Source organism: Micromonospora chokoriensis, assembly GCF_000718555.1.
Lineage (GTDB): Bacteria > Actinomycetota > Actinomycetes > Mycobacteriales > Micromonosporaceae > Micromonospora > Micromonospora chokoriensis_B.
In genome coordinates this window covers 1-57479 of the sequence record NZ_JOAN01000013.1, presented here as the reverse complement: position 1 = coordinate 57479, position 57479 = coordinate 1, and the positions used below count along the sequence as shown (strand labels likewise).

Here is a 57479-nt window from a genome sequence, read left to right as displayed (position 1 = left end):
GCTCCAGCTCGACGGCGTACCCGAGGACGTTGTAGAAGGTGGCCCGTTTCCGCTGGACGGTGGAGGCTGCCGCGGGCTTGCCGTCGAGGCGTACGCACAGGCTGTCGAGGACCCGGCGGACCATCGCGGGCGAGTCCAGCTCGACGACAGGGAGTGACGCGGTTTCCAGCCAGGCCAGCGCCGCCGCGTGCTCAGTGGGGATCTCGTCGGACCAGCGGCGCGGGTTGAGACCGTAGAGGTACAGCGCCTCACGGAGCAGGGCGTCAGTGGGTCGACCCCTCCGCCCGGGACGGGTCAGGGTGACCGCGATGGAGGTCAGCGCTTCGACGATCGAGCGCCGGGTCTTGGCCGCCGCCCGGGGCCACTTCATCTCGACGTACGCGCGGCTGTGCGCGTACCAGGTGGTGGGGTTCTTGGTTCTGGCCTCGGAGACCGGGCGGCCGGTGGCCGGGTCGAAGGGCTCCCCCGCGTTGGCCGCCTGGACCAGCTCGGCGCGGAACGAGTGCGCCAGGGCTTTGGTACGGAACATGTCCTCGAAGCGTTGGCCGCTCACCGCCCAGCGGACCCGCCACGGCCGAGCCTTCCGATCAGCGCGCTTACCGATCTCCCAGATCTGGACCTCGTAGCTCTTCACGCGGCGTCCTGCTCCAGGTCGCCGAGCCACCGACCGAGCGCCGACCGCCGGACCCGAAGCTGCCCATTCGGGAGCTTGATCACCCGTGGTCCCTTGCCGGTCTGCCGCCAGTAGAACCAGGTCGAGCGCGGTACGCGCAGCTCGGCGAGCACTTCCGGCACGGTCAACAACTCCTCGTTCACTGCGGTTCCTCCCCGTCGTGCTGTGCGCTGTGCTGAGTTGCCGAGAGATCTGGAGGCTCCTGCGCGGCCCGATCCTTGGCGGCGAGCAGTTCGGATCGCCAGCGGGCCCGTTCGCTGATCGACCGCATGAGCCGGTGGGTCATCGGGCCGACATCGGGGTCGTCGGGTCGGGCGAGTTCCCAGGCGTGCCGGACCCGTTCGGTGGTGTCGCCCTGGTCGTCGACGAGCTGCGTGCCGTCGGTGGTGACGCCGAGCAGTGCCCGGACCCAGGCCCGCGCGTCGTGTTTGTGGTCGGCGAGGGTCTTGCCGGACCAGTCGCGGGAGATGAGGATGCGCCGACCACCGATGCCGAGGGTGTCGCGCTGGTGGACCTTGCCCTTGCAGCGGCCCGGCTTGAGCTTGGCGTGTGCCTTCTTCGGCTGGATGCCGTAGAGCAGCCAGTTTGCGCAGCGGTCGGTGCAGGGCGTCAGCTGGAGTTGCTGCCAGAGCCGGTCGAGGTGCTTGCGTTGCCGGTCGGTAGTCGCCTTGTGGCAGTCGCCGGTGTGCTTGGTGATGTATTTCGTGACGTACCGGATGGTCCGTTCGGCGTCCTCGGTGCCGGGCATGACGCCACGGGCGTCGACCTGGGCGCCGAAGCGGACGACGTGAACCGGTTCCGCGTCCGGATCGTCGTCGATGGAGTCGAGGGCTTCCGTCCAGGTGGTCAGCGGCTCGCGGGAGTCGGGGTCGACCCATGTCGCCGCCTGTTCGTCCCAGATCGGGAGCCGGTCGAGGGTGTAGCGCTGGACGTCGACCGAGGGCCACCACACCTGGTGGTAGGTGGCCGCCGCTACGGTGCGGAGCACGTCGCGAGGGATGGTGCCTCGGATGGCGAAGTGGGCGTGTGGGGCGAGTCGGCGTTGCGGCTCGACGCAGCCGGCGTACTGGACGTTCCAGCCCTCGCACCGTCGGAGGTTCTGCCAGAACCGGTCGAGGAGGCGGGGGAAGTGAACGGCGTCCCAGGCGGCGCGGCGGTAGTCGTACCTGGCCGGGTTGACGGGGGTGCCGTCGGGGCGGACCGGGCCGTACGAGTCGAGGGTGAGCGTGAGCCACATCGACGGTTGGTAGGTGGAGCCGTCCGGGGCGGTGTAGGTCTTGCCGACCGTGCGCCGTTCGACCTTGCGCCGAGGCAGCTCGGGAGCGTCCTGGCGCCGCTTGGTGGAGCGCTTGCGCCGCTGGCCCGGTTCGTCGTCCTGGTCCTCGTCGTCGCTGGCGTGCGGTGGCCCGACGCGCCCGCGCAGGCCCTCAGCGGCGATGGCTTCCTCTACCTCGCGGATTGCCTCGTCGAGGTCGGTCACCTGGTCCCACTGGGCGGCGCGTACCGCCTCGTCGCGGGAGAACTCCAGGTGTGCGCGGAACAGGATCAGTGACTTCTGCGCCTCGGTCGCGGGTTCCGGGCCGGGTAACGGCTCGTCGTCGCGGTGCCAGCCCTCGCGGATCTGGGCTTGCCGTAGCCGGCGGTTCTTCTTGGCGCACGGCGGGCATTTGTCCTCGCGGGTCGCGCCGCAGGGCAGGTCGATGACTTCGGTCAGGCCGGTGTCGAGGTCGGTGCGGCGCATGGCGAGCGGGCGGACGCAGACGCCGTACTCGATGGCGATGTCCTTGAGGACGTCGATCGAGCGGGGCAGCGCCATGCGGGCCGCCCGCGAACCCGGCCGAGAAGCAACCGGGGTCGGGGCGGGTTCGAGACCGGGCAGGGTGGGAGCCGTCATCGGATGATCCCGACGACCTGGGGCCGATTGGACTGGACGACTCCGACCGGAGGCAGCACGGCCACTGATGCCGGCGGCATCACCGGAGCCGGCGGCGCGGGTTCGACAGGCTGCGGCTCGTCGTACCAGTCGCTCTGCGGCTGATCGGGCTCGGGTACCGGCGCGGCGGCGGGTTCGCTGGACAGGACGACCTTCACCAGGGCGAGGAAGGCCAGCGACGGCACGGCCGCGACGATCCAGCCCCAGACGGACGGTTCGGCTTCGGCCACCTGGGCGGCGAGGGAGAGCAGCGCGAACGCGATCAGGAGGACGCCGACCAGGCCGACGGGTCGACCGGTGCGGCGGCGGGCGCGGATCTCCAGGCCGAGGTAGATGGCCATCAGCTCGACGGCCACGGCGTTGGCCCAGCCGATCCAGTCGGGTTGGCCGTGGGCGACGGTCAGGTCGTGGACGTGGGTGAAGGCGGCGGCGCCGGCCATGGTGCCGACGACGAGCAGGATCAGCACCCGGACGCCGGACTCGGCGCGTTCGCGGATCATCGGCCGCTGCCGTTGTCGCGGACGGTCAGGATGATGCAAATCTGCTGGCCGTTGAGGTCGCGGCGGCGGTTGACCATGTGCGCCAAGCCGTGCAGGGCACCGGCGAGCCGGTCCGGGGAGCCGTTGAGTTCGATGTGCAGGGGCTTGAGGCGGTGGGTGCCGAGGAAGAAGCTCTTGAGGGACATCAGTTACCTCCGGGCCGGGGCGACGCGGGTACGGATGTGCTCGGGTGGCTCGCCGAGGGAGGCCACCGCTTCGGAGAGGCAGCGCCACAGCGCCCACGCCTCGTCGGGGGTCAGGGACATGCGCCGCCGGCCGCCACCGACGGCGAGATAGACCGGGTACGCATCGGGGCGGGCGGGGTCGACGCGGACGGACACCGCCGTGCTGGCGGCACCGTCGGTGCCGGGTGCGCGGAGCCGGTAGAAGGTTCGGCCGCCAGTCGGGGCGGTCACCGCGGCTCACCCCCGTCGGTGTCCCGGTCGAGGATGTTCAGCAGCGAATCCGGCAGCAGTGGTCCGCGACGCTGCCGGGGCAGAGGCCGCCGGGTTGGCTCGGTGGCGGTCTCCCGGCCAACCTGGGCGAGGATGTCCGCCGCGTCGGCCGGCGCCGGGTACTCCGCGGCCAGCTCCCGAATGTGGTCGTCGGAGATGTAGGAGAAGCGGACCCGGGCCGGCTCGGGGGTGCCGTCGAGGATCACGTACCCGACGCCCTTGGCCCAACGCGGCATCTGGTCGGCAAGCGCACCCCGGTTGCGGGCACCGTCACCCAACACCAGGTCGACCTGAGCGGCCTCGGTCAGACCGAGCGCGATCCGGGTCGGGAACAGGTCCCGGAACGGCAGCACCTCCTTGCGGGGGTCCTGCAACGCCGCCACCACCAGGACGCCGACGCCGGCCCCCTGCGACAGCAGCAGCCCGAGCGAACCGGCGATGCGCTTGCGCAGGTCAACGTCCTGGAGGTACGCGGTCAGCGCCGCCATCTCATCGATGACGACCACGACCAGGGGGTCATCCAGGGTCGGCGTGTGAACTCGCACCGCGCCGGCAAGCCGGGTCTGCCGCTCCCGCATCACCGTCACGGCCTCGTCAAGCAGATCGGCCATGGCCTCGAACGACTTGCAGGCGAACCGGGCGAACAGCGGCCGGCCCATGGCGAATTCCATGCCGCCCTTGGGGTCGATCACCCAGAGCCGGACCAGCCCGGAGGAGATCCCGCCGGCAAGGACCCGGACCAGGGACCACAGCACGGAGCCCTTCCCGGAGCGGGTGGCGCCGCCGATGAGGACGTGCGTGGCGAGCAGGTGCAGGCACCAGTGCCGCAGGTCTTCCCGCCGAGCCAGGGGCAGAGCGGTGAGGTCGGGTACCGATGGGACGTCGAACGGGTCGACCAGGGTGCGCAGCGCATCCGTGCGGACCACCACCAGGTAGACCACCGACGGCCGGTCCCGGAACCGCAGCCGATCCACCGCGCCCAGGACCAGCGCCCAGTAGCCGGACCGGGTCGGCGGATCATCGGGACGCTCGGAGTAGACCCGGGCGTGCCGCCGGCCGAAGGCGTACGCCAGGTTCGCCGTTGCCTTCTGGAACTCCTCCGGTGTCTGGCCGCGGACCATGCGGATGGTCAGCACGTCGAGCGCCTGATCCGAGCGGACCCGCAGCAGCTCCGGCAGGACCGTGCGATGGTCGTACACCTTGGCCAGGCCGCAGAGGGTCATGGCCTCACGCCAGGCCCGCCGGTAGACGAAGAGCTGACGGAACCGGCCGAGGATCGGACCGGCGCACCAGGTCCACCAGGACGACTCGTGCCGCCACCGCCACAGCGCCGACACGGCAGCGGCCAGGACCACGGGCACGATCACGCCGGACCGACCGAACTCGCGGTAGAGGCTCACCCCAGTCACGATCAGGGCGACGGCGACCGGGTGGCGAAGACACCACCACAGGCCCCGCCACAGCCACCGCAGCACCAGGCCGATCGCGATCAGCCAGACCGACAGCTCCAGCCGACGCGGCCGGATCACCATCAGGTCCCCGGCGGTGGTCATCACGACCTCGCCACGCGGCCGGCGCATCATCGCGCACCCGCCACGACGGGCCGCCGCAGGACGGCAGGCATACGCTTGGACATGTCACTACCTCTCTCGACAGAGCAGGGGGAAGAGACAGAGGGCGGGGCTGCCGTCCGCCAAGACCTGACAGCCCCGCCCCCACCAGATGCGGCTACTGCGCCGCCTTCGCGGCCACGCCCGCCGGGGCACGCATCCCGGTCGCCCGCAGCGAATACGCCATCCGACCGTTGTTGCCCACGTACGGCGTGACGGTCATGCCGTCGAACTCCACCGCCTCGAACAGGCCACCCGTCGGCGGCACCGGCTGGTAGTCCGCCGAGATCTTCACCGTCGTCTCCCGCGACCGCTTCCCCAGCTCCGGATCCAGGTCCATCACCCGGACCTGCCACACCCGCTGGCCGGTCAGCTTGTCCTTCGCCGGGCTACGCCGGCCGGTCTTCTCGTCGTAGTCCTCGACCTCGCCCAGGGACTCGGGCACCAACGCGCACCCCGCCGGGAACACGTCCTCACACCGCACCGCGAACCTCGTGCCGCCTCGCAGAGCCATCGCTCAACCTCCACTTGTTAACTTGTCTGCCAAGTTGCGTCCAAGGTAGACGGCACTTGGCAGACAAGTCAACAAGCTTGCGCGGGAAGGTGTCAGTAGCTGCGATAGGCGGAGTGATAGCTAGGGCGATAGCTAGGGCGATAGCTAGGGCGATAGCTCTACTGCTAGCAGGTCTGCTAGCGGCTCTGCTAGCGCATCGGCAGCGTTCGACGATGGCGCAGGCGGTGGTGGCCGACGAAGCGATTGGCATGTTCCGCACCGCCACTACTGATATGCGTAACGCAGTAGATACTGCAACTGAAGGACGGCGTGTAGAGTGCACTTCTAAAGACTTGGTTTTAGAAGTTCAGAGCGTTGGACGTTCAACGCACTGACTACTCCCACAGAACGTGGTGGCCGATTGCGATGAGTGGAAGGTCGCCATGAAAGGACGGGCCCCCGCCATGGCCGCTGAAAGCAAAGGCGGGAGCCCGTGGAGGGGCCGACCTACCTAGGTAGGTCGGCCCCCGTCCCCATCGCGGAACATCGCCACGACTAGCGACACCACGATCGGTACGCTGAGCTTAAAGAGCCAGCTCAACGCACCCACCACGCGGCGACGCCAACGAGCGACGCTCCCTTGTGCCTGACCTCGCGATGTGCGCGGCCTGGACTCCCTGGGGGGCTTGGCCATACTTCACCTCCCTGCGGCGACATAAGTGATCGCACCCAGGATGGGAAGCGATCGTGCTAGTTGCGCGCCGCGTGGTCGGCCGAGTTTGACTCGGAAAGAATCATAGTCATACACGCGGGAAGAATCGCAACCGACGCCCAATAATTGCGGCGTGGTGGGATTCTTGGCCTCGATCTCTTAGTCATGAGCCGTGTCGTGCTTGACGTCTACTGGCGGCCCCTGTAACAGAGGACCGGCGAGGCACTTCAATGACCGCTAGCTTCAGGAGCTACTTCTCGGGTATCGGAGCGCTATGGGGCACAAGGACAAGCAGGACAATCGATCCGTCGACCAGCGCCACGCGCGTCCGCCGGGCGTGGATGACAAGACCATCGAGGCTCTGGGTGAACTCAGCAAGGCACTGGAGACGATCCACCGAGTGCGAGGGCACCTCTACTCGGCGCACCAGCTCGTCGGCGGCGCGGATCTCACTCTTGACCGGGTGGTGAAGCTGCTCCGCGAGGCCGGGCACGAGGAGATGGCCGACCGGGTCGAGCACGAGCTGTTGGGGCGCAACGTGCTACCCGGCCGCTGGACGTTCCAGATCGTGGAGGAGTTCGACGACGGCTACTACGCCGCGTTCCAGGAGATCGAGCGGGACGCGCGGGAGAAGCTGGCCGGCGGTCGGCGGCACATATTTGAGGCGGAGATGAAGGAGCGGCGGCGTACCCACGGGATGCCGGGGCACGAGGCTACGCCGTAGCGCTACCAGCGAAGCCGTTCGGGATCATCGAGGCCAAGGCGTTGGCTCGGGCCTCGATGATCCTCATTCGTGCCCGGTACTCGGCCGGTTCCCGGTGCGCGGCCTGGCTGGTGACCTGGCCGGGCCACTTGCGGTAGAGCAGGCCGTACTCCCGGGTGAAGTAGCCCGCTGTGACCGCGTTGGCGGCGAGCAGGAGGCCGGTGTCTTCGGAGGCAGGCAGCGCCATCCAACCGCCCAGGGCGAAGACGAGATCCCGCCGCAGGCACAGGGTCGCGGGGTGCACCGATGCCCGGTAGTCGTTGGCCTTCCAGAACGTCAGGACCGAACCGCGGTCGATGACTCCGCCGGCTGGGTCCTTGTCCCAACCGGCGGTCGATCCGTCGGGCAGCAGGTCGAGTACCCGCGAGGTGGTCCAGCCGATCTGCGGGTGCGCGTCGAACGCGGCGATGTCCCGGGCGAGCGCGCCGGGGGTCAACTGGTCATCGGCGTCCAGCACCTTGATGAGTTGCCCGGAGACCCGGGAAAGCGCGAGGGTACGGGCGACACCAGGTCCACCGGGACGGCCGGTGCCCAGACTGATCCGGGGATCGTCAGGCAGCGCGTCGACCAGGGCGCCGGTCTGCCCGTCCTCCTGGACGAGCCATTCCCAGTCCCAGCCGTCAGGCATCTCCTGCTTGGCCAACGACTCGTAGGCGCCACCCAGGTGCTCGATGCTGGGCGCGTGGACCGGAGTGATGACCGAAACGACCTGCGTCAAATCGGCCACCTTAGCAAGTGATGTCCGTCAAGTTGGTCAACATAGCAAGTGATGCCCGTCAAGTTGGCCATCTTAGCAAGTGATGGGAGTAAACAAGCTCGGTGCGGTCGCCCGGCATCACCACGTCGGCGACCTCGACGATTCGGCCGGTGGTGTCGATCGAGGTCTTCCGTACGGTGAGCACGGAGACACCCGGGTCAATGTCCAGCAACTCGGCCTCGTCCGGCGACGGCGGACGGGCGCGGATCTCGTCGTCGATTCGGTCCAGCTCGATGCCGAGCGTGTAGAGCTGGTGCTGTGTGCCGCCCGGCCACGGTTCCTTGCCCGCGTCGAGCAGGTCCGGGTTCGCGGCCACCAGGTCATACGGCAGGTAGGAGTACGACACGGTCAGCGGTGCGTTCTCGTGCCGCGAGGACGTCCAGTAGACCCGGCGCAGCAGCGGCGTTCCAGGCTCGACCTGCAAGGCCGCCGCCATCTCCGCATCAGCCTTCACCTGGGAGTACTCGGCGTGGAACTTCAGGTCATCGACGGTCAGGCCGGTGTCGTGCTCGGTGGCGCCAGTCTTCAGCCGCTCGTCCTCGTCGAGCAGGACGCGATCCTTCTCCCACTGGTACCGCTCGGTGTTGCGACGGCGTACCCGCTGGCGGGGTGCCCGCACGTAGGTGCCGCGCCCCTGCTCCGCGCGGACCAGGCCCCATTCCCGGAGCTGCCGGATGGCATTGCGGACGCTGGTACGCGACAGGCCCGAGGTGTCGGCCAACTCGGTCTCGCTGGGCATCAGAGTGCCGGGGGCCAGCTCGCCGCCCACGATCTTCGCCCGCAACTCTTCCGCGAGTTGCAGGTAGCGAGGGCGCCAGTCCCGGCCTTGCACACCGGTCACCGTACCCCCTAGACGTTCCAACGTCTGCCAGGTGGTCCCGCCGGCGGGCCGCTCAGGAACCGGCGGTACGGCTACCGCTGCTCGCGGTGGCCGCGCAGGGCGCAGGCCAGGAGTACGAGGAACGGCTACGCCGCGACGGCTGCTGCCGTTCACCGCGTCTCTCCAGCCTGCTCGCCGCCTTCTGCCGGTGTCAGCATCTCCAGTTGGGCGTATACCAGCTCGTCGATGAGCCGGTCCACCTGCGCGGACGACAGGAGTACGGTCTGCGTCGCGCCGTATCGGGTCGCGTCGAGCTTCACGGCCAGGTCCCGGCGGGCGAACCGGTCGACGACCAGTTGGACGGTGACCCAGCCGGTCCGCTCTCGCCCGATGGTGGTGAGAAGCCCTCGGTGCATCGGGTCGTTCGGTCCACAGCCTCGACACCACACCGGGCACACGACCGGCGCGATCGACGACGGCGACGGCCTCTCTGGGATGGCACCACCCTCACTCATCGCCGGCCACCTCCTGCCCGGTGACCTGGGCCAGCGATCCGCGAAGGTGCTCGACCAGTTGGGCCGCCTGCGGCAAGGACAGCTCCGCCCAGGCGTTCCCAGCCCGGCACGTCACATGAACACCGACCATGGGACCGCCCAGAGCCTCACTGCTGATGAGGTAGGTGACGACGAGCCCGCCCGCCCGACTCTCGCCGACCCGCCGCATGGGGCCGCGATGACGGCGGGCCATATGCGTCATCACGGGCGGCACCAGGTAGCCGCAGCGATCTGGGGCGCACCAGTCCGGATGGCTCGTGATTGGAGCCGGCTTGTTCGTACGACTCATCGCGGCCACCGCCCGCCGTTGCCTCGGAAGAGCTGGGCTCGCGTCATCAGCGGCGCATACCGGAGCGCAGGCAGTTCGCGGGTGGCGCCCATCGACCACCTCGGCGAGGAGATCGTAGAGTCCGCGCGCGGACTCGACCGAACGTTGCTGCTGGCACGCTGGGCAGATGGGTGCCTCCGAGACCACCAGGACGAGAGCCAATGGTGTCGACGATGGGAGCCGGACATCGCACCTCCACAGGTAGGCGGGGACCGGTGGCCAGCTACGGGGGAGTGCAGCCGGCCACCGGCCCGGATGAAGGCACGGCGCACCGTCCGACGCCGGACGGGTCGGGTATCGCCGAGCCAACTTGTACGCGCGGCTACCGCAACCGGTCCGACAGGACACCGCGCATCAGGTGCGATCAGGACAGGCGCGAAACCATCCCTGACACGGGCCGTCACCCCAGCCGCACATCAGGAAACGTATCTACAAGTGGACGAGTTGTCTAGACGTCGAAACAGGTAACTTGGTTGGCACTTGGTAAGACAAGTGCCAGGTACGGTGAGCAGGTGCCCACCCCGCACTACGGACAGCCCCGCTACCGCGTGATCGCCGACGAGCTGAGGGGACGCATCGCGAGCGGTGCCATTCCGCCCGGAGCGCTCTTGCCAGCCGAGAGCACGCTCACTGCAGAGTTCAGGGCAAGTCGCGGCACGATCCGCCAAGCCATAGCTGCCTTGCGCGAAGCAGGCTTAGTTGTCACTGAGCACGGCCGCGGGACTCACGTGAATCCCCGCTGGCACAAGACTCAGCGGGATGAGGTATCCGACACAGAAACGCGGCAGCGCCAGGTCGCGGCCGACGCGGAACTTGCGGACCTCTTCGCTGTCGAGGTCGGTACAGCCCTGGTTGAACAACAGCACCTCACCCGAACAAACGGAACCGTCGGAACAGTCGTTAGAACCTACCGACTGCATCCAACCAAGCAGTAACGCCGGGTCGCATCGAAAGGGACCACTGCAGTCGGGCAGGCCGTGACGGCTCGGCACCGCGGCATTCAGTACTGCCGCATATCCGACAACACATGGGCGCCACGAACGATGGCAACCGCTGATCATCGGCGACCGATCTCAAGGGTCCAGCGGCCGGGGTTACGTGACGCGCTTAGCTGCGAAGGCCGCAGTTGCGCCCATATGGCGGATCGCCTTCGACGCTCGACGGCCGGTAGCGTGCCAGTCGGTCACGTCAACGTCACCGTGGGAAGTGGGTGCTGAGATGACCGAAGCCGCAGGTGCCGCGGGCGCCGAGGGGCGGCCTGCCGCGACCAGGACGCAACACGCCGTTCGTGTGTTGGTTTTGCTTGCCGAGTGCGGAGAACCCGTACGGGACGGCGATCCGACGAACGCTGTGAGGGTTATCCGTAGCGAACTGAGACTCCAAGCCATGGACTTCTGGATGCGCAACCCGGACTACCTCGCCGATGAGCTGGTGACGTTGGTTGAGGCGGGAAAGATCCATGACGATCACCTCAAAGTCGCATGGTCGTTGCTCAATGACCCCGAGCCAGACCTTCGCTGGTACCCGATGCCGCGCTGGTTCTTTGGCGCCTACGAACAGCTCGACGATGCATTCGCCATGCTTGAGACATACGGTCTCGCAATGCTCCAGCGAACTGGGCAGCCAGGCAAAAAGAGCCAGCGCAACCAGTTCTTCCTGACGCAGGCGGGTGCCAACGCAGCCGTCGAATTGGCAGAGGAGCCCTTGCTCGGCTGGTACGCGAAACAGGTGAAGCGGGTGAAACTTGTTGCCGGCGATGATGTCGGTCAGCGTCTGAAAGACCGGCAGTATCAGCAAGCCACCTACGCGGGTACAGAGCTAGGCCTCGATATCGCCCCAATCGCCCCCCGGGTGCAGCAACGTCTCGCCGCTCTCAGGGCATCTGCGCTGACCCAATCGAGAACGACTGTCGCTGCTAGCGCAGACAGCACCGGAGGTTATGCGTGAGCACCCTTGCCGAAGAGATCGTCGGGATCCTCGCCAGGCGGCGTGGCGACAGACGACACCTTCTCGCTGCGGACGAAGTCGACGCGATCCTGGAAGACCTCAAGGTCCCAGCCTCGGCGACCAAAGCGATTCCAGTGCCGCTTCGCGTTGCGCGCATCCACTTCAGCGGGACCAAGCTACTCAAGCCGACACATCCCGACGCTCATGGCCGCGACGCCATCGAGGTCACTGAAGGCGCTTACCATAACCAGACCAGCATCACCGGAGCGGCCGAGGATGACATTTCCATCTTGTTCGGCGACGAGCCAGACGAGGTGCAGACGTCCGAAGACGAGGACGCGTCGCCCATACGACTCGTCCCCGTACCCTTCAGCTTCCAGTGGCGCCCGCAAGCCGGCGTCAATGGAATCGGCTCAGGTCGCAACCTGCGTGGCAAGTCGACAATACTCAACGTCCTCATGTGGTCGTTAACCGGTAGGTGTGCAAGGTTCCAGGATGACATCAAACAATGGATACAACACGTCGAAGTCGATTGGACCGTCGGCCCCGAGCGGCTGCAGGTCACCTTCGACAGCCGGGACGGCCACGCGACGGGGCAGGTGGTCAAGCTCGGCGACGTCGGTGTGCCCGACAGGCCCCACGTTTTGGGCGAGTTTGACGGCGACGACTTCGGAACGGTAATGGGCTCGCTCATGATGCCCCGCCTCCATCTGGAGCACATTCCTGTCTGGACTAACACCCAGAAGCGCATGCACGCATGGCCGGCCTACTCAAGCGCCTTCGTCGTCCGCGCCAACCAGCTAGACCCCATCGTCGGCAACGAACAAACCCTTGGCATCCGAATGATGCAAATGTTCGTCGGTACCGAGTGGGCACCCGCCCAAGCCGCCGCGACGACCGCCAGACGCGGGATGGAGGCCGAGCAGTCTTCTGCGGCGGCGAAAGCAATAGCCGCTGGGGACGCAGTGCGTCAAAACCGTTTGAACGCCCAGCAAACAGTCGACGCAGTGAAAGAAAAGGTTGCCGCGCTCCCGGCGGAGGATTCTGACCTGAAGACCGTACTGAACCTCTCGACTCGGGCCTCCGAGCTCGCACGGCAGGTGCATCTGCTCGAAGGCAAGCTGATTGCGCAAGCAGAACTCGCCGATACTGCGCGACAGCAGCTCAGAGCTGCTAAAGCCCGTCGCCACACCAAGCACGAAACCGCGCTTGCGACCAGATTCTTCCACCGCATGCGCCCCAGCGTCTGTCCGCGTTGCGCAGCCGAAGTGACAGCCGAGCGACAGGCGGCTGAGCCCACCAAACACGAATGCTCGGTCTGCACGAGTAGCCTCAATCTTGAGGCGCTCGAGTCTGACGTAATTGTCGCCGCATCGGTACCCACAGCAGTCACCTCGGCGCTCATGACCGGGGCCATAACCGCTGATACGGGCGATGATGGCCCCATCGACGAAATTGAGGCGGCTACGGCAGCGCTCAGCGCCGCTGAACAACGAACGACGATTCTCCAGCAGCAGATCCGCGACCTCGCTACCCAACGCGACACCGCTGCGGCAGAAGCCGAAGCCAGCCGTGGTCGGCTGCGCGCAGCCGAGAGCCGCCGAACTTTGGAAATCGAGCTAGCGCGCGCTGAAGGTGCCCTCGATGCACTGACCCAGTCGAGCGACCCCACCCTCATCGATCCGGTTGACCCCGTACGTGCAGCCGTGGCAGGTGCCGCAGAACAGATACTCCAAAAGTGGGTAAAAGATGAACAAGACCCGCTACTCAAGCTAATTTCCACCGACGTCGAGCGCCTAGCGGACAGCTTCGGGGCCAGCAACCTCAGCCGCGTCAGGCTAAACGGCGCTGCGAGCATGTCGATGCTCAAGGGCGCCCGGACTGTCACATACACCGACCTTACTGAAGGCGAAAAGCTCCGCGTCAAGATCGCCACTGCCATCGCACTCGTTAAGCATGGTTACGCAAACAACATCGGCCGACACCCCGGCCTGCTCGTCCTGGATTCCCCGGCAGCAGAAGAAATGCCCGAAGCAGACCTCGCGACAATGGTCGAAGCACTCCAAGCAGTCGCACAAGAGGCTGAGATGCAGATCTTCGTAGCGACCCGCAACGCCGGCCCCCTCGTTGCGCTCCTCCCCGCCGCCAGCAGGGTGGTAGCCGAAGGCGACAACTACGTGTGGTGACAACTGGCAAACTCGCCGCGCGGAAGTCCAAGATCCCACACTAGGCTCGCAGCACAAGCCAGGCTCGAGGAGGGACGCATGACAAACCCATCGTCCACCGACCTTGCCGGCGACCTCATGATATTGCTTGCCAAAGCTCCAGGCCGTCCCCCGGACATCAACGCACTAACCAGCCTCGGCGGCTGGGAACGCGTCGCCTCCGACGGCGCGGCGATGGCCGACAGCGCCGTACTCACCCCGCTCGTCGCGCTGGTCGTACAGGACGCAGCCGACCCCGCCAACCGAACAAGCGCCTACACCGCTGCGATGAGTGCGGTCACCACAGCCATAACGCGAACCAAGAACCCCTCCGTCTTCGCCGACAGCCTCAACACCCTACTGAGCTGTCCTGCAGCTCTTGCCGAGTCCCGAATCGGCCTAGCGACGGAGCTCGAGGATATAGTCAGAAGCTTCTGTAAACTCCTCAACCCGACCGATCGAGCGGCCCAGCGAGCAGCGGATGCCCTCGAAGGGCTCACTCGGCTGAGCCTCACCGACGATGACCCGCCATTCGACCTGTTTGCACTCCTGAAGAAGTTCGACGCACCTGCCCCAAAGCCAGTCGCAATAGCTGTCATTCGGGCGGTAGGTACCGTCGTCGACCACTGGCCGCATGCAGCGTCCCTAGCCCGTGTAGTTCGGTTAGTCGCCGGCATGGACAGGCCCTCGGGCGCAGTTCAGCACGACGTGGACCCGGAAGATGTTGCATCCGATGCTGCATGGGCATTAGCTGGAATCGAACTGATTGATGCACTCCGCGCATCCGACCTAGCAGCGATGGCCATGCACCTCGAAGCATCCGCGGCGTACCTAGACACCGCTCGAGACAACTACGAGCGCGAAGACGCGGACATTCTGCTCGCCGTCGTACAACTCCTGCTTTCATTACTCCAGCAATCAGGGGTGCCCCCAACCGTCACATCCCTGGCAACGCCGCACCTCGAGCCGCAAGCTCTCGAGCACCTTAGCGAACGCGTCCGCAGGATCAACGTCACGTCGATCGGGCTGAATCACTGGTACGGCGACCCGAAACGAGCAGCACTTGCTGCTTGGAGCCGATTAGCCGACGACTTAGGGAGGCTTCGACAAGAATTTGACCGCAACAGCTTTTACAAAGCTGCAGTAGTCGTGGACCACCTATTGCAGATCTACGTTGGTTCCCGCTCAGTGGAAGTCGTACGCCGCGAAGACGATATCGATGGACTTTTAAGCCTCGTGCAGCCGATCATCGAAACGGGGTTCGCCAGAACCGCTGGCCTACTAAGCAACCTCGAAGATCACACTGAGGAGCTTGAACAACGAGTTAGTGCAGCTACCACCGTCGACCAGCAGGTCATCCTGTCCGAGCAACTTGAGGCGGCTCGCGCAGTCCTGACTGCTGCTCGATCGCACGCCCTTGGCGGAGCTGGTCAGGGAAAAGGCGGCGGCGGTACGGCAGACATGCCGCTGCCGCCGCCACTTAGCCAACTCGTTCCAGCCGGATCAAGAGCGGCCAACGACCTTGGAACGCTATCGGAAGTCACCCTAGGCGAACTCGCCCGAGCGATTGACGACCGGACTATTGGTAGACGCAGCCTCAACTTGATCGAGACGGAAATCTTCTCGCGTATTCGAGCTGCCCTCGCTTCAAGCCCCGACTACCGGCACGAAGCGGCAATCACAATCGACGAGCTCTTACGAATCGTAATCCGATTCGTAACGACGCGAACAAATAGGCAATCCGACCGGTTCCCATACCTGTTTGACCCTGCGGCCAAAGAAGACAGCATCCACCATGATCTCGATGGCTACCTCACGCTGAGTGACCTCGGATCAACCGTTGAATACGAAGTCCAGCATGTTGCGGGCGGACGTATTGATCTGCGGCTCAAGTTCGACGGCTTTGCGATCCATATCGAGATGAAGGTCGATTCAACCAAAGTGCCCATGAGCGACAAGACTGCCTACCTCAAACAGGCCGCAGCCTATCAGGGTACCGACATCCGAATCGGGTTCCTCGTCGCCCTACGACACAAGGCGTTCGATCCGACAGGGCCTGCGCCGCACCTGAGCGAGTTGATTGGGCATACCACGTTCGACATCGAGGGAGACCGTACACCGAGACACATCATCACAGTTCAGGTGCCAGGTAGCCGAACGAAGCCCTCGGACATGAGATAGCTATGCAACGTGATGAGCAACAGATCTGACGATTTCGGCGCGTCAGGTTCGAGGCCGGCAGGCAGTCGGATTACTAATATCGTAACGCCATTCAGCCCAGGAGATTACCCGTCCCGAGCGCGGGAAGGAGGGCTCCCGTCGCGGTTAGAGGGCGCTTGGGCACCAGGCCGGCATCCTCCATAACCCGCCTTCCTGCAGGGCAGCGCTCATTAAATGCGACTGATCGCATCGTGTTCTACCGCCGCTTCATACCAAAGGCGATCGTCCTGATAGTCGGCCTCACCGTCATGGAACCTCCTTCCCCACTCTCTTGCCCTCTCGTGGATGGCAGTTCGTCCATCGCCAGGCACAAGGCACCTTAGGCCGGGAGTGGAGCGCCGGAATCCCTTGAACAAGAGTCCCAGGGGCGAAGTGTTCTCGGGATACCCTAAACGCCTCGCGATAGTCGGCCTGAGCGGTCCGTCGCCTCTAATGGCGCGTAGGACCAGCGCCCAATCTTTACTGTCGAACTGAAAAGCGTCCTTCGAGTAATTGACACTCACGTGGTCACAATGAATCTCGCCAACGATACGCCCGGCATGGGGCACATCCAGGGGATATTCCACCTCGCTTTGCCCGGTGTCGGGATTCTCCCAGGAGAAGGCGCGACGATCTCTAGTCAGGATCTTCCGCCCATGGCTGATGAAATCGATTCCGAAGTCGGTCGAGTCGACGTAGCGCTGGATCCCGAGCCAGCCCCAGATCCGACGCTCTTGTCGCCGCGAAGAAGCACCTCCACATGATTCGCATAGGGCAGCCTCGCCCACGTCGGCGCGACTGTAGTCGCAGTCATGGCATATCAGGAGATCGTCAAGGCGGTGATCCACCTGAATCACCGCAGGTATCTGTAGTCCAGCTTGGACGACACTGCGGTTCTCATTCCATACGCAATGCCTTCGCGGAGTTACCTCAGTCCCGTTGATTGTCAACTCGATCATGCCGCTGTCGATCTGATGACTGTATATGTCACCAAGTTTGGTCGCGAGCTGGCGCGGTCGACGTTTGAGGCTTTCCACCAGATCGCGCTTTAGGTCTTCGAATATGAATTCTGTGCCACTAATGGTTGCCTCTGCTGCGTGATCACGGTTGACCAGGACACTCAAATGCGAACCAGAGCTAGTCGTCCGCAGGTCGGAAGTAGCTTCTGTCCACAGTTCTTCGGCCAACCGAGTCGACCGAACGGTGACTTTCGATCCCAAATGGACGGCACTCAAGATGAATCCCAGACCGACGGTGTTGTCGACGGCATGCGGAATCCGCCTGATCCAAGATCCCTTGATGAGCTCCCGAACCTCGTGCTCCGAAAGGCCCTGGCCATTGTCCGCTACTCGTATTCGAGTGGCGTCCCGTCCATCCGATGGGTCGGGAAGAGCGATCTTTATCGCCAATGGACCGACTTCGCCATCCGGCGGCGTCGCGCTTCGATGAATCATCACGGCAAGATCTACAAGTTCCGCGACACATTGCCACGGGGCCAGAGCGATTCCGCCCAAAGCGGCGATGACACCTCGATCCACGCTGTGCGTTTCCATGTGCGGCACCGCTCGCAGGGACGGACTGTAGGCCGGCCTCTCGTCGGACTCTCCCAACCGCCGGCCGAGGCCATCGAGCACCTCGGCCGCATCGCCGAGAAGCCGGTCGGCCTCGCGTGCGATCTTGTCGGCGACGTCCTCGTCGGTCGTATTCATCAAGGTATAGGGTGGTTCGTCCCGGTCACGGGGCGGTTCGATGACTCTTCCGTCGGGGTTGTCCCGTGGGTAATCGACCATGACCAGGCGTTCGAGAACGCGCGACTGCTGCTCTGTGGCTCGGTCTCGCAACAGGCCGGCACGGCGCAGCTGCTGTTGTGCTTGGGCGAGTTGCCGTTCCGCCCGCCGCCGCTTCTCCTCGGCGATGACGAGCCGTTGCTCAATCTCCGCCAGTTGCCGCCGGTTGATCTCCAGCTCGAGCTTGACCGCCAGCTCTTTCTCGGATTCCTCGCGCAGCCGGTCGCGTTCCTCAGTGAGGACCGAGATCGTCGTGGAGAAGCCGCCGAGAACGAAGATCAGCCCGGATACCAGCGCCTGGCTCTTCTCGGTCGCGAGTTGTGCCTGCCTCCTGTACTCGTCGGCCTCCCGATAGGCCCGCACCAGCTCACCAGTCACCTGCGACAGAACAGAATCCGATTGGCCGTTGTTCGAGGATCCTTTGACGGCAAGCCGCAACGACCTGTCGGCCAACTCCCACAGTCTGCGCGCCTCAGCATCCGCCAATTGCCTTACATGCCGCTCCCTTGGCGTGACGGCCCCCACCAGAGCTCGCACGAGATTCCACTCGGGTGCCTTCGCGCCGTTCAGGGCCCTTGAAATGGCATCTTTGCTGTACGGCAGCTCGTGACCGAGATCGCGCAGCGTCTTACCGCTCGCGTCCACCCGCTCACGCAGCCAGCTTGCAAGTCGATGGCAGTCCGGTGTCCCGTCGAGTAGCGGTGCCCACGGCCTACCGCCCTTACGCCCAAGACGGGGCGCCATCCTCACCGCCTTTTGTCTCAGGTTGTCGCTGCGACAACGTGGGATGTCCGCAATCACAGGACCGTGAGCTGCGGCTACGCATCTTCCGCCTACCGGACAACTGCGACTCCTGAAGATGCTAGTCACATCGATGTCAACACGGAACAGGAAGGCAGCGTGGCGATGGAGTCCCCGTCAAGCGAGTTGGAGCCATCGGTGAGCGGTAGGCAGCCCAGTGATGTGGTCGGCGATGCCCTGTCGAGCTGGCAGCGGACTCTGCGTCTTTGTGTGCTCCTGCTGGCCGCATCGCCGGTTGCGGGCGTGATGCTGGTAGTGCTCCTCGCTGCCCGCCAATGACCTCCACACCGCTGGGAGGTCGCTTACTCTTCTGGCGCGGCGAGCGCGCTCAGGTGTCGAGGATCAGCTGGTGAACGATTCTCGCACTTCAGTCGAAGGGGACATGATCCCCGCCAAGCTGCTGCCGATTCCTTCTGTTTTGGATCAAGGCGCCGCGCTTCGCGCGACGCGGGCGGTGAGCCGGCCGGCGGCAAGCCGCCCCGGCCGCCTGCGGCGCCGGGGCGGAGAGCCACCGACTGCCGCCGGATCGCCGCCCCGAAGTCGACTGATCAGACGCACCAACCACGGCCAGGCGGCACGGAAGCTGGCAGGTCAACCTGATCGAGGGCGAGGGCTTCCGGCTGCCGCGCCAGTCCAACCCCGGGACTGGCTTGCCCCCGGGCTACCTACGCAGCCAGCTAAGACCGCGGCAGCCTGAGCCGGTGCTCCAGCTGCGATCGCGCTGGGCCGGCCTCCCGGAGCACGGGCGTTTGCAGCCCTCAGAGGAGCCCTGAGAGGCAAGATCGACCTGCCCACCATCTGCCCACAACCAGTCGTCAACAGCTGGACTCAGCAGGACTCGGCCAGACAAACGACAACGGCCCCCGATCAGCATCTCTGCTGGTCAGGGGCCGTGTCTGCACCTGGTGGCGGGTAGAGGATTCGAACCTCTGAAGCTTTCGCGACGGATTTACAGTCCGCTCCCATTGGCCGCTCGGGCAACCCGCCAGGGCACCCCACCGCGTCGTAACGCGGCGGCGGAAGCAAGAATAGCGGCTCCCCCCGGTACCGGCGCAACCGGGTACCGTCAGGGGGTCGTGCCGCTGGTCGGCGGCCGACGGCAGGCCCAGACCGCCGGACAGCAGGAGCAGAAACATGGCAGCGAACCCGTCGTTCGACATCGTGAGCAAGGTTGACCGCCAGGAGGTCGACAACGCCCTTCGGCAGGCGGAGAAGGAGCTCGCGACGCGGTTCGACTTCCGCGGCACCGGTGCGGAGATCTCCTGGTCTGGCGAGGAGGCGATCGGCCTTCAGGCCGAGACCGAGGAGCGGGTCCTCGCCGCGCTGGACGTGTTCAAGGAGAAGCTCGTCAAGCGGAACATCTCGCTGAAGTCGCTGGATGCTGGCGAGGCGCGCGCGTCGGGCAAGATCTTCAAGATCGACTGCAAGGTGATCCAGGGCATCGAGACGGACAAGGCCAAGGCCATCAGCAAGAAGATCCGCGACGAGGGCCCGAAGGGCGTGCAGGCGCAGATCCAGGGCGACCAGCTGCGCGTCACCGGCAAGAAGCGCGACGACCTTCAGGCCGTCATCTCGCTGCTCAAGGGCGAGGATTTCGGCGTCGCCCTGCAGTTCAACAACTACCGCTGAGCCCCGACTCACCACCGATCCCCGGACGCACAGCGCCCGGCTGAGATCGACTCGGTTTCCTGGATGTCGGGGCATCCGCGCGCCTGGGACACCCCAACATCCAGGAACCCGAGTCGATCAAGGCACGGGCCGCGCGAGCCGCGACCCCGCCAACCGCAAGTCGACCAACCCGCAAGCCGACCAACCCACGCGGTCAGACGGTGACGGGCTGTTCGGTGCGTACCGCTGTGGTTTCCGCACGGGCGATGGGCCCGGCGGGCAGGGCGGCGACCGCGGCCCCGACGGCGACCGCCGCTCCGGCGAACAGGAACGCCCAGCGGACACCGCCGGCGTGATCCACGATCAGGCCGGCCACTGAGCCGCCGGCGGCGCTCGACGCCACCGCGACGGTGACCACCCAGGTGTACGCCTCGTTCAGCATGCCGCTCGGGGCGATCCGGCCGACCATGGTGTTCTCCAGGGTCAGTGCGGGTGCGATGGCGGCCCCGCCGACGACCAGCGCGACACCCAACGCCAGTGGGGTGGGCATCAGCGCGAACACGGCGAAGGTGGCGGCGACCGCGGCCAGCAGTAGGGCGAACTGCCGGGTCATGTTCGGTGCCGGCTTGCGGATGCCGAACCAGAACCCACCGATGGCGCTGCCGACGCCCCAGACCGCGAGTAGCAGGCCGGCGAGGCTCTCCGGGTCGTCGGTGGTGTGGCCGCTCGCGAAGGCCGGCACGGTCACTCCGGCGGCCCCGAATGCGATGCCCAGGCCGGCTACGCAGATCAGCAGGGCCGGGAAGCCGGGGACCCGCAGCGGGCCGAGCCCGCGGGCGTGGTGCTCCTGTGGGTGCGGACGCCAGCCGCGCATGACCCGGCCGAGGGCGACGGCGGTCGTGCCGACCAGGGTGACCACGGCCGCACCGATCAGCGCGGCTGCCGCGTCGGCGACGAGCACGAAGCCGGCGACGAGCAGTGGGCCGAGGACGAAGACGATTTCGAAGAGCGTGGTCTCGGCGGCGAGTGCGGTGTTGCGCAGGGGGTACCGGCCGGAGTTGGGGCCGGTCAGGTCGTTCCAGGCTCCTCGGATGGCGGCGGTGAGCGGCGGGTAGGTGGCGCCGGCCACGCCTGCGGCGAGGTAGATGGCGGGGAGAGCGTCGTCGCCGGAGCGGCTGGCCAGGAGCAGCCCGATGAGCGCCAGCGGGTGGGCCACGGCGGTGACCAGCAGGACGGGGCTCGGGCCGACCCGGTCGGCGATCCGTCCGGCCACCGGGCTGAGCGCGGCGCCGGCGACGGCGTAGATCCCGCCCGCGATGGCGGCCAGTGAGTATCGCCCCGTCACGTGCTCGACCACCAGGAGCAGCGCCAGCGGGGTCATGCCGATCCCGAGCCGTCCGATGATGCCGGTGATCAGCAGCATGGGAGCGCCGGGGATCCGCCAGACACCCAGGTACTGACGCAGTGCGGCCACGGACACACCTCCGCTGGGACAGGTAACGGGTAGAAGCCCTGCCGACCCTAGCTCCCGAGCTCACGACGTGGATGGCCGATCCGCTCACAGCAGCGCGGTGGGCGGGACTGACCGAGGGGTTACAAAGGAGGTAGGTTGCTGATCGAATCGGGTCCATACGTCGGTACCGCATGACAGGGCAGGAGGTCCGATGACCGGGACTACCACGGGACCGCTGCGAGTCGAGATCTATTCGCTGTACGGGGACGCCAGGCCCGGTGAAGCCGCCTCGCCCAGCCTGCGCGGCTCCCTGCCGGCCCGAGCCGTGCAGCACTGTCCGCCGGTCGCGGCCGGCTCGGGGTTCGGCTGGTACGTCTATCCGCCGGCCGACTTCGCACTCCGTTGGGACGGGCAGGACACGGAGTGGACCCTGCTGGAGGAGAACGAGCCGGCAGGTTGGCGTTCGCTCGCCGGCGGTTACGACGGCAAGCTGCCGGACGCGGCCGGTCAGTTAGCGGCGGCGCCCGAGCAGTTCCGCGACGACCTGGACATCTTCGACCGGTACGGCGCCAAAATCCCGTTCCTCGATGCCGACCCGCGCACCGCCAACATGATCGAGCTGGTCACCGGCGTGGTGGCCCGCACCTCCCCGGGCTGGTGCCTCATCGCCCGTGGCGTGCCGAACTGGCCCCTCCAGCGCGGCCTGCAGCTCTACGAGGGCGTGGTGGAGACCGACTGGTACACCTCACTCCTGCCCACCATCCTGCGGCTCACCGAGGTCGGGCAGGTGGTGCGCTTCTACCGGAACATCCCCCTCATGTGCCTGCAACCGGTGCACCGTTCGACGCTGGATGCCTTCCGCAATGCCGAACTGGCCACCGGGGAAGGACTGCCGGCGTGGCCGGAGGACCTCTGGTCGGACTTCGTGGCACTGCGCCGCCGCCGCCAGGACCCGGAGATCCGCAGCAGCTACCGCCGGGAACAATCCCGCCGGGTCCGGGAGAATGCCAACTATCAGCCGATCGGGGTAACGGAAACGGACCAGCCGACCTGATGCCCGCCACTGACGAACAGCTCACGCCGCCCCCCGGCTACCGGGCACTGTTCCGGCATCCGGTCGGCTCCCGACTGGTCATCGCCCGGGGTATCTCGGAGCTGGGGGACTTCGTAGGCTTGGCTGCACTGCTGCTGCTCGCCTACGACCAGACGAACTCCGTCCTCGGGCCGGCCGCGGTCTACGCTGCCCGCACCCTGCCCGCCCTGCTGGTCGCCACCGTCTTCAGCGGCTGGCTGGACGTTCCGGCCCGGCGTACCCTCCTGGTCTGGCTGTCGGTGGCCGGCGCTGCGCTGATCGCCGTGCCCGCGGCGGTCCCCCATCCGGTGCCGGCAATCGTGGCGGCCGGCCTGCTCGGGGCGGTACGGGCCGCCTACGCGAGCGTCAACGTGGCCGTTGCCGCCGAGGCGGTGGACGCTCCGCTGCGGCTGCCGCTGTTCGGCCTCAGCGCCTTCGCCAACCAGGCGGGCCAGGTGGTCGGTCTGCTCGTGGGCGCCAGCCTGACCGTGACCCTCGGATCTCGGGTGGCGCTCCTGATCGACCTCGCCTCGTTCCTGATCGCCGCCGTCGTGCTGGCCGGGCTGCCGAAGCATCCACACCGTCTGCGCGGACCGCGTCCGCCGGCGACGGCGGGCGTACGCATCATCGCCGGCCATCCCGTGCTGCGGGGCGTCGCCCTGCTCACCCTGGCCACGGTGCTGTCCGGCGCACTGCCGGAGACCCTCGCCCCGGATCTCGCCCGCGGGGCCTGGCGCCCCGCCGTGCTGGCGGCCTCGGCGCTGGGAGGCGCGGTCTTCGTCCTGGCGGTGGGCCGGTCCCGCTGGCTGGGTCGGCTGGCCGGCCAGGTGGCCGTCGCCGCCGCACTGGCCGGGGCGCTGCTGCTGGCCGGGGTCCTGGTCGCGGTCGACGCGCCGCTGTGGACCCTGACGATTGGCAACGCGCTTATCGGCGCGGGCGGTGGCTGGCTGATCGGTGCGCAGGCCACGTTCGCCCGGTTGGCCCCTCCAGAGCGGATGGGGCAGGTCGAGGCGACGATCGTCGCGGCGAACATCGTCGCCTCGGGATGCGGGATCTTCCTGCTGGGTGGCATGGCCGCCGCAGTCTCGCCCGCCGCGTCGTACCTCGCGGCGGGCGTCGTCCTGCTCGTTGTCGTGCTGCTGACCCGCTTGGACCGGCTGCCGGACCCGCACTGACCCTAACGCGACACCCCCGGACGCACCTCCACCCGAGTCCGGGGACGCGGGTGCAGGTGCGAGCGGTCAGCGCTGGAACTGCACCGGCCCCTGATTACGGGCCATCTGCTCCAGCCGGGCGACGCGGTCCTCCATCTTCGGGTGCGTGGCGAAGAGCGCCGCCATGCCGCCGCCGGAGAACGGGTTGGCGATCATGAGGTGGGCGGTGCTGGTGAGCTGCCCCTGCGCCGGCAACGGCCGACGGCGGGCCACTGCGTCGATCTTGCGGAGCGCGCTGGCCAGGGCCAGCGGGTCACGGCTCAACTCGGCGCCCGAGGCGTCCGCCTGGAACTCGCGGCTCCGGCTGATCGCCAACTGGATCACCGTGGCCGCGATCGGGCCCAGGATCAGGGTGAGCAGCAGCACGGCCGGGTTGGGCCGGTCCTCGTCGTCCCCACCGCCCAGCGGGATGAAGAAGGCGAGGTTCGCCAGCAGGGTGATGATGCTGGCCAGGCCAGCCGCCACGCTGGAGATCAGGATGTCCCGGTTGTAGACGTGGGACAGTTCGTGCCCGATCACGCCGCGCAGCTCGCGGTAGTCGAGGATCTCGGTGATGCCCTGGGTCACGCAGACAGCCGCGTGCTGCGGGTTGCGACCCGTGGCGAACGCGTTGGGCTGCGCGGTCGGGCTGACGTAGAGCCGCGGCATTGGCTGCCGGGCGTCGGCGGCCAACTCCCGCACCATCCGGTACAGCTCCGGGAACTGCGCCTCGGTGACCGGTTGCGCCCCCATCGAGCGCAGCGCGAGCTTGTCCGAGTAGAAGTAGGAAACGCCGTTCATGACCAGAGACACGAGGACGGCGATGACCAGGCCGCCGCTGCCGCCAAACCAGTAGCCCACCGCCAGGATCAGGGCGCTGAGCAGGCCAAGCAGCGCTGCGGTCTTCAGACGGTTGTGGTGCACGTTGTCTCCTTCGGTGCACGGATCGCCGGGATCCGCTGACCGGTGTAACAACCCGGTACCCGCCAACCATCCGTCTCAACGCTGAGAGTTCACTGAGACTGGAATTCGCAGGTCAGCGGCCGGCCAGGTCGAGCACCAACTGCGGGGCAAAGCCGAGCACCACGGCGGCCACCGTCGCCACCGCCAGCACCACGCCCACCACACCCGCCACGGGTACGGCAGCAATGCCGCCGCCAATCGGGGCGGAGCGGGGCGTGGGCGCCCAGAGCGCGGCAGTCACCCGCAGGTAGTAGGCGAGCCCGATCACGGCGTTCAGCGCCACCACCAGCGCCAACCAGGCCGCGCCACCGTCCAGCAGCGCCCGGACCACCGTCACCTTCGCGAACAGCCCGGCCAGCCCCGGCGGCAGACCAGCCAACCCCACCAGCGCGAGACCGAACGCCGCAGCCCGCCACGGGTGCCGGCGGGCCGCCCCGCGCAGGTCGGCAAGCGTGCCGCCGTCCGCACCCGCCGGCCGCAGGGCCGTCACTGCGGCGAAGGCGGCAAGCTCCAACACCACGAAGAAGACGGCGTACGCCACGGCGGCCGCGTACGCGGCGGACCGCGCCTCGTCTGTACGCCCGGCGGCCAGCGCCAACGCTCCCAGCGGGGCGAGGATGTAGCCGGCCTGCGCGACGGACGACCAGGCGAGCAGCCGGACTGTGCGCCGCTGACGTAGCGCGACCAGGTTGCCGACGGTCATGGTGAGCACCGCGAGCAGGGCGAGCACCGGACCGGTCTGATCGGCTGGCAGCGCCCGCTGCACCACGGCGAGCAGGGCGACCAGGCCGCCCAGCTTCGACGCGGTGGACAGGTACGCGGCCACCGGCAGCGGCGCGCCGTCGTAGGTGGCCGGCGCCCAGGCGTGGAACGGCACCGCCGCCACCTTGAAGGCCAGCCCGACCAGCAGCACCGCCACCGCGGCTGTGGTCAGCGGCAGGTCCCGCAACTCCGGCTGCTCGGCGAGCAACGCGCCGAGCCGGTCCAGGTGCAGCCCACCGGTCACCGCGTACAGCAGCGCCGCGCCGAGCAGGGTCAGCGTGGTCGCCACCACGCTGACCACGAAGAAGGTCACCGCCGCCTCGGCACTCTCGAGGCTCCCGCGGCGTAGGCCGACCAGCACGTACAGCGGCAGGGTCAGCGTCTCCAGGGCCACGATCAATGTGATCAGGTCACCGGCCGCGCCGAGCACCACGCCGCCGGTCATCGAGCAGGCCAGCAGGAAGCAGTACTCCCCCACCGGTGACCGCCCGGCCCGCAGCGCCGGCACCGACAGCCCAAGCACGCCCAGGGTGAGCAGCGCGACCACCGCGCCGACCAGAGCCGCCCGCCCACCGAAGATCCAGGAGCAGTCGGCGTCCACGCAGAACGTCCGCCGGTCGGCGCCCGCCCCGACCAGCGCGGAGCCGACGGCGGTGCCGAGCGCCCCGAGCGCGGCCACCGCGATCGTGGCCCGTGGCCGGGCCAGCAACAGATCGGTGATGAGGACGAGCACGGCGGTGCCGGCGGCCAGGTAGGCCGGCAGCAGCGCCACGCTGTCCACGCTCTGCACGACGGTCATGGGGAAACCACCCCGATCAGGGCGTCGACGGGGACTTCAGCGACGCCGAGGACAAGCGTCGGTGCCAGCCCGATGGCCAACGCGAGCAGCACCAGCGGCACCCACGCGGTCAGCTCCGCACCGGCCAGGCCGGGGCCGAGCTGCGCGACCGCGGGGCTCGGCCGGTTGTGGGTGACCTGGCGCAGCAACCGCAGGAAGTACGCGGCAGTGAGCGCTCCGCCGACCGCCGCCAGCACACCGAGGGTGGTCCAGAGCGGGCCGCCCACCTGCACGGCGGCGATCACCGCGAACGCCTCGCCCCAGAAGCCGGCCAGCCCGGGCAGGCCCAGTGACGCGATAGCCGCGAACGCGAGCAGACCCGCCAACCGCGGCGCGGTCTCCCGCAGCCCGGACAACTCGGCGAGGGTGCCCGTGCCGGTGCGGTCCTTCACTGCCCCGGCCAGGAAGAACAGCAGGCCGGTGATCACCCCGTGCGCGACGTTGCCGATCAGCGCCGCCTGGATGCCGGTGGCGGTCAGCGTGGCGACGCCCAGCAGCACGAAGCCCATGTGCCCCACGCTGGAGTACGCGATCAGCCGCTTCACCTCCGACTGGGCCAGGCAGACCAGCGAACCGATCAGGATCGCGGCGACGGCCAGCACGCCGAGCACCGGCGCCGCCCAGCGGGCACCCTCCGGCGCCACCCCCACCGCCACCCGGATCAGGCCGTACGTGCCCATCTTGAGCAGCACACCGGCCAGCACGACACTGCCCACCGTGGGTGCCTGGGTGTGCGCGTCGGGCAGCCAGGAGTGCAGCGGCCACAGCGGGCTCTTCACCGCGAACGCCACCGCGAGCAGGGTGAACGCGGCCAGCTGGGTGCCCCTGGACATCCCCGCGCCGCCGGTAAGCGTCACCAGGTCGGCGGTGCCGGCGGCGGCGACCACGACGTACACACCGACCAGCAGCAGCACCGAGCCGAAGAGCGTGTAGAGCGCGAACTTCCGGGCCGCCCGACGCCGGGCCGCACCACCCCAGCCGGCGATGATCGCGTACATCGGTAGCAGGACGACCTCGAAGAAGAGGAAGAACAACACCAGGTCCAGGGCGAGGAAGGTGCCCAGGATGCCCACCTCTACCACCAACAGCAACGCGACCAGGGCCCGGCCGCTGCCGCCGTCGGGCACCCGCCACATCGTGTACGCGCAGCAGAGCAGCGTGAGCAGCGCGGTCAACACCACGAGCGGCCAGGAGATGCCGTCGACGCCGAGGTGGAAACGCAGCTCCAGACCGGGCACCCAGGGCAGGTCCAGCTCGTGCCAGGGACGCACCGCCGGCTCGTTGCCCGACCAGACGACCCAACCCCGACGGTCGAACACCAACGGCACCGCGGCCAGCAGGGTCAGCGCCGCCGCGACCGTGCCGACCAGCCGGGCCGGCCGGTCCCGGGGTGTCGCCGCCACCGCGACCGCACCCAGCGCCGGCAACGCCAGCACAGCGACCAGCAACACCTGCCCAAACGTCATTGGACCGCCTCTGTTCGCGGCTGCGGGGCTCGCAAACCCGGCTTACTCCTCGCACTCACTGAATAACTCCAATTACGGCGGCGGCCAGGCCGATCAGCAGCGCGCCGGCCAGCACGCCGGCGGCGGCCCGGGGCAGCGCCGCGCGGTGCAGCGCGGCCAGCCCCGCACCCAGACCGGAAGCGGCTCGTCCGCTGCCCTCGACCGCGCCGTCCACCACCACCTCGTCACCGGTGCGCGCGGCGCGGGCCAGCGCGCGGACGGGGCGTACGACAAGTGCGTCTTGAACGTCGTCGAGCCGGAACGCGCGGGCGAAGACCGGCCGCAGCGGACCCAGCGCGGCCGCCGGGTCGGCGGCCTTGTCACGCCGCCAGCCCAGCGTCACCAGCCCGGCGCCGAGCAGCAGCAACGCGAGCGGCAACAGCAAGCCCGGCCCCAGGTGGACCAGGCCGTCCTCGGAGCCCGCCACCGGGACGGTGGGGAAGCGCAGGCGGTCGGCGAACGCCCCGGCGAACCCGGCCAGACCGAGCAGCGCGGCCGGCACGGCCAGCAGCAGTAGCGGCCAGCGCAGCACCGCCGGCGGGTCGTGCGGCTGGACCAGCGGCAGGCGCCCAGCGCCGAAGAAGGTGCGCAGCAGCAGCCGACCGGCGTACCAGGCGGTGATCGCCACGCCGACCAGCCCGGCGATCCAGATGAGCCAGCCCACCCAGGACGGCGCCGGGCCGGTGCCCTCCAGCGCGGCCGACTCGGCGACCGTCAGCACGCCGTCCTTGCTCCAGAAACCGGCCAACGGCGGCACCCCGGCCAGGGCGCCCAGGCCGATCACCGTGCACCAGAACGTCACCGGCATGCTGCGCCGTAGCCCGCCCATCTCCGACATCAGGGTGGTGCCGACCGCGTGGATCACCGCACCCGCGGCGAGGAACAGCAGCGCCTTGAACGCGGCATGGGTGAGCAGGTGGAACAGCGCCGCCGACGGTGAGCCGACCGCCAACGCGCCAGTCATGTAGCCCAGCTGGGACACGGTCGACCAGGCCAGCACGCGCTTGATGTCGTCCTGTGCGGTGGCGGCGAGCGCGCCAAGCAGCAGCGTGATCGCGCCGAGCACCCCCAGCACGGTCAGCGTCACCGGCGCGGCTGTGAAGAGCGGGTAGAGCCGGGCCACGGCATACACGCCGGCGGCGACCATCGTCGCGGCGTGGATCAGCGCGGAGATCGGCGTCGGGCCGGCCATCGCATCCGGCAGCCAGGTGTGCAGCGGGAACTGCGCGCTCTTGCCGGCCACGCCAGCGAGCAGCAGCAGGCCAGCGGCGGTCAACGTCGCGCCAGAGTGGTCGTGGGCGAGTACGTCGGCGATCCGGAAGCTGCCCGTCGACACGCCGAGCAACGCGATGCCGAGCAGGAACCCGACGTCACCGACCCGGGTCACCAGGAACGCCTTCATGGCGGCGGCGGGAGCGCCGGCCAGTCGGCGGTCGTGGGCGATCAGCAGGTACGAGCAGAGGCCCATCACCTCCCAGCCGACCAACAGCATGATCAGGTCGCCGGCGACCACCACCAGCAGCATGGCGCCGGTGAAGAGGCTGATCTGGGCGGCGTACGGCGGGTAGCGGTGGTCGACGTCGACGTCGTCGTGTGGACCGCGCCGCAGGTAGCCGATCGAGTAGACCTGCACGGCCAGGGCGACCGCGGTGACCGCCACCGCGACCAGCGCGGCGGCGCCGTCCAGCCGTACGCCGAGGGTCACCATCAGCCCACCGAAGTCGACCCAGGTGCTCGACGTCTCGGTCGGCCCGTCGACAGTGAGCAGCAGCGCGACGGCCAGCGCCAGCGCGCCGGCGGCACCGGTGACACCAAGCGTCACGGCGGTCGTCCGGGCCCGGTCACCGCCGGTCGCGCTGTCGCGCCGGGAAGCCGGCGGCAGCAGCAGGCCGAGCAGCCCGGCAATCAGCGGTACGGCAGGCAGCAGCGCCCCGAGCAGCCCGGTCACCGGCCCGCCTCCCCGTTTACGACGGCCGGCTCGTGCCCGTCGACGGCTTGTGGCGGCTCGGTCAGCGGCACGTCATCCACCGCCACGGTGGCCCGCAGCCGGTAGAGCTGAAGGACGATCGCCAACCCCACCCCGATCTCGGCGGCGGCGAGGACGATGACGAACAGCGCGAAGACCTGCCCCGAGTGCGGGAGCACGGCACGGGCGGTGGTGTCCGCGGTGACCAGGATCAGGTTGACCGCGTTGAGCATCAACTCGACCGACATCAGCACCAGCACCGCGTTGCGTCGGCGCAGTACGCCGTAGACGCCGAGGCCGAACAGCAGCGCGGCGGTGACGTACGGGATGACCGGCCTCACCGGCGCCTCCCGGACTCGCTGTCGATCAGATCAACTGCCGTGTCGTCGCGTTGCGGGGCTGGTCGGCCGATGTCCGGCCGGGACAGCACGACCGCACCCACCAGGGCGGACAGCAGCAGCACGGAGAGCACCTCGAACGGCAGCACCCAGGACTGGAAGATCTGCTCGCCCAGCCGCTCGGCGGTGCCGGCGGCAGGCAGCGTGACGGTGCTCCAGCGGTACGCGTCGACAAGGAGGACGGTCAGCCCCAACCCCGCGCCGCCACCGATCAGCGCGGCCGGCCAACCGGGCCGGTCCAGGTCGTCGGAGACGCCGATCGGAGCCCGGGTCAGCATCACCGCGAACAGCAGCAGGACCACCACCGCGCCCACGTAGATCAGCACCTGCACCCAGGCCACCAACTCGGCGCTGAGCACCAGGAAGTCACCGGCCAATGCGCCCAGGCACACCACCAGGTACAGCCCGGCCCGGACCAGGTGTTTCGTGGTCACCACCAGCACGCCAGCGCCGACCGCCACCGCACCGAGGGCGAGCAGCAGCACATCCGCCCCGGTCACCGGAGCGCCCTTCCGGCTCGGCCGCTCACGACGCGGGGGCCTGGTCGGCGTCGGGCTCGGGGCGTACCGCTGGCGGAGCTGGACGGGCGGCGGCGGCCTTGCGGGCGGCGGCGGTCTCCTCCTTGGCCGGCTCGCCGTTCGGGTCGTGCGCCGGCGGCGGCGGAACGGTCGCCATCCACTGACCGAGGTGGTCCTTGTCGTGCAGCAGGTTCTTGATGTCGTACTCGGCGTACTCGAACTCCGGTGACCAGTAGAGCGCGTCGAACGGGCAGACCTCGATGCAGATGCCGCAGTACATGCAGAGCGAGAAGTCGATGTCGAACTTGTCGAGCACGTTGCGCTGGCGGGGGCGGGCGGCGCCGGGCACCGCCACCTCCTCCTTGTGCGAGTCGATGTAGATGCACCAGTCCGGACATTCACGGGCGCAGAGCATGCAGACCGTGCAGTTCTCCTCGGACAGCGCGATCACGCCACGCGAGCGGGGCGGCAGGTCGGGGGCCGTGTCCGGGTACTGCTGCGTGGTCGAACGGCTGGTCATCGTCTTGAGGGTGACCGCCAGCCCCTTCACCAGGCCCGCGCCGGGGAGGCCGCGTTCGCTGGTGTCGCCGCGCTCGCTGGGGTCGCTCATGTCGACCATCCTGCCCTGTGGCCCCGGCGCGCGCGACCACCACCCACAGGTCGACGACCGTAGGGCTTACCCGAGGAGCACGGTCACCTGCGGATCAGCCGGATCACGCCCCGGGTCCGTTGACGACCGCCGGTGGGAGCATCTCGACGCCGAGCTGCTGGAGCAGCTGGAACAGCTCGTTGCAGCTCCACACCTCGACGATCCGGCCCGCCGCGTCGAAGCGCAGGAACGTAGCCCCCGAATAGCTGACCACCTGCCCGGTCGGCGGCACCGGCCCGAACTGCCCGACGTGGGTGCCGGCCGCCCGCCAGTGCACGGCCACCCGCTCGCCGGCCGCGACCACGTCGACGATCTTGTAGCGCAGGTCCGGGAACGCCGCCCGACGCTCGCGGTGCCAGGCCAGCGTCGCCTCCGGCCCGGTGCCGCCCAGCCCCGGGCACTCCTCGGCGACCAACTCGTACGCCGACTCCTCCTGGCGGGCATTCCACACGTCGGCGATGAACCGTCGGGCCGCCGCCTCCACATCCGTCATACCGGCAGGTTATCCGGGACCACTGTGCGCCGTAGATCCGCGAGGATTGGGTAGAGACACTGACCAGACCGGGAGGGCCACGTGGGCGAGGAAACAGGCGGCAAGTACGTCGAGCCAGGTAGCGAGTTCACCCGCGACCAGCGGTACATCGCCACCCGGATCACCGAGGACGGGCGCGACGGATATCCGGTGGAGCCGGGCCGGTACCGGCTGGCGGTGAGCCGGGCCTGCCCGTGGGCCAACCGACTGATCATCGTACGGCGGCTGCTCGGCCTGGAGGACGCCCTCTCGATGGCGGTGGCCGGCCCGACGCACGACGCCCGGAGCTGGACCTTCGACCTCGACCCGGACGGCCGGGACCCGGTGCTCGGCATCGAGCGCATCCAGGAGGCGTACTTCAAGCGCTTCCCCGGCTACGAGCGCGGCATCACCGTGCCGGCGATCGTGGATGTGCCGACCGGGCAGGTGGTGACCAACGACTACGCGCAGATGAGCCTGGACCTGTCCACGCAGTGGGGCGCGTACCACCGCGAGGGTGCCCCGCAGCTCTACCCCGAACACCTGCGGGAGCAGATCGACGAGGTCAACGCCGTGGTGTTCCGGGACGTCAACAACGGCGTCTACCGGTGCGGCTTCGCGGGCAGCCAGGAGGCGTACGACAAGGCGTACCACCAGCTCTTCGACCGGCTGGACTGGCTCACCGAGCGGTTGACCGACCAGCGCTACCTGGTCGGCGACACCATCACCGAGGCCGACGTGCGGCTGTTCACCACGCTGGTCCGCTTCGACCCGGTCTACCACGGTCACTTCAAGTGCAACCGGCAGAAGCTGAGTGAGATGCCGGTGCTGTGGGCGTACGCCCGGGACCTGTTCCAGACCCCCGGTTTCGGCGACACCATCGACTTCGACCACATCAAGCGGCACTACTACGAGGTGCACCGCGACATCAACCCGACCGGGATCGTTCCGCTCGGCCCTGACCTCTCCAACTGGCTCGATCCGCATGGTCGGGAAGCGCTCGGTGGCCGCCCCTTCGGCGACGGCACCCCACCCCCACCCCCCGCCGAGCCCGTCGACCCCGCACACACCCCGCTGCGCTGAGCGTCGCGCGCTGACCTCGCCCCGGCGCCGCCCCCACGCCGATCTTGCACTTTCCATCCCGGCAAATGCCACCAGGCAGGGCATTTCGGCATCCGCAACTGCAAGATCGGCGCGGCGCGGCGCGAGGTCGGCGCGGGGTGGTTACAGGGCTATGCGGACGGCTGCGGTGAGGACCAGTTGCGCCAGGGACGCCGGCACGAGCACCAGCCAGCAGAGGCGTTGGAGTTGGTCCTCGCGGAGCCGGGGGTAGGACACCCGCAGCCAGATGATCACGAAGGACACGGCGAAGATCTTGAGCAGCGTCCAGAGCCAGCCCAACTGGTCATCGGCGAATGGGCCCTGCCATCCACCCAGGAACAGCACCGTGGTCAGCGCGGCGATCACCACGATGCCGACGTACTCGGCGAGCAGGAAGAACGCGAACCGCAGCCCGGTGTATTCGGTAATGTAGCCGAAGACCAGCTCCGAGTCGGCCACCGGCATGTCGAACGGTGGCCGACGGATCTCGGCCAGCCCCGCGACGAAGAAGATGATCATCGCGGGGGCCTGCCAGAGCAGCCACCAGGGCTGCCACGCCTCGACGATGCCCGACAGGCTGAGCGTGCCGGCCGCCATCGCCACCGACGCGGCCGCCAACACCAGCGGCAGCTCGTAACCGAGCAGTTGGGCGGCCCCGCGCAGCCCACCGAGCAGGCTGTACTTGTTGGCCGACGCCCAGGCCGACATCAGCACCGCCACCACCCCGACGCCGACCACCGCCAGCACGAAGAACAGACCGATGTCCAACGGTTGCCCGACCAGGTCGTTCGGACCGAGCGGGATGACCAGCAGCACCAGCAGATAGGGCACCAGGGCAACAGCCGGGGCCAGCCGGAACACCGCCCGGTCCGCCTCGCGCGGCGTGATGTCCTCCTTCTGCACGAACTTGACGCCGTCGGCGACGAGCTGCGCCCAACCGTGGAAGCCGCCCGCGTACATCGGGCCGAGCCGGCCCTGCATGTGCGCCATCACCTTGTGCTCGGCCTGGCCGACCAGCAACGGCAGGGTGAGGAACGCGACCAGCACGCCGCCGATCCGGAGCACCAGCTCCACCCAGAGCGGCATCAGGCCGTACCCCCATCGTGGTCGCCTTGGTCGTCGCGGCCCGGCGGGTCCGCGACCGGCTCGACGCCCGGTGCGGCCGGGTCGGCCGAGCCCTCGACGTCAGGTGCGGCCGGACCAGACGCAGACTGCTCGGCCGGGCCCGCGCTGGGTGCCGGGCCGTCGTCGGCCACGACAGACCGGGGAGTACGCGCCGGACGGGCCCCCGGGGCGGGCCGCGCCGGACGCTCACGGGCCGGTCTGGCCGGGGTGCCGCCACGCGGGCCCTCCCCCACGCCACCAGCGCCAGCCGGGGTGGGCGTGAGCCCCCACTCGCCCGGAGCGGGAACGCCCGGCGGGCGGATCGGTCGACGCCCGCCGCCGGCCTCGGACTCGCCCGGCTCCTTCGCACCCGGCCAGGGCTTGGCCACCCGGGATGCGAGCACGAACTCCTTGCGCAGCGGGTGGCCCTCGAACTCCGGGGGCAGCAACAGCGGCAGCAGCTCCCCGTGGCCGGCGAAGTCGATGCCGAACATCTCGTGCGTCTCCCGCTCGTGCCAGGCGGCACCGGGGTAGACATCGACCACCGAGGCGACCGTGGGTGCGCTGCGCGGCAACCGGGTACGCAGCAGCACGCCGTGGCGCAGTCGCGTCGACCAGAGGTGCGCCACCACGTCGAAGCCCTCGGCCAGCTCGTCGACCGCGGAGAGCCAGTCGAAGAAGTCGCAGGCCAGCTCGGCGTCGTCGCGGGCGGCAGAGACGGCGGTCAGCCAACTCGCCGGCGGCACATCGACGGTGGCCCGGGCGAACCGTTGCCCGCCGGAGACCGACGGGGTCGCCGCAACCGGCGCGAGCAGCGCGACCAGCCGAGCGCCGACCTCTTCGGGAGTCATGCCGCTGATCCTAGTGCCGGCCGGGCCCGTGCCTGGCCGCCGCCGATGCCCGGCGATCTGCCGGCTTTGGGCGCGGCGCACTCCTCGGCGGGGAAAGATGAGGGCGTGCGCGCTGTGACGGTGAAACCTGGGGTCGCCAACTCGCTGAGCCTCGTCGAGGATCAGCCGGAGCCGGCTGCCGAGGAGGGCTCGGTCCTGGTCGAGGCGTTGGCCGTCGGGATCTGCGGCACGGACCACGAGATCATCGCCGGGCATTACGGCGAAGCTCCGCCGGGGGCGGACCGCCTGATCATCGGGCACGAGTCACTGGGCCGGGTGATTGAGGACTCAAGCGGCACCCTGCAACCCGGTGACCTGGTGGCCGGGATCGTCCGGCATCCGGACCCGGTGCCCTGCCCGAACTGCGCGGTCGGTGAGTGGGACATGTGCCGCAATGGTCGGTACACCGAACACGGCATCAAGGCGCTACCCGGCTTCGCCCGGGACCGCTGGCGGGTCGAGCCGCGGTTCGCGATCGGGCTCGACCCGGCGCTGGCCCAGGTGGGCGTGCTGCTGGAGCCGACAAGTGTGGTGGCGAAGGCGTGGGACCACATCGAGCGGATCGGGCACCGGGCCGAGTGGCAGCCGCAGACCGTCCTGGTGACCGGGGCTGGCCCGATCGGGCTGCTGGCCGCGTTGCTCGGCACCCAGCGCGGGCTCTCCGTCCACGTGCTGGACCTGGCCACCGACGGGCCGAAGCCGGAGTTGGTCGCCGGGCTCGGTGCCACCTATCACTCGGTGTCGGTCAACGACCTGCCCTTCGAGCCGGATGTGGTGATCGAGTGCACCGGCGCGCCAACGGTGGTCCTCGACGTCATGTGCAAGGCGGGCCCGACCGGGATCGTCTGCCTGGCCGGGGTGTCCAGCGGTGGTCGCAGCATCGACTTCGACGCCGGGGCACTCAACCGGGCGCTGGTGCTGGAGAACAACGTGGTGTTCGGCTCGGTGAACGCCAACCGGCGGCACTGGAACATGGCCGCGCAGGCGCTCGCCCGCGCGGACCAGATCTGGCTCGAGTCGCTGATCAGCCGTCGGGTGCCGGTGAACCGGTACGCCGACGCGTACACCGCCGGGCCGGACGACATCAAGGTGGTGTTGGAGTTCGCGTCCTGAGCGACGCCGCTCAGATGCCCGGCAGCCGACCGTTGCGGAACAGGTCGACGAAGAGCTGATGGTCCTGACGGGCGCGCACCCCGTACGCGTGTGCGAAGTCCACCAGGTGCGCGACGAAGCCCGCCTCGTCGGTGTCGACCGCCGCGACGATCGCCTCCTCGGTGGAGTAGTCCACCAGGTCGTGACTGGATTCGTCGTCGGCGACCGAGTGCATCCGGGCCACCGCCCGGCCAAGGTCGACGAGAACCCCGGTCAGCTCCTCCGGCTCGTTCACGTCCGACCAGTCCAGATCGGCGGCGTACGGCGAGACCTCGGCGACGAGCTGACCGGCCCCGTTCAGCTCGGTGAAGCCCAACCACGGGTCGGCGTGCGCCTGCAACGCCCGCTGCGACTCGGCGGTCCGGTGCCCCTGGTGCTGGAAGTAGTCGCGGACCGACTCGTCGGTGACGTACCGCGCCACCGCCGGGACCTGCGCCTGCTTCATGTAGATGACGACGTCGTTCTCCAGTGCCTGGGTGTGCCCCTCCAGCAGCAGGTTGTACGACGGCAGCCCGGCCGAGCCGATGCCCACCCCCTTGCGCAGCACCACATCCTTGATCCGCGCCGCCACCGGGCGCAGCGGCGTCGAGACGGCTGGCAGGGTGCCCAGGTAGTCCTGGAAGGCAGCGCGAACCAACTCCCGGGTGGCGTCGTCGATCTCGTAGACCCCGTCGCCGAGGGAGAAGCGACGCTCGTAGCTGTCGATGGTGGTCTGCGCGGCGAGCAAGTCGACGCGGGTGTTGAGCCGGGCCTGCTGGAGCACCCGGCGCAGCACCCCGTCGGCGTTGTCCAGGGTGATCGAGCCGATCGCGTCGTCACCGCCGGCGGCGATGGCCCGCAGCTCGGTCAGGTACGACCGGGCGAAGCCGGCAACCAGATCCCCGATCGCCGTGTCGGAGAGCGCCTTGCCGTAGCCGAGCAGCGCCACGCTGGCCGCGAGCCGGCGCAGGTCCCAGGTGAACGGCCCGACGTACGCCTCGTCGAAGTCGTTGACGTTGAACACCAGTTGCCCAGAGGCGTTCATGTAGGTGCCGAAGTTCTCCGCGTGCAGGTCACCGTGGATCCACACCCGGCTGGTCCGCTCGTCTAGGAACCGGTCGTCGGCGAAGTCGCCGCGCTGGTCGGCGTAGAAGAGCGCGGCGCTGCCTCGGTAGAAGGCGAACGGCGAAGCCGCCATCTTGCGGAACTTGCGGCGGAAGGCGGCCGGGTCGATCGCCATCGACGCGCCGAACTCCTCGGTGAGCACGTCGACGATGTGGGCGGAACGCTGGTCCGCTGAGCTGCTCATATTGCGCAGGCTAGTGCGGCGAGTCCATAACCGGGTGGCGAACCGGCCAGCCATCGACCATGCTGTCTGCGTCACGGCGCGGGGGCCCGGACACCACGGTCACGTCGGTCGATCGCTGCGCTGCCATCAGCGGGCGACAGGTCCCCCGCCGGGCGTCGACCTTGGAGGACCAGCAACACATGTTCCGAAAAACGGGGACCTTGCTCACCGCCGCACTGCTCGGACTGACCGCGACCGTCGGCTGGGCCGGACCAGCTGCTGCCGCACCGTCGGCCGCTGCCGACGCTCCCACCTTCTCGCTGAGCCGGCTGGTGCTCGAGCCGACCGAGCGGGGCTACCGAGGCAGCCTTCGGGTGACCATCACCAACAACAGCGACAGCACCGACGGCTTCTACTTCCAGATCCGCGAGCCGGTGGCGGCGTCCTTCGCCGGAGGGCCTGAGTCACACTGCGACCCGGACGGGGTGTCAGAGGGGCGGCTGGTCCGCAGCTGCGGCCTGCCTCAGGGCAACGAACTGGCTGCGGGCGAGAGCCGCCGAGCCCCCGTCGAATTCCAGGTGCTGACCACCCCCCGCAGTTACCCGATGATTGCGACCGATGGATCGATCACCGTCTACTCGTGGAAATTCGGATCGCTGGGCACCGTCCCGTTCAGCGCGCAGTTCCGCTCCCTCGACGGCAAGCTGGCCCGCCCCCAGACGTACGTGCAGGACACCCAGCCGGACGCGTCCATCGAGCTGGCCGGGCCGGTGACCGACGGCCCCGAGAACACCCGGCGGGTGCCCCTGCGGGTCCGGTACGCAGGCGACGCCGCGAACTTCGGCCTCTCGGTCCGGGCCACGCCACTGCCCGCCGGGTCGATGATCCTGCACACCGATCCCTGGGATGGTCCGGTGTACAGCGAACGAGCCTTCGTGCCAGGCGGGCAGCTGATGGCCGGCGAGGAGCGCGAGATCGCGCTGCTCATCAGCCGGCCGACCGACCCGGCGGACGAGACCGCGCCAATCAACCTGGAGCTGTCGACCGACTGGGTGGAGACGGTCCCCGACATCGACCCGAGCGACAACACCGTCACGTTCAACCTGGCCCTGCCGACCAGCTGACCTGGCGGCACGGCGGTCGGCCGCCACCCGGAGCAACTCCGGGTGGCGGCCGACCGCGTCAGCCTGCGGTGGGTGGGCGTACCGGCGGGGCGGTGAGCGAGTCGACCGAGCGCGGGGCGGCAGCTTCGCGGGGCGGCGCGTCCAGCGGCGCGGCCAGCACATCCCGTTGCGGCACACCCCCGATGCCGGACTGCTCGGCGGCGATCTTCTCCTGCAGGAGCAGGATGCCGTGCAGCAGCGCCTCCGGCCGGGGCGGGCAGCCGGGCACGTACACGTCGACCGGGATGAGCTGGTCGACGCCCTTGGTCACCGAGTACGAATCCCAGTAGGGGCCGCCGCAGTTGGAGCAGGCGCCGAACGAGATGACGTACTTCGGCTCGGGCATCTGGTCGTAGAGCCGCTTGATCGCCGGGGCCATCTTGTCGGTCACCGTGCCGGAGACCACCATCAGGTCGGCCTGGCGGGGGCCGTGGGCGAACGGGATCACGCCAAGTCGGATGAAGTCGTGCCGACCCATGCTGGTGGCGATGAACTCGATCGCGCAGCAGGCCAGCCCGAAGTTGAACACCCAGAGCGAGTAGCGGCGCCCCCAGTTCAGCACGAACCGGATCGGCTCACCGAGCACTGCCGGCAACTGCACGAGCGTCCCCTCTCCTCATCGACAGTGAATCACAGGCGAGGTCGGCGCGGTCCGGCGGCGAGCGGCCTGAGTGCCCGGCCGATTGTCCCGGAGGCGACAAGGATCGGCACCGATTGACGCGCAACCTACCGGCGCGCTCGCTTGTGTGACCGGTGCTGGCGAACACACCGCCCGCGGCCGCCACGGGGAGGACGAGTGCTTGTGACACGAGACGTGCGGGTGGGTGGACACCCGCCGGACCCACCGGAAACCGCAACCTCCACGCCGGCAGAGCTGGTCTTCGACGACTTTTACCACGCCCACTTCCGCGGGCTGGTGGTGCAGCTGACCGCGTACACGGGTGACCGTGGGCAGGCGCAGGACCTGGTTCAGGAGGCGTTCTGTCGAGCGTACGCCCGTTGGGACCGGCTCGCCGACTACCAGGATCCCCTGGCCTGGGTCCGTAAGGTCGCCTGGAACCTCGGCCACAACCGTTGGCGGCGGCTGCGGACCGCCCAGCAGTGGTTGCTGCGGCAGCGGGAGACACACGTCGCGGAGCCGAGCCCGGACCGGGTCGCCGTCGACGCCGCATTGGCGAAGTTGCCGCCGAAGCAGCGGCGGGCCGTCGTGCTGCACTACCTCGCCGACCTGACGGTCGCGGAGATCGCCGCCCAGGAACAGGTCGCCGAGGGGACGGTCAAGTCCTGGCTGCACCGGGGCCGGACCGCACTCGCCACCCACCTGCGCGACACCTATGAGGAGGTGCGGGATGTCTGAGCCGGAGACCCTTGACCTCGCCGAAGAGTTCGCCCGTTACCGCCGTACCGCGCTGGCGGAGATCGAGGCGCCCGGGCCCGCCGCCGTCCGACGGACGGTACGCGGTCGCAGCCGACGTCGGCTGGCTGCCACCGCCACGACGGCGCTCGCCCTGTTCGGCGGGTCGGCCGTCGGATACGCGGCGCTGAGCGGCCCGGACCACCGACCGGGTCCGGTCGACCCGACGCCGAGCATCTCGGTGTCGCCCACACCGAGTGGCTCGCAAAGCCCAACCCCCAGCCCTTCCGGGACCAGTGCCAGCCCGACCAGTCCCGTGCCGAACGGCCGGATCAGCCGGGCCCAGCTGCTGGGGACGCCGGTGACCCTGCCGGCATGGCGGGCCGGACCAGGCTGCCCGACGTCGCAGACGCGGCTCACCGCCGAGGGCCGGGAGGGTGCGAACTGGCTCCAGACGCTCGACCATGGCGACATCGACGGGGACGGCGCGGTGGAGACGGTGGCGCTGGTGCAGTGCGTGCTCGGCACCCGTGGGCCGATGCAGGTGGTCGCCTTCGACCGCGACGAGGAGGGGAAGGTGATCACCCTCGGCCGGGTGGTCGCGACCACCATCGACAAGCCGCAGTGGCTGTTCGCACTGGATGTCGTGAGCGACGGCACGGTCCGCGTGCAGGTCGGTGACATCGCTCCCGGGGGTGGCTGGCCCGCTGAGTGGTCACAGCGGCAGTGGCGGGGCTACCGCTGGAACGGCGACGCCTTCGCCCAGGTCTCCGGGCCGACTGCCTTCGGCCCGAACCCGCACTCGGCGGACGTCTCGGTCACCGCCACCGACCTCGTGTTGACGACGGCCGACGACGGCTCCCGAACGGGGACGGCCACCGTGCGGATCCGCAATCGGGGCACCGGACCTGTCGCGCACGTGGCGCTGCGGCTGGGCGTGCCCGCGTCGGTGCGTCCGGACGTCGACGGGTGGGCCCCGTGTGGAGGCGAGCCCCAGAACACCAGCGAGCCGGTTACCTGCGATCTTGGTCAACTGGCTGCGGGGGCGGAGGTGCGGTTGGACCTCAGCTTCCGGGTGGCCAAGGGGATCGTGCTGGGCACCGGGAAGGCCGACGTGGATGTCCGGCCGATGGACAGCGGATTCGACTTCCTGTTGGACGTCAACGACGCCGACAACCAGGTGCGGATGACCTACCGCTGAGGGATCCGGTCGCCGGCCGCGTCGTACGCCACGGGGGCGTACGACGCGGCTGGCGCTCCGGTCACCAGGTGGGACGCTGCAGCAGCCCGACGAACTCGACAAGCAGCCGTTCCCGCAGCGCCGGCGGCGCGGCGTCGAGCAGTGTGTTCACCACCGCCATCCGCTCCGGCAGCGGCGCACCATCGGCCTCGCCGCCCATGCCCAGCCCGGCGGCCAGCCCCGCGACCAGCTCCGGAGTCAGATCGCCCGGGGTGAGGGCACCGGCCAGCGCAGCCAACTCGGCGGGCAGCCGGACCGGGCCGGCGGCGGTGGCCGCGGCCACCGCCTCGGTCAGGTCCGGCCCGAACTCGGCGACCCGAGGCGCGACCGCGGCGGTCACCGTGAGGTGCACGCTGGCGGGCAGACCGGCGTACGACAGTTGGGGTTGGGTGTGCCAGCCCCGCGCGGTCAGCTCGTCGACCAGGACGAACAGGTCGGGTCCGCCATCGGTGGCGGTGAAGCAGACCACTGTCGACTCCGGCTCGGCCATCAGCCGCAACCCGTCGACAGCACGGACCGCGTCGGCCAGGCCGGCGACCGCGTCCCGGGTGACGGCGGCGAGCCGCAGGTAGCCGTCGTCGCCGAGGTGCCGCAGCGTCGCGTACGCGGCGGCGATCGGCCCGCCCGAGCGGGTGGACGCGATCACCGGATTGATCATCGTGTAGCCGGGCCAGTCGGCGTACGCGAAGTACTGCGGAGCGCGCAGGGCGGCGTCGCGGTGCAGCAGCACCGACACCCCCTTCGGCGCGTACGCGTACTTGTGCAGGTCGACCGAGATGGAGGTGACCCCGGCTACCGCGAAGTCGAACGGCGGCACCGGCTCCCCGAGACGGCGCAGGTACGGCAGGGTCCAGCCGCCGAAGCAGGCATCCACGTGGCAGCGCACCCCGGCCTCGGCCGCAGCGGCAGCGATCTCGGCGACCGGGTCCACCACCCCGTGCGCGTACGACGGCGCGGAGCAGGCGACCAGCACCGTCTCCGGGCGGATCGCGGCGGCCATCGCGGCCGGGTCGGGGCGCAGCGTGTCCGGGGAGACCGGCACGACGTCCAGCGCCACCCGCAGGTAGTGGGCCGCCTTGGCGAATGCCGCGTGCGCGCTCGACGGCACCAGGATCCGGGGTGCGGCGATCTCCGGGTGGGCGTCCCGGGCGGCCTTGACGGCGAGGATCAGCGACTCGGTGCCGCCGCTGGTGACGCTGCCGACGACGTCCGGTGCGGTGGTCCCGGGGCCCGCGCCCAGCACCCGGCCGGCGGCGCCGACAAGTGCGTTCTCCATGGCCAGCAGGCTGGGGAAGGCGGTCGGGTCCAGCCCGTTGACGTGGGCGCTCTCCCGGTGCGCGGCGGCGGCCAACTCGTCCAGCCCCGGCACCGCCGGGTCGTAGACGTACGCGAACAGCCGCCCCCCGTGGGTAGGCGCGTCACTCGCCCGCAGCTCCCGCACCTCTTCAAGAACCCGTTCCGCCGGAACCCCGGTAGCGGAAAGCGCCCCAGCCTCAACCCTGTTCTCGTCGATCATGGAGTTGTGGTGCCCTTCTCGTGACGGTTAACGGCGTTCATCCCCCAGCACAACTCCATGATCGACCCGATCGCTCTGGGCGGTCAGGGTGTAGTAGCGGAGCAGGAGGATGGGGGGAGCTATGAGGAGGGCGGGGATCAGCGTGAAGCCTAGGAGGACGCCTAGTCTGGCCGCGTCGGACTGAGGTGCGGCCGAGCCGGTCTCCGAGGAGACGTAGCCGGAGAGCTGGAGCACCAGCCCGTAGATGCCCGGGCCGAGCGCCAGGCCGAAGGTCTCCCCGGCGGTCCACACGCCGGTGAAGACACCCGCCTGTCGTCGACCGGTGCGCGCCGTCTCGTGCGCGATGCAGTCCGGCAACATCGCCAGCGCGAAGACCTGCTGCCCGGCGTACCCCACGCCGATCATCGCGACCAGGAGGTAGGCGGCGATCGTCGGCAGCACCGGCGCGGCGAGCAGGGCGAGCGCGCCGACGGCGAGGATCAGCGAGGCGACGACAAGCGCGATCCGCTTGCCGAGCCGGGCACCGACCCGAGTCCAGATCGGCATCACCAGCAGCGCCGGCCCGACGAAGCAGACGAAGAGCAGGGTCGGGCCGCTCTCCTCGTCGCGCAGGATCTGCCCCGCGAAGTAGTTGACCCCGGCCAGGATCGTCGCTACCCCGGCGGACTGCACCACGAAGCAGATCAGCAGTGCTCGGAACGGACGGTTGCCGCCAGCCACGGCAAGCTGGGCGCGCAGCGTCGGCTCGCTCTCGCCCACCGTGCCGGTCGGCGCGGACCGGGTGCCCAGGAACGCGCCGAGGGCCCCGAGGGCGATCAGCACCGCCACGAACAGCCCCATCCACCGGTGCCCGGCCACACCGTCACCACCAGCGCTCACCACCAGCGGCGCGAGGGCGCCGGAGACCAGGATGGCCAACGCCAGCACCGCGATCCGCCAGGTCATCAGGCGGGTGCGCTCGGCGTAGTCGTCGGTCAACTCCGCCGGCATCGCCACGTACGGCACCTGGAAGAAGGCGAACGCGGTGGCGGTGGCGAGGAAGGCGAACGCCACGTACGCCGCGGCGGCCGAACCGTTACCGAAGGGTGCCGCGAAGATCGACGCGAACAGGATGGCGAGCGCCAGGCCGGCAACGAGCAGGTACGGCCGGCGGGCGCCCCAGCGCGAGCGGGTGCGATCGGAGATCCGCCCGGCGACCGGGTTGACCAGCACGTCCCAGGCCTTGGGCAGCAGCACCAGCAGGGCGGCCAGCCCGGCGGCAACGCCCAGGGTGTCGGTCAGGTACGGCAGCAGCAGCAAGCCTGGCACGGTGCCGAACGCGCCGGTCGCCAGTGAGCCGAGCGCGTACCCGGCGTGCACCGATCGGGGCAGCGAGCCGGTGGCTGACGAGCCGGCGCCCGGCGGCGTTTTCATGGGGCCGAATGTTACTCACGTTATGTCGGTGGTCACATCCCCTCATCAGGCGACCAACCCGCCGCCGCGATGTCCACACCTTCACCGCGCAGCGGCACCCCCTCGGCGCGCAGTCGGGCCCGCGCCTCCCGCTCGTGCCCCGGCGGCAGCCGACCACTCGCGGTCACCACCCGATGCCAGGGAACCGAGCCCCCGTGCCGCGCCATGATGTTGCCGACCAGCCGGGCCGAGGCACGCCCCGAGCGCTCGGACAGCGCGTCGGCCACCCCGCCGTAGGACATCACCCGGCCCGGCGGGATCCGCTCGACCAGGTCGAGCACCGCCTCGACGTACTCGTCAGGAGTCACAATCCGCCACCATATGGGAACGCCGCCGGGCGGCACGGCCGCGACCACGCAGAATGGTCCGGTGCGCGACGCAGTCACGACGGCCCGGCGGGTCGTCGTCAAGATCGGATCCTCCTCGTTGACCACCGCCGCCGGCGGGCTGGCCGACGAGCGCGTCGACACGCTCGTCGACACCCTCGGTCGGCTCACCGCCGAAGGACGCGAGGTGGTGCTGGTCTCCTCCGGCGCCATCGCCGCCGGGCTCGCGCCACTCGGGCTGGCCCGACGCCCGCGCGACCTGGCCACCCAGCAGGCCGCCGCCAGCGTCGGGCAAGGGCTCCTGATCGGCCGGTACGCGGCCAGCTTCGCCCGGCACGGCCGCACCGTCGGGCAGGTGCTGCTCACCGTCGACGACGTGACCCGGCGAGCGCACTACCGCAACGCGTACCGGACGCTGCGCAAGCTGCTCGACCTGCGGGCGGTGCCGATCGTCAACGAGAACGACACGGTGGCCACCCAGGAGATCCGGTTCGGCGACAACGATCGGCTGGCCGCCCTGGTGGCCGCGCTGGTCCACGCCGACCTGCTGGTGCTCCTCTCCGACGTGGACGCGCTCTGGACCGGCGACCCCACCAAACCCGACTCGACCCGGATCACCGAAGTGCGCGACGACGCGGACCTCGCCGGGATCACCATCGGCGGGGCCGGCCGGTCCGGCGTCGGCACCGGCGGCATGGTGACAAAGGTCGAGGCCGCCCGGATCGCCACCGGCTTCGGCATCCCGGTGGTGCTCACCTCCGCCGACCTGGCCAGCCCGGCGCTGGCCGGCGAACCGGTCGGCACGCTCTTCCACCCGCAGCGGAAACGCCCGACAGCCCGACTGTTCTGGCTGGCCCATGCCACCTCGCCCCGGGGGCGGCTGCACCTCGACCCGGGCGCGGTGGCCGCCGTCGTCGGGCGACGCAAGTCGCTGCTGCCGGCGGGCATCACCGCCGTGGACGGCACGTTCACCGCAGGCGACCCGGTGGACCTGGTGGACACCGCCGGCGCGTCGGTCGCCCGAGGGCTTGTCAACTACGACGCGGTGGAGCTGCCCGGGCTACTCGGCCGCTCCACGTCCGAACTCGCCGCGGCGCTCGGCCCGGCGTACGAACGAGAGGTCGTCCACCGCGACGATCTCGTACTGCTGTGAGGAGTGCTGTCATGAGCGAGCGCCAGCGAGCGAATCATCAACTCAGAATCTCGGTGCCTCATGTCGGCACGCAGCGAAGCGGAGTGACGGCATGAGCGAGCGCCAGCGAGCGAATCATCAACTCGGAATCTCGGTGCCTCATGTCGGCACGCAGCGAAGCGGAGTGACGGCATGAGCGTGGTTGAGCAGGCGCGACGAGCGCGGGACGCCGCCGCCGAGTTGGCCGTGGCCACGCGTACGGTCAAGGACGCCGCGCTGGTGGCGATGGCCGACGCGCTCGTGGCGCGTACCCCGGAGATCCTGACCGCGAACGAGGCGGACCTGGCGGCCGGCCGGGAAGCCGGGCTGAGCGCGGCCGTGTTGGACCGGCTCGCCCTCGACGCGGCTCGGGTGGCCGGCATCGCCGGCGCGCTGCGCGAGATGGCCGCGTTGCCCGACCCGGTCGGCGAGGTGGTCCGCGGGTCCACCCTGCCCAACGGCCTGGAGCTGCGCCAGATCCGGGTGCCGTTCGGGGTGGTCGGCATCATCTATGAGGCGCGGCCCAACGTGACAGTGGACGCCGCCGGGATCTGCCTCAAGTCCGGCAACGCGGCGCTGCTGCGCGGGTCGTCGTCGGCCGCGCACTCGAACGCCGCGCTGGTCGCGGTGCTGCGCGACGCGGTAGGCGGGGCCGGGCTGCCGGCCGACGCGGTGCAGTTGCTCGACGCCAGCTCCCGCGACTCGGTCAAGGAGCTGATGCGCGCCAGGGGTCTCGTCGACGTGCTCATCCCGCGCGGCGGCGCGTCGCTGATCCGCACCGTGGTCGAGGAGTCGACCGTGCCGGTGATCGAGACCGGGGTGGGCAACTGCCACGTCTACGTCGACGCCGCCGCCGACGTGGCGAAGGCCGTCGCGGTGACGCTGAACGCCAAGACGCAACGCCTGTCCACCTGCAACACCGCCGAGTCGCTGCTGGTGCACGCGGGCATCGCCGACGCGTTCCTGCCGCCGGTGCTGGCCGCGTTCGCCGAGGCGGGGGTGACCGTGCACGGCTCCCCCGAGGTGGCCGCCTACTCCGCCGCCGTGGTCCCGGCCACCGAGGAGGACTACGCCACCGAATACCTCTCCGCCGACATCTCGGTGGCGGTGGTCGACTCGCTGGACGCGGCGGTCGCGCACATCCGCCGCTTCGGCACCGGGCACACCGAGGCGATCCTCACCGACTCGGTGAGCGCGGCCCGCGACTTCGTCGCGCGGGTGGACGCGGCGGCGGTGATGGTGAACGCCTCGACCCGGTTCACCGACGGGGGCGAGTTCGGCTTCGGTGCGGAGATCGGCATCTCCACCCAGAAGCTGCACGCCCGCGGCCCGATGGGCCTCCCCGAGCTAACCAGCACCAAGTACGTGGTCACCGGAAACGGCCACGTGCGCTAACGCCCGGCCCTTCGCGCCGATCTTGCACTTTCTGTCCCGGCATACGGGGCATTTACGCGTGAATCAACAACCGAAACTGCAAGATCGGCGAGGGCTCAGCGGGATGGAGCGGGGCGGGCGGCGCGGATCGCGGACAGGGTGGCGTGCACGTCGAACTGGTGGCCGTCGTCGCTCTCCCAGCCACCGTCGCTGCGCTGGGTCTCGGTCAACCGGCGCAGAGCCCGCACCATGATCCAGTCTTCTGGATCGATGCCGGCGCGGCGCAGCGTGGCCGCCAGCCACGCCACGTTCCCCGGGGACATCTTCGGCATCCGCTCGGCGAGCACCACCTGGATCCGCGCCGACTCCTGGAACATCTCCTGCCGGTGCAGCACGGCCGCGCTCAGCCAGCCGGCGGCGAGGAACGACGGCCAGCTACCGTCCGGGCGCAGCCGCGCGGCGAGCGAGTGGGCCGCCGCCTGCACCACCCCGGCGTACGCCCCACCGACCCGATGGTCGAGCGGCCCCGAGGCCCGCGCGTCCAAGCCGGCGACGGTGAGCCAGAAACCGGCGTTGGCCGACACCAGGAACCCGGCCTCCGGATCACCGGGCCGGGCCCACTCCGGCGCCGAGTCGGCCAGTGACGCGTCCTCTTCCCAACCACCGTCGGCCTGCTGCCGGGACGCCAGCCAGTCCAGTGCGCGGCGGGCGGCGGGACGGCCGAGCGCGCCGAGGTCGTCCAACTCGGCGAGCCGGAAGCAGGTGGCGTCGATCGAGGCGATCTCACCGCCCCAGGTGGCCGGCCAGCCGCCGTCGGGTGACTGGCCGACCTCGGCCGTCTCCAGCAACACGTCGGGCACGGCGGTGCCGTTGCGCAGCCAGGAGAGGCGGGCACGTTCCACCGCATCCCCATGTGCCACGACGAACCCGATCGCGGCTTCCAAGTCGACCACGGCGGTGACGCTACCTGCGCAGACGCAATGCCGCCTCGGAGAATCGGCCAGCTCGACATGGCTGCGTCGCTCCGAGGAGGAGGCTGCTCGGCGTCGCCTGCGTCGATTTGCCGGGGCGGCCGTGCGGGCCGCCCCGGCTCATTCGTCAGTACGCGGGCAGCGACGGGTCGATCTGCTTGATCCAGGAGAGCACGCCGCCCTGCACGTGGACGGCGTCCTTGAATCCGGCCGCCTTGAGCGCGGCGAGTGCCTCCGCAGAGCGGACGCCGGACTTGCAGTGCAGCACGATCTGCCGGTCCTGCGGCAGCTTCGCCAGGGCCTCACCGGAGATGATGTCGCCCTTGGGGATCAGCGTGGCGCCGGGAATGCGGACGATCTCGTACTCGGCCGGCTCGCGTACGTCGACCAGGAAGATGTCCTTGCCGGCGTCCTGCCACTCCTTGAGCTCCAGCGCGGTGATGGTGGCGTCGAGCGTCGCCTCCTGTGCCTCCTCGGAGACCGCGCCGCAGAAGTCCTCGTAGTCTTCGAGCAGGTCGGTGACGCTCGGGTTGTCGCCGCAGAGCGCGCAGTTCGGGTCCTTGCGGACCTTGATCTTGCGGTATTCCATCTCCAGGGCGTCGTAGACCATCAGGCGGCCGACCAACGGCTCACCGATGCCGGTGAGCAGCTTAATCGCCTCGTTCACCTGGATCGAGCCGATCGACGCGCAGAGGACCCCGAGCACGCCACCCTCGGCGCAGGAGGGAACCATGCCGGGCGGCGGCGGCTCCGGGTAGAGGCAGCGGTAGCAGGGGCCGTGCTCGGCCCAGAACACCGACGCCTGACCGTCGAAGCGGTAGATCGAACCCCAGACGTACGGCTTGCCGAGCAGCACCGCCGCGTCGTTGACCATGTAGCGGGTGGCGAAGTTGTCGGTGCCATCGACGATCAGGTCGTACTGGGCGAAGATCTCGCGGACGTTCTCCCGGTCCAGCGCGGTGTTGTGGATCTCCACGTTGACCAGGGGGTTGATCTCGCGGATCGACGCAGCCGCGGACTCGGCCTTGGACCGACCGATGTCGGAGACGCCGTGGATGATCTGGCGCTGGAGGTTGGACTCGTCGACGGTGTCGAAATCGATGATGCCGAGTGTGCCGACCCCGGCCGCGGCGAGGTACATCAGGGCCGGCGACCCGAGGCCACCGGCGCCGACGCAGAGCACCCGGGCGTTCTTCAGCCGCTTCTGGCCGGCCACGCCGACATCCGGGATGATCAAGTGACGTGAGTAGCGGCGGATCTCGTCAACGGTCAGCTCGGCGGCGGGCTCGACGAGCGGGGGCAACGACACGGTGGACTCCCCGGGATCGGCGGTGTGAACCGCGCCATTGTTGCTCGCGGGAGCCCTCCTCGGCCATGAGGGATGACACGTGGTCCGCTATGCGGGAGCGGGAATAACCGACGACCGGCCCGATCAGGGGACGATGTCACCCGCGTAGCGACGGCCGTCGAGGTAGGGCCAGGCGTTGGCGACGCAGCCGTTCAGGCCGTACGTCTGCTGTTGCATCACCGGGGCGGGCTCGCCATGGCCGGGGCAGGCCTCGTGACCCTCGCCGAACTCGTGGCCCACCTCGTGGTTGATGACGTAGGTGCGGTAGGTCTCCAGCGAAGCGCCGTAGTCGGGGACCGCCTCCATCCAGCGAGCCAGGTTGATGATCACCTGACCGGGCAGTCGGCAGGATGTGTAGCGCTCGGTGGTCAGCCCACCCTCGGCGCACATCCGCTCGGAGGTGACCGGGGTGGCCAGGTAGATGGTGAAGTCGGCGGCCCCGGAGTCGGCCACCCGTTGCACCCGCAGCTCATCGGAGGCGATCCAACTGCGCGGGTCGGTCAGCGCCTCGTCCACCCGGGCGGCGAACGCGTCGGCGTCCTGGCCGGTGCCGCGTTCGACGACGACCCGGTAGCGCCGCAGCGGCCCGTCCGTGCCGTACACGGGTGTGTCGCCGTCGGCTGCGGTGAAGCGTCCCGCTCCGACCGACGGGTAGCTGGTGGGCACCGGGTGCGGCACCCCACCTCCGTGGCCCATTCCGCCCTGGGTGGTGGCCGGAGGCTCGGTTGACGGCTCGCCGCCCCGACTCACCGTCACGCCGATGGCGGCGGCGAGCACGAGCAGGCCGAGCAGCACGCTGCGGCGACGCCGCCGGTGCATCCGGACCAGCGCGGGACGCGCACCCCGGTACGCCGACCGGGGGTCGGGCGGCCGAGGTGGGCCGTAAGGGGACGACGGCGTCATGTCGTCAAGCCTGCCAGATTATTCGGGCATTTCTCCGTTTTAGCCGCTATTGCCGCAAGACGCCTGATGGAGGAGCGGGCGGTCGGCGTGTCGGCCGACCGCCTCAGAGAGCAGGGCCGGTGTAACGACGCCCGTCGACGTACGGCCACGGGTTGGCCCGGCACCCGTTGAGGAAGAGCGTCTGCTGCATCATCACCGGCGCTGGCCGACCCGCACCGGGGCAACGCTCGTGCCGATGCCCGAGCTGGTGACCCACCTCGTGGTTGACCACGTACGTCCGGTAGAGCGTCAGCGGCACCCCGGCCGAGACGAAGTGCGGCACGGACAGCCGCCACCGATCCAGGTTGACGATCACCTGGCCGGGCGCCCGACAGGACGTGTACGGCCGACCGTCGACCCGGATGTCCACCCCGCCGTCGGCGCACATCCGACCCGCCGTACGCGCGGTGGCCAGGTAGACGGTGAAGTCACGAGGCGCATCCCCCGGCACCTGCTGGAGCCGCAACCTGCCGCTGTCGACCCAACTGCCCGGCCCGGTGAGCGCCACCTGCACCGCCTGGGCGAACTCGCCGGCGTCCTCATTGCTGCCCGACTCCACCGCCACCCGGTAGCGCCGTAGCTCACCCGCCCGGCCCAGCACCGGGCCGGAGCGAGCGTCGTAGCCGAACTTCCCCGTGCCGGCGCTCGGGACCGCGCCGGGCGCCCGCAACACCGGGGGCGGGCTGGACGCGACCGCGTCGGAGGGCGACGGGTCGGCCGGCAGCGGCGCGTCCACCAGCGGCGGAGTGCCGGCCGCCTCGGCAGCCAACCGGTCGGCGCCAGGGGGCCCATCCGGCCCTTCGGCCAACACGGTCGCCGCCGCGCCGACAGCCACCACCACCGCCACCAACTGGGCGAGCAGCGCGAGACGGCGACGACGGCGAGCTGAGCTGAGCATCCAGGTCAGCCTGCCAGATCAGACCGCCCCGCCGCGTCCTCCGTTTCGGCGAGCAGGCCGACCACCGCGCGCGCGACCAGCCGAGGAACCTCCAGCTGCGCCACATGACCGACACCGTCGAGCATCATCAATCGGCTGTCCGGGATGACCCGGGCGGTCTGCGGCGCGACCCGCACGTCGACCAGGCGGTCCTGTCGGCCGCCCACCACCAGGGTCGGCGCGCGTACCGCGGCGGCGAGACGCCACAGCGATCCCGCCCCCGGCAGGTACGCCCGCAGAAAGCTGGAGACCAGCCCACGGAACGTCCGGACGTACGCGGCGGCGTAGTGCTCGGCCTCGTACCGCACCCGGATCTCCTCCAGGGCTTCGGCCCGGCGCTGATCGCAGATCCGGCTGAGGTCGGCGACGCAGGCCTCCAGCACCTGCTGGGCCATCAGCTCCGGCGCGAGTTGGGTGAGCCGCCGGGCGACCAGCCGTTCACCCCGCGGGATGGCGAGCACCGGCAGCATCCGCCCCTGCAACGAGCGCCGGAAATCCAGGAACGGCAGCGCCGGGGAGATCAGGGTGAGGGTACGGACCAGGTCCGGCCGCAGCCCGGCGACCTGGACCGCGACCGCGCCGCCAAGCGAGTTGCCGAACAGGTGCACCGGACCCCGACCGGAATGCTCGATCCAACGGACGACCAGATCCGCGAAGGCCGGAATCGTGTAGCGGGGGCCCGGCTCGCTGCGGCCGAACCCGGGCAGGTCGATGGCCTGACCGTCCAGTCGGTCGGCGAGGAGCCCGGCCAGGTCGGTCCAGTTCTGCGACGACCCGCCCAACCCGTGCACGTACAGCGCCGGCTGAGCGCCGGGGGCGGTCGCCGGGGTGTCCCGCACGTACGTGACCAGGCCGTCGAGGCGAACCTCCCGGCCCGGCCACGGCGGCGGGACACGGTGATCGGGGAGCAGATGGTCCGGCCAGAGGGTGGCGCTTCTCATCGTTCCAGTCTGCACCGGACCACTCAGGACAGCAGCGCCTCCAGCCGACGGTTGACCGCCGCCAGCGTCGCCCGGACCACCGCCTGCCGCGGATCACCCGCGACCAGGGCCGACCCGGCGAGCTGCTCGACCCAGCCCTCGCAGACCAGCAACGCCACCACGGTGGCCACCTCGCAGTTACCGAACGGCACCACCGCCGCGTGTTCGACGAAGCAGCGCCCCCGCTCGGCGTTCTCGGCGCCACGCAGCAACTCGTCCACCGCGGCGGCCGCCGCCACCGCGCAGAGCCGCAGCACGTAGCCATCCACCGCCGGCCCGGTCGCGTACCCGGAGGCGCTGTCGCCCCCGGCCAGCAGCCGGACCTCCACGTTTGCGTCCAGGCCAAAGGTGCTGACCTGCACGTGGTCGATCACCACGCGGGGCCCCGGCGTGTCGCCGGTCTCCAGCGGCCGGGACGGCGCCGACTCCGTCGTGGTCACCTGACCACCGGAGTACGACGTGCCGAGCGTCGCCGGGCTGCCGGTAGCGACGCCGGCCGGAGCGGGCGAGACCGATCCGGGTTCCTCCACCGTGGCGCGGCCCCGGTGCGCTGCGTTCGACCGGCGGCGACGCGTCTGGTCGGTGCTGGTCCGCTGCTCCGGGCCGCCCGGCGTGGCCTCGACCCGACCACCGGACAGCCGGGCGGCCGTCGGCGGCTCCGCTGCCCGAACCTCGCCGGGATCGCGCGTAACCCCGCTAAGCGCTTCCGGGGTACGCCGCTCGGCGGGCCGGGGTTCGGCCGCGCGACGGCGAACCGGCGGAGGTGGCGTGCTGGGCAGGCCGGGCACGTTCTGCGGGGCTGCGGCCAACCCCATCCGCTCCTGAAGAAGCCGGGCCACCTGGCGGCTCACCTCGGCCGGGTCGGCGCCGTCGGCCAGGTCCAGTCGCAGACTGTGCGCCCCCGCCGGCGTACGACGCAGGGCCGCGTCGCGGACACCAGCCACCTCCCGGACAGCGTCCAGGATGGCGTTGACGTCGAACCCTTCGGGGCGCTCCCGCAGTGGCGCCGGCTCGTCGTCCCGGCGCAGGTGAGTGGCGATGCGGGCGAGTTCCGGGGTTTCGGCGGGCGGTTCCACGGCTGGCGGCTCCGGCACGACGGGCACGTCCGGTTCCGCGGGGACGCGCTGCGGCAGCACCACCGCGCTCGGGGCCGACGGCTGACCATTCTCGGCCGACGACGTCGGGTCGGGGGCGGACCGGCGAGCCGCGTAGGAGGAGGCGGACGCCGGCGCGGGCCGATCCCGGCGGCCGGGACCATTCGTGCCCGGGGGCGGGACCGCTGCGGTGGAGGACCGGGTGGCGTCACTCGGTGGTGGGTCGTTGGCCGGCGCGGTCGGCTGAGGCGACTCGACGGGTGACGGACCGAGCGGCTCGGGTGTCGCTGGCCGGAGCCGGAACGGTGCGGTCGGCCGCATCTCGGGCCGCGGCTGGCCAGGCGTATCGCCCCCGTCGCCGCTGGCCGCTCGGCTCACCGGCCAGGACGGGCGCTCGAGGGCGGACGGCGGGATCCGGCCCTCGGACCAGTCCGGCCGCTCGGCCCGGGAACTGCTCGCCGTCGGCGAACCGCCAGCCCAGGAGGGGCGCTCCGCCACCAGGGACGGGCCCGCCGGAGCCGGTGGCGCATCGACAAGCGCGGGAGGCGGCCCCGCTGGTGCCGGAGGCGACACGGCAGGTGTCTGCGGCGGCCCAGCGAGTGCCGGAGGCGGCACGTCGGCCGGTGCCGGCGCGTCGACCGAGGGCTGGCTGGGGGCCCAGGGTCGCGTCGACGGGGGGCTGGTCGGCGTCGGATCGGAGGCCCCAGCCCAGGACGGTCGCGTCGACGCCGCGCTGGTCGAGGGCGGTTCGGACCCGCCAGCCCAGGCCGGACGTACCGGCGGCACGCTTGTCGCCGACTCGGACCCACCGGCCCAGGCCGGTCGCACCGGCGGCACGCTTGTCGGCGTCGAATCGGCCCCCCCGGCCCGAGAGAGCCGCGCGGGCGGCTCGCTGGTGGGCTCGGGGTCGGCCCCGCCAGCCCAGGACGGGCGTTCAGCCCGGGATCCGCCTGTCGCTCCGGAACCCGCCCAGGCCGGCCGGTCAGCCGGCGGACCACTGGTCGGCGTCGCACCACCCGCCCAGGTCGGAGGGTTGGTCGGCGGGGCGCTGGTCGGCTCCGCGGGGCGCTCCGGCACGGACTCGGACTCGCCCCGGGGCGTGGGTTCGTACCCGCGGGGCCGATCGGCGCGCACCGGCTCATACGGGCGGGGCACCTCGGCGCGCACCGGCTCGTACGGCTGGATGGGCTCGGCGACCCAGCCCGGCGTCGACTCGTCCCGTACGGCCGGGCCGACCGGCTCGTCGTCCTGGCGGGACCAGGGCGGGGCCCACCCGCCACCCCAACTCGGCCGGTTCCAGCTCGGCCCCGACCAGTCAGGCTCGGCGGCCGGCGATTCCCCGGACCGGTGCGCTTCGCCGGGATAGCGCGCGTCCTCTGCGCGGTACGCGTCCCCGGGATAGTGCGCATCCGCGGCCCCGGCGCGGTGCGTCTCTCCTGGCCGAGCGCCCTCGACGGCGCGACCGGGCTCGCTCTCGTCAGCGTGCCCGGCGAGGCCGGGGGTGTGTCCGGAGGTCGCCGTGTGCTCGGGTGCGAGTGGGGCCCGCCAGTCGCGAGGAGCGGCGGGATTCTCGTCGGCCAGCCGCTCGCCGGTGGGCGCGTGGAAGCCGGGCGGCACCTCGAAACCCGACGCGGCGGTGCCGACAGGCGGCACCTGGACGGCCGGCGGGGCCGAGGTGGGCAACCCGGGCTCGGCCCAGCGCGCACGGTGGGCGGCAGCCGGATCGGCGGTGGGGTGCTGGTCGAGGCCCAGGTCGGGCTCGGCGGCACCCTGCTCGGCCAGCGGTGCCGGACGTTGGGCGGGCACCACCAGCCGATCGCTGGCTGCCCCGGGTCGACCCTCAGCGGGCTGCCCGGGCGGCGCGCTCACCGGTGTGAGGCGCCCCGAGGGCGGTTCGAGACCGGGATGACGGACGCCGTTGACGTCGTCCGAGGCGTGCACGCCGTTGACGTGATAGCCGTTGGTGTGGGCCGGCGATTCTGGGTCGCCCGACCGCCCGACCAGCGGCGATGGCAGGTCGCCATGCCGTGTCGAGGAGGTACGCCAGCCCGACGCGGGGTCGGGCTGCCAGCGCGGCGCCTCGTCCCGGGCGTCCTCGCGGTCGGCGGCTCTGGGCCACCCGCCCGCAGGAGGTGCCCACCCGCTGACGGAACGGCTCGGGTCGTCGTGCTGACCCGTTCCGTCACCGTGCTCTCCCGGGGTGGCGGCTCCGGGTTGCCCTGTTTCACTCACCGCGCGCTCCTTGGTCGCCCCCGCTGAGGCTACCGTGTGCCGAGAGTGGCGATAAGTTACAGCGGCGGGCCATTTCCACGACGAGGGTCACGGGCCTCGCCCGGTCTGGGGGGAAAATGCCGGCTCGTACGGAGAACTCGGAGGATCCCATGACCGCTGCGGGGAACGGTGCACAGACCGCTGGCCGGCCCACCCGCCTGCCCCGCTCCGCGCGTCGTAAGCAGCTTCTTGCTGCGGCGCAGGAGGTGTTCGTCGCGCAGGGCTACCACGCCGCCGCGATGGACGACATCGCCGAGCGGGCCGGGGTCTCGAAGCCGGTGCTCTACCAACACTTTCCCGGAAAGATGGATCTCTACCTGGCGCTGCTCGACACGCACTGTGACGCCATCGTCGCTCAGGTGCAAGATGCGATGCGCGGCACCAGCGACAACAAGGAGCGAGTCAGCGCCTCGGTACGGGCGTACTTCGACTTCGTGGACCACGAGAGCGAGGCGTTCCGTCTCGTCTTCGAATCGGATCTGCGCAACGACCCGGCGGTGCGGCAGCGGGTGGAGCGGGTCGAGCAGGGCTGCATCGCGGCCATCACCGACACCATCATCTCCGACACCGGGGTGAGCAGGGCGCACGCCGAGTTGCTCGCGTCCGGGCTGGTCGGCGCGGCGGAGACGGCCGCGCAGTTCTGGCTGGCTGGTGGCCGGCAGGTGCCCAAGGCCGAGGCCGAGGCGTTGGTGGCCGCGTTGTCGTGGCGGGGCATCGCGAGCTTCCCGCTGCAAGGTGAGTCAGCCTGACCACCGACCCCGTGATCGGATAGCCTTCGCAGGGCGGTTCTTTCGCCCCAGTTGAGGAGGCACAGTGGAGGTCAAGATCGGCGTGCAGTATGCGCCACGCGAGCTGGTAGTGGACAGCGCGCAGTCGCCGGCCGAGATCGAGCAGATCGTGACCGACGCCTTCGCCGGTGGCGGCGGCACGCTGTCCCTGACCGACGAGAAGGGCCGGCGGGTCATCGTTCCGATCGAGAAGGTCGCCTACGTCGAGATCGCCGAGGCGTCGTCCCGCGCGTTCGGGTTCACCGTCCGCTGACCGGTCCGGCCGTCGCGGCAGGTCGGCGTCCGGCCCACCTGCCGCAGGCCGGCGCCGACCAGTGGGTCGGTCAGTTGTTCAGCCCGGCGGCGGCCATCCGCGCGGTGTGCGCGGTGGTGAGCCTCCCGAACAGCCCTGACACGTCGACCCGGCCGTCCCGCGCGATCAGCGCGGTGAGTGTGGCGCGCTCGGCGGCGACTCGGCCTGCCTGAGACAACGCCTCTCCGACGAGCCGCCGGGCCCACATGGAGAGCCGACCAGCCACCCGGGGGTCGTCGGTGACGGCCAACCGGATCTCCGCGGCGGCGAAGTCCGCGTACCGGGAGTCGTGCAGCACGTCCAGCACCAGCGCCCGGTCCGGGTCCTCCAGGGCGTCGGCGATCTCGCGAATGAAGTCGTCGGTGATCGCGTCACCGACGTACGCCTTGGCGACCACTTCCGCCCAGTCCCGTGGCTCGGTCGAGTCGTGGTACGCCTGCAACGCCTCGACATAGGGCGCCATCGCATCCTCCGGCGACACGCCAAGCGCGCTGAGCCGGTCGGCGAGGCGCCGATAGTTGGCGATCTCAGCCGCGGCCATCTCGCTCAGCGCGGCCCGTCGGCGCAGGTCAGGGGCGAGCCGGGCGTCGCTGGCCATCCGCTCGAAGGCGAGCAGCTCACCAGAGGCGACAAGACCCAAAAGGTCAGCAACGGCGATAGCAGACACGAGCGGCAGGCTACCGCGTACCCACCCCCCACGCGCCCACCCCCGCCCCCGCCCGCCCCGTCCCCGCC

The 57479-nt window shown here is 69.9% G+C and carries 53 protein-coding genes, 1 tRNA gene and 1 pseudogene (1 of these 55 running past the window's edge); 18 read left to right on the top strand and 37 right to left on the bottom strand.

What is annotated here, in order from left to right; translation table 11 throughout:
* From IF46_RS0118225 to IF46_RS0118190, 8 genes are all read right to left on the bottom strand, one after another.
* Nucleotides 1–634 carry the beginning of a tyrosine-type recombinase/integrase gene (locus IF46_RS0118225; RefSeq protein WP_030489562.1) on the bottom strand. The gene continues 803 nt to the left of window position 1, outside the view, so 634 of the gene's 1437 nt are visible here — the first part of the coding sequence; the start codon lies at nt 632–634; its stop codon lies beyond the left edge, outside the window.
* Nucleotides 631–816: a helix-turn-helix transcriptional regulator gene (locus IF46_RS0118220; protein ID WP_030329852.1), complete on the bottom strand. Its 186-nt coding sequence runs from the start codon at nt 814–816 to the stop codon at nt 631–633. The genes IF46_RS0118225 and IF46_RS0118220 overlap by 4 nt, the downstream gene beginning before the upstream one ends.
* Complete coding sequence (locus IF46_RS0118215; RefSeq protein ID WP_030489561.1) at nt 813–2567, bottom strand: replication initiator; 1755 nt, start codon at nt 2565–2567, stop codon at nt 813–815. Before IF46_RS0118215 ends, IF46_RS0118220 begins: the two co-directional genes overlap by 4 nt.
* On the bottom strand, nt 2564–3106 hold the full coding sequence (locus tag IF46_RS0118210; RefSeq protein ID WP_030489560.1) for a DUF2637 domain-containing protein: 543 nt from the start codon (nt 3104–3106) through the stop codon (nt 2564–2566). The genes IF46_RS0118215 and IF46_RS0118210 overlap by 4 nt, the downstream gene beginning before the upstream one ends.
* Nucleotides 3103–3291 carry a hypothetical protein gene (locus IF46_RS0118205; protein WP_030489559.1) on the bottom strand — a complete coding sequence of 63 codons (189 nt, stop codon included), beginning with the start codon at nt 3289–3291 and terminating at the stop codon, nt 3103–3105. Before IF46_RS0118205 ends, IF46_RS0118210 begins: the two co-directional genes overlap by 4 nt.
* 3 nt (nt 3292–3294) lie before the next feature.
* Nucleotides 3295–3561, bottom strand: coding sequence for a hypothetical protein (locus IF46_RS0118200; protein WP_030489558.1), 267 nt, complete (start codon nt 3559–3561; stop codon nt 3295–3297).
* Nucleotides 3558–5153 (bottom strand): FtsK/SpoIIIE domain-containing protein, encoded by a 1596-nt coding sequence (locus IF46_RS0118195; protein WP_030489557.1) that lies wholly within the window; start codon nt 5151–5153, stop codon nt 3558–3560. Before IF46_RS0118195 ends, IF46_RS0118200 begins: the two co-directional genes overlap by 4 nt.
* Nucleotides 5154–5328: 175 nt before the next feature.
* Nucleotides 5329–5724 carry a hypothetical protein gene (locus tag IF46_RS0118190; RefSeq protein ID WP_030489556.1) on the bottom strand — a complete coding sequence of 132 codons (396 nt, stop codon included), beginning with the start codon at nt 5722–5724 and terminating at the stop codon, nt 5329–5331.
* 212 nt (nt 5725–5936) lie between these two features.
* On the opposite strand from IF46_RS0118190, the gene IF46_RS34450 reads away from it, so the two are divergent.
* Nucleotides 5937–6098, top strand: coding sequence for a hypothetical protein (locus IF46_RS34450; protein WP_157563138.1), 162 nt, complete (start codon nt 5937–5939; stop codon nt 6096–6098).
* 591 nt (nt 6099–6689) lie between these two features.
* The gene (locus tag IF46_RS0118185; RefSeq protein WP_030489555.1) at nt 6690–7139 is read left to right on the top strand and encodes a hypothetical protein; all 450 of its coding nucleotides are present in this window, start codon (nt 6690–6692) and stop codon (nt 7137–7139) included.
* Here IF46_RS0118185 and IF46_RS0118180 read toward each other — a convergent pair.
* The 4 genes from IF46_RS0118180 to IF46_RS35220 all read right to left on the bottom strand — a co-directional run bounded on the left by IF46_RS0118180 (nt 7129) and on the right by IF46_RS35220 (nt 9598).
* Nucleotides 7129–7905, bottom strand: a complete 777-nt coding sequence (locus IF46_RS0118180; RefSeq protein ID WP_030489554.1) for a glycosyltransferase family 2 protein — start codon at nt 7903–7905, stop codon at nt 7129–7131. The genes IF46_RS0118185 and IF46_RS0118180 overlap by 11 nt on opposite strands.
* A gap of 49 nt (nt 7906–7954) precedes the next feature.
* A complete protein-coding gene (locus IF46_RS0118175) occupies nt 7955–8776 on the bottom strand; it encodes a GntR family transcriptional regulator (protein ID WP_030489553.1) in 822 nt (273 codons plus the stop codon).
* Nucleotides 8777–8925: 149 nt separating this feature from the next.
* A complete protein-coding gene (locus IF46_RS0118170) occupies nt 8926–9171 on the bottom strand; it encodes a hypothetical protein (protein ID WP_030489552.1) in 246 nt (81 codons plus the stop codon).
* 91 nt (nt 9172–9262) lie between these two features.
* Entirely contained in the window at nt 9263–9598 is a 336-nt protein-coding gene (locus IF46_RS35220; protein WP_232234080.1) for a hypothetical protein, read from the bottom strand.
* Between the two features lie 551 nt (nt 9599–10149).
* Here IF46_RS35220 and IF46_RS33840 point away from each other — a divergent pair.
* From IF46_RS33840 to IF46_RS34445, 4 genes are all read left to right on the top strand, one after another.
* Entirely contained in the window at nt 10150–10572 is a 423-nt protein-coding gene (locus IF46_RS33840) for a GntR family transcriptional regulator (protein ID WP_198041465.1), read from the top strand.
* A gap of 451 nt (nt 10573–11023) precedes the next feature.
* Nucleotides 11024–11584, top strand: coding sequence for a hypothetical protein (locus IF46_RS32605; RefSeq protein ID WP_051723994.1), 561 nt, complete (start codon nt 11024–11026; stop codon nt 11582–11584).
* Nucleotides 11581–13770, top strand: a complete 2190-nt coding sequence (locus tag IF46_RS0118150) for an ATP-binding protein (protein ID WP_030489549.1) — start codon at nt 11581–11583, stop codon at nt 13768–13770. The genes IF46_RS32605 and IF46_RS0118150 overlap by 4 nt, the downstream gene beginning before the upstream one ends.
* A 78-nt stretch (nt 13771–13848) precedes the next feature.
* Nucleotides 13849–15969, top strand: coding sequence for a hypothetical protein (locus IF46_RS34445; protein WP_157563134.1), 2121 nt, complete (start codon nt 13849–13851; stop codon nt 15967–15969).
* Between the two features lie 209 nt (nt 15970–16178).
* On the opposite strand, the gene IF46_RS34440 is transcribed toward IF46_RS34445, so the two are convergent.
* Both IF46_RS34440 and IF46_RS0118120 read right to left on the bottom strand, forming a co-directional pair.
* On the bottom strand, nt 16179–18419 hold the full coding sequence (locus IF46_RS34440; protein ID WP_157563131.1) for a hypothetical protein: 2241 nt from the start codon (nt 18417–18419) through the stop codon (nt 16179–16181).
* Nucleotides 18420–19478: 1059 nt separating this feature from the next.
* Nucleotides 19479–19562, bottom strand: a tRNA-Tyr gene (locus IF46_RS0118120).
* A gap of 147 nt (nt 19563–19709) precedes the next feature.
* On the opposite strand from IF46_RS0118120, the gene IF46_RS0118115 reads away from it, so the two are divergent.
* Nucleotides 19710–20204 carry a YajQ family cyclic di-GMP-binding protein gene (locus IF46_RS0118115; protein ID WP_030489545.1) on the top strand — a complete coding sequence of 165 codons (495 nt, stop codon included), beginning with the start codon at nt 19710–19712 and terminating at the stop codon, nt 20202–20204.
* 193 nt (nt 20205–20397) lie between these two features.
* On the opposite strand, the gene IF46_RS0118110 is transcribed toward IF46_RS0118115, so the two are convergent.
* The gene (locus tag IF46_RS0118110; RefSeq protein ID WP_030489544.1) at nt 20398–21657 is read right to left on the bottom strand and encodes an MFS transporter; all 1260 of its coding nucleotides are present in this window, start codon (nt 21655–21657) and stop codon (nt 20398–20400) included.
* Between the two features lie 190 nt (nt 21658–21847).
* On the opposite strand from IF46_RS0118110, the gene IF46_RS0118105 reads away from it, so the two are divergent.
* Together IF46_RS0118105 and IF46_RS0118100 are read left to right on the top strand one after the other, a co-directional pair.
* The gene (locus IF46_RS0118105; protein ID WP_030489543.1) at nt 21848–22690 is read left to right on the top strand and encodes a DUF6065 family protein; all 843 of its coding nucleotides are present in this window, start codon (nt 21848–21850) and stop codon (nt 22688–22690) included.
* Nucleotides 22690–23883, top strand: coding sequence for a hypothetical protein (locus IF46_RS0118100; RefSeq protein ID WP_030489542.1), 1194 nt, complete (start codon nt 22690–22692; stop codon nt 23881–23883). The genes IF46_RS0118105 and IF46_RS0118100 overlap by 1 nt, the downstream gene beginning before the upstream one ends.
* A 66-nt stretch (nt 23884–23949) precedes the next feature.
* Here the strand turns inward: IF46_RS0118100 and htpX are convergent, their stop codons facing one another.
* The 8 genes from htpX to IF46_RS0118060 all read right to left on the bottom strand — a co-directional run bounded on the left by htpX (nt 23950) and on the right by IF46_RS0118060 (nt 31993).
* Nucleotides 23950–24825 carry a zinc metalloprotease HtpX gene (htpX, locus tag IF46_RS0118095; RefSeq protein WP_030489541.1) on the bottom strand — a complete coding sequence of 292 codons (876 nt, stop codon included), beginning with the start codon at nt 24823–24825 and terminating at the stop codon, nt 23950–23952.
* Nucleotides 24826–24937: 112 nt separating this feature from the next.
* Nucleotides 24938–26425, bottom strand: a complete 1488-nt coding sequence (locus IF46_RS0118090) for an NADH-quinone oxidoreductase subunit N (protein WP_030489540.1) — start codon at nt 26423–26425, stop codon at nt 24938–24940.
* On the bottom strand, nt 26422–27930 hold the full coding sequence (locus IF46_RS0118085) for a complex I subunit 4 family protein (protein ID WP_030489539.1): 1509 nt from the start codon (nt 27928–27930) through the stop codon (nt 26422–26424). Before IF46_RS0118085 ends, IF46_RS0118090 begins: the two co-directional genes overlap by 4 nt.
* Nucleotides 27931–27985: 55 nt before the next feature.
* Nucleotides 27986–29917: an NADH-quinone oxidoreductase subunit L gene (locus IF46_RS0118080; protein ID WP_030489538.1), complete on the bottom strand. Its 1932-nt coding sequence runs from the start codon at nt 29915–29917 to the stop codon at nt 27986–27988.
* Nucleotides 29914–30276: an NADH-quinone oxidoreductase subunit NuoK gene (gene nuoK, locus IF46_RS0118075; protein WP_030489537.1), complete on the bottom strand. Its 363-nt coding sequence runs from the start codon at nt 30274–30276 to the stop codon at nt 29914–29916. The genes IF46_RS0118080 and nuoK overlap by 4 nt, the downstream gene beginning before the upstream one ends.
* Nucleotides 30273–30833, bottom strand: a complete 561-nt coding sequence (locus IF46_RS0118070) for an NADH-quinone oxidoreductase subunit J (protein ID WP_030489536.1) — start codon at nt 30831–30833, stop codon at nt 30273–30275. The genes nuoK and IF46_RS0118070 overlap by 4 nt, the downstream gene beginning before the upstream one ends.
* A 25-nt stretch (nt 30834–30858) precedes the next feature.
* Nucleotides 30859–31470, bottom strand: coding sequence for a NuoI/complex I 23 kDa subunit family protein (locus IF46_RS0118065; RefSeq protein WP_084597949.1), 612 nt, complete (start codon nt 31468–31470; stop codon nt 30859–30861).
* Nucleotides 31471–31564: 94 nt separating this feature from the next.
* Nucleotides 31565–31993 (bottom strand): ester cyclase, encoded by a 429-nt coding sequence (locus tag IF46_RS0118060; protein WP_030489534.1) that lies wholly within the window; start codon nt 31991–31993, stop codon nt 31565–31567.
* 81 nt (nt 31994–32074) lie between these two features.
* On the opposite strand from IF46_RS0118060, the gene IF46_RS0118055 reads away from it, so the two are divergent.
* Nucleotides 32075–33094, top strand: coding sequence for a glutathione S-transferase family protein (locus IF46_RS0118055; protein ID WP_030489533.1), 1020 nt, complete (start codon nt 32075–32077; stop codon nt 33092–33094).
* 141 nt (nt 33095–33235) lie between these two features.
* Here the strand turns inward: IF46_RS0118055 and IF46_RS0118050 are convergent, their stop codons facing one another.
* Both IF46_RS0118050 and IF46_RS0118045 read right to left on the bottom strand, forming a co-directional pair.
* Nucleotides 33236–34198: a complex I subunit 1/NuoH family protein gene (locus tag IF46_RS0118050; RefSeq protein WP_030489532.1), complete on the bottom strand. Its 963-nt coding sequence runs from the start codon at nt 34196–34198 to the stop codon at nt 33236–33238.
* Nucleotides 34199–34470: 272 nt separating this feature from the next.
* Nucleotides 34471–35067: pseudogene (locus tag IF46_RS0118045) on the bottom strand (NADH-quinone oxidoreductase subunit C); the annotation flags it as partial.
* A gap of 105 nt (nt 35068–35172) precedes the next feature.
* On the opposite strand from IF46_RS0118045, the gene IF46_RS0118040 reads away from it, so the two are divergent.
* A complete protein-coding gene (locus IF46_RS0118040) occupies nt 35173–36219 on the top strand; it encodes a glucose 1-dehydrogenase (RefSeq protein WP_030489530.1) in 1047 nt (348 codons plus the stop codon).
* A gap of 10 nt (nt 36220–36229) precedes the next feature.
* Here the strand turns inward: IF46_RS0118040 and IF46_RS0118035 are convergent, their stop codons facing one another.
* Nucleotides 36230–37546 (bottom strand): DUF2252 domain-containing protein, encoded by a 1317-nt coding sequence (locus IF46_RS0118035; protein ID WP_030489529.1) that lies wholly within the window; start codon nt 37544–37546, stop codon nt 36230–36232.
* A gap of 179 nt (nt 37547–37725) precedes the next feature.
* On the opposite strand from IF46_RS0118035, the gene IF46_RS0118030 reads away from it, so the two are divergent.
* Nucleotides 37726–38649: a hypothetical protein gene (locus IF46_RS0118030; RefSeq protein WP_157563128.1), complete on the top strand. Its 924-nt coding sequence runs from the start codon at nt 37726–37728 to the stop codon at nt 38647–38649.
* A 58-nt stretch (nt 38650–38707) separates the two neighbouring features.
* On the opposite strand, the gene IF46_RS0118025 is transcribed toward IF46_RS0118030, so the two are convergent.
* On the bottom strand, nt 38708–39289 hold the full coding sequence (locus tag IF46_RS0118025; protein ID WP_030489527.1) for an NADH-quinone oxidoreductase subunit B: 582 nt from the start codon (nt 39287–39289) through the stop codon (nt 38708–38710).
* Between the two features lie 195 nt (nt 39290–39484).
* Between IF46_RS0118025 and IF46_RS0118020 the strand changes: the two genes are divergently transcribed.
* Nucleotides 39485–40045: a SigE family RNA polymerase sigma factor gene (locus tag IF46_RS0118020; protein ID WP_030489526.1), complete on the top strand. Its 561-nt coding sequence runs from the start codon at nt 39485–39487 to the stop codon at nt 40043–40045.
* Nucleotides 40038–41243 carry a hypothetical protein gene (locus IF46_RS0118015; RefSeq protein WP_030489525.1) on the top strand — a complete coding sequence of 402 codons (1206 nt, stop codon included), beginning with the start codon at nt 40038–40040 and terminating at the stop codon, nt 41241–41243. Before IF46_RS0118020 ends, IF46_RS0118015 begins: the two co-directional genes overlap by 8 nt.
* A gap of 61 nt (nt 41244–41304) precedes the next feature.
* Here the strand turns inward: IF46_RS0118015 and IF46_RS0118010 are convergent, their stop codons facing one another.
* The 3 genes from IF46_RS0118010 to IF46_RS32600 are packed head-to-tail and all read right to left on the bottom strand — an operon-like array spanning nt 41305 to nt 44558.
* Entirely contained in the window at nt 41305–42798 is a 1494-nt protein-coding gene (locus IF46_RS0118010; RefSeq protein WP_030489524.1) for a pyridoxal phosphate-dependent decarboxylase family protein, read from the bottom strand.
* Between the two features lie 27 nt (nt 42799–42825).
* The gene (locus IF46_RS0118005) at nt 42826–44211 is read right to left on the bottom strand and encodes an MFS transporter (RefSeq protein ID WP_051723992.1); all 1386 of its coding nucleotides are present in this window, start codon (nt 44209–44211) and stop codon (nt 42826–42828) included.
* Between the two features lie 32 nt (nt 44212–44243).
* A complete protein-coding gene (locus IF46_RS32600) occupies nt 44244–44558 on the bottom strand; it encodes an MGMT family protein (protein WP_036392462.1) in 315 nt (104 codons plus the stop codon).
* Nucleotides 44559–44571: 13 nt separating this feature from the next.
* Here IF46_RS32600 and proB point away from each other — a divergent pair, with 13 nt between their 5' ends.
* Together proB and IF46_RS0117990 are read left to right on the top strand one after the other, a co-directional pair.
* Complete coding sequence (gene proB / locus IF46_RS0117995; RefSeq protein ID WP_051723991.1) at nt 44572–45729, top strand: glutamate 5-kinase; 1158 nt, start codon at nt 44572–44574, stop codon at nt 45727–45729.
* Between the two features lie 171 nt (nt 45730–45900).
* Nucleotides 45901–47142, top strand: a complete 1242-nt coding sequence (locus IF46_RS0117990; protein ID WP_030489521.1) for a glutamate-5-semialdehyde dehydrogenase — start codon at nt 45901–45903, stop codon at nt 47140–47142.
* A gap of 95 nt (nt 47143–47237) precedes the next feature.
* On the opposite strand, the gene IF46_RS0117985 is transcribed toward IF46_RS0117990, so the two are convergent.
* From IF46_RS0117985 to IF46_RS35215, 6 genes are all read right to left on the bottom strand, one after another.
* A complete protein-coding gene (locus IF46_RS0117985; RefSeq protein WP_232234079.1) occupies nt 47238–48074 on the bottom strand; it encodes a prenyltransferase/squalene oxidase repeat-containing protein in 837 nt (278 codons plus the stop codon).
* Nucleotides 48075–48219: 145 nt separating this feature from the next.
* Nucleotides 48220–49401, bottom strand: a complete 1182-nt coding sequence (gene moeZ / locus IF46_RS0117980) for an adenylyltransferase/sulfurtransferase MoeZ (RefSeq protein WP_030489519.1) — start codon at nt 49399–49401, stop codon at nt 48220–48222.
* Between the two features lie 123 nt (nt 49402–49524).
* Nucleotides 49525–50343 (bottom strand): DUF3152 domain-containing protein, encoded by an 819-nt coding sequence (locus IF46_RS0117975; protein WP_030489518.1) that lies wholly within the window; start codon nt 50341–50343, stop codon nt 49525–49527.
* A gap of 103 nt (nt 50344–50446) precedes the next feature.
* Nucleotides 50447–51280 (bottom strand): DUF3152 domain-containing protein, encoded by an 834-nt coding sequence (locus IF46_RS0117970; RefSeq protein ID WP_030489517.1) that lies wholly within the window; start codon nt 51278–51280, stop codon nt 50447–50449.
* A gap of 5 nt (nt 51281–51285) precedes the next feature.
* Nucleotides 51286–52260, bottom strand: coding sequence for an alpha/beta fold hydrolase (locus IF46_RS0117965; RefSeq protein ID WP_030489516.1), 975 nt, complete (start codon nt 52258–52260; stop codon nt 51286–51288).
* 23 nt (nt 52261–52283) lie between these two features.
* On the bottom strand, nt 52284–54470 hold the full coding sequence (locus IF46_RS35215; protein WP_030489515.1) for a hypothetical protein: 2187 nt from the start codon (nt 54468–54470) through the stop codon (nt 52284–52286).
* 1304 nt (nt 54471–55774) lie between these two features.
* Here IF46_RS35215 and IF46_RS0117955 point away from each other — a divergent pair.
* Together IF46_RS0117955 and IF46_RS0117950 are read left to right on the top strand one after the other, a co-directional pair.
* Nucleotides 55775–56413 (top strand): TetR/AcrR family transcriptional regulator, encoded by a 639-nt coding sequence (locus IF46_RS0117955; protein ID WP_030489514.1) that lies wholly within the window; start codon nt 55775–55777, stop codon nt 56411–56413.
* Between the two features lie 64 nt (nt 56414–56477).
* Nucleotides 56478–56705 (top strand): DUF3107 domain-containing protein, encoded by a 228-nt coding sequence (locus IF46_RS0117950; RefSeq protein ID WP_030489513.1) that lies wholly within the window; start codon nt 56478–56480, stop codon nt 56703–56705.
* Nucleotides 56706–56775: 70 nt separating this feature from the next.
* Here the strand turns inward: IF46_RS0117950 and IF46_RS0117945 are convergent, their stop codons facing one another.
* Nucleotides 56776–57411 (bottom strand): ferritin-like fold-containing protein, encoded by a 636-nt coding sequence (locus tag IF46_RS0117945; RefSeq protein ID WP_232234077.1) that lies wholly within the window; start codon nt 57409–57411, stop codon nt 56776–56778.
* Nucleotides 57412–57479 lie beyond the last annotated feature (68 nt).

Bases quoted from the DNA above. Each gene is read 5' to 3' on its own strand.
- IF46_RS0118215 (WP_030489561.1), bottom strand. From the start codon at position 2,567: ATGACGGCTCCCACCCTGCCCGGTCTCGAACCCGCCCCGACCCCGGTT.
- IF46_RS0118210 (WP_030489560.1), bottom strand. From the start codon at position 3,106: ATGATCCGCGAACGCGCCGAGTCCGGCGTCCGGGTGCTGATCCTGCTC.
- IF46_RS0118205 (WP_030489559.1), bottom strand. From the start codon at position 3,291: ATGTCCCTCAAGAGCTTCTTCCTCGGCACCCACCGCCTCAAGCCCCTG.
- IF46_RS0118195 (WP_030489557.1), bottom strand. From the start codon at position 5,153: ATGACCACCGCCGGGGACCTGATGGTGATCCGGCCGCGTCGGCTGGAG.
- IF46_RS0118190 (WP_030489556.1), bottom strand. From the start codon at position 5,724: ATGGCTCTGCGAGGCGGCACGAGGTTCGCGGTGCGGTGTGAGGACGTG.
- IF46_RS34450 (WP_157563138.1), top strand. From the start codon at position 5,937: ATGGCGCAGGCGGTGGTGGCCGACGAAGCGATTGGCATGTTCCGCACC.
- IF46_RS0118185 (WP_030489555.1), top strand. From the start codon at position 6,690: ATGGGGCACAAGGACAAGCAGGACAATCGATCCGTCGACCAGCGCCAC.
- IF46_RS0118170 (WP_030489552.1), bottom strand. From the start codon at position 9,171: ATGCACCGAGGGCTTCTCACCACCATCGGGCGAGAGCGGACCGGCTGG.
- IF46_RS35220 (WP_232234080.1), bottom strand. From the start codon at position 9,598: ATGAGTCGTACGAACAAGCCGGCTCCAATCACGAGCCATCCGGACTGG.
- IF46_RS32605 (WP_051723994.1), top strand. From the start codon at position 11,024: ATGGACTTCTGGATGCGCAACCCGGACTACCTCGCCGATGAGCTGGTG.
- IF46_RS34445 (WP_157563134.1), top strand. From the start codon at position 13,849: ATGACAAACCCATCGTCCACCGACCTTGCCGGCGACCTCATGATATTG.
- IF46_RS0118115 (WP_030489545.1), top strand. From the start codon at position 19,710: ATGGCAGCGAACCCGTCGTTCGACATCGTGAGCAAGGTTGACCGCCAG.
- IF46_RS0118105 (WP_030489543.1), top strand. From the start codon at position 21,848: ATGACCGGGACTACCACGGGACCGCTGCGAGTCGAGATCTATTCGCTG.
- IF46_RS0118100 (WP_030489542.1), top strand. From the start codon at position 22,690: ATGCCCGCCACTGACGAACAGCTCACGCCGCCCCCCGGCTACCGGGCA.
- IF46_RS0118090 (WP_030489540.1), bottom strand. From the start codon at position 26,425: ATGACCGTCGTGCAGAGCGTGGACAGCGTGGCGCTGCTGCCGGCCTAC.
- IF46_RS0118085 (WP_030489539.1), bottom strand. From the start codon at position 27,930: ATGACGTTTGGGCAGGTGTTGCTGGTCGCTGTGCTGGCGTTGCCGGCG.
- IF46_RS0118065 (WP_084597949.1), bottom strand. From the start codon at position 31,470: ATGGTCGACATGAGCGACCCCAGCGAGCGCGGCGACACCAGCGAACGC.
- IF46_RS0118060 (WP_030489534.1), bottom strand. From the start codon at position 31,993: ATGACGGATGTGGAGGCGGCGGCCCGACGGTTCATCGCCGACGTGTGG.
- IF46_RS0118050 (WP_030489532.1), bottom strand. From the start codon at position 34,198: ATGCCGCTCTGGGTGGAGCTGGTGCTCCGGATCGGCGGCGTGCTGGTC.
- IF46_RS0118035 (WP_030489529.1), bottom strand. From the start codon at position 37,546: ATGAGCAGCTCAGCGGACCAGCGTTCCGCCCACATCGTCGACGTGCTC.
- IF46_RS0118030 (WP_157563128.1), top strand. From the start codon at position 37,726: ATGTTCCGAAAAACGGGGACCTTGCTCACCGCCGCACTGCTCGGACTG.
- IF46_RS0118015 (WP_030489525.1), top strand. From the start codon at position 40,038: ATGTCTGAGCCGGAGACCCTTGACCTCGCCGAAGAGTTCGCCCGTTAC.
- IF46_RS0118010 (WP_030489524.1), bottom strand. From the start codon at position 42,798: ATGATCGACGAGAACAGGGTTGAGGCTGGGGCGCTTTCCGCTACCGGG.
- IF46_RS0118005 (WP_051723992.1), bottom strand. From the start codon at position 44,211: ATGAAAACGCCGCCGGGCGCCGGCTCGTCAGCCACCGGCTCGCTGCCC.
- proB (WP_051723991.1), top strand. From the start codon at position 44,572: ATGGGAACGCCGCCGGGCGGCACGGCCGCGACCACGCAGAATGGTCCG.
- IF46_RS0117990 (WP_030489521.1), top strand. From the start codon at position 45,901: ATGAGCGTGGTTGAGCAGGCGCGACGAGCGCGGGACGCCGCCGCCGAG.
- IF46_RS0117975 (WP_030489518.1), bottom strand. From the start codon at position 50,343: ATGACGCCGTCGTCCCCTTACGGCCCACCTCGGCCGCCCGACCCCCGG.
- IF46_RS0117970 (WP_030489517.1), bottom strand. From the start codon at position 51,280: ATGCTCAGCTCAGCTCGCCGTCGTCGCCGTCTCGCGCTGCTCGCCCAG.
- IF46_RS0117965 (WP_030489516.1), bottom strand. From the start codon at position 52,260: ATGAGAAGCGCCACCCTCTGGCCGGACCATCTGCTCCCCGATCACCGT.
- IF46_RS0117955 (WP_030489514.1), top strand. From the start codon at position 55,775: ATGACCGCTGCGGGGAACGGTGCACAGACCGCTGGCCGGCCCACCCGC.